Below are 54,371 nucleotides of genomic sequence, written 5' to 3'. Positions count from 1 at the left end.
CATCCCACCGGGCACCTCCCAGCAGGCGCCGGGCTTCCAGGAGGCGCCGCTCGTCGATGAGCTCGCGTACTCCCTTGCCGGTGACGTCCCGGGCGGCGCGGCTGAGAGTGCGGACCGAGCAGCCGAGCAACTCGGCGTAGTCCGCGGCTTGGTGCAGCTCGCGAAAGTGCAGCTCCAAGACGTCCAGGAAGCGCCCGTACCTGTCGGCGCGGCCGGTGCCGGCCGTAGCCGTGCCGATGGGGGCGATGCCCGGGGAGTTAGCCAGGCGCAGCAGCAGCGATTCGAGCAGGCTGCGCCGCAGGGCGTGGTGGATGTCGAGGGGGCGGCGCCCCAGTGCGCAGTGTTCGTCCAGGAGCTGGAGTGCCGTCTGTTGGAGCCAGGCGGTGTCGTCGGGGTGCGGGCTGAGCACGGCAGGGGCCTCGTGCGCGGTGAGCGGGGCCAGGAGACGGGCGAGGTCGGGCCGCAGCACGTCCGGTTCGAACAGGATGAACGGGCCGCGGGCCGCGCCGGGCGGATGCCAGCGCTGCGCGTGCCCGGGACGCACCCACAGCCACTGGCCGGGGGCGACGGTCCGCGTGACGTAGTCGACGTCGTGCCGCAGCTCACCCTCGATGATCGCGATGAGGTAGTGGAAGGTGGCACGGCCCGGACGGGGCGGGTTCCACGGCCAGTCGTCATGCTGGGCGAAGAAGTCCTCGACGGTAGTCACCTCAAGGCCGTAGGGAGTACCGACCGGGGGCTGGAAACCGTACAGCGGAACCGCAGCTGGTCCGGCCTGCCTGCTCGGGCCGGAGTGTCGCTTGTCGACCATCACGTGTCCGCAGCCTACCGCCCTTCCAGTCGGCTTCGACGGAAGGATGGGATGTGCCACCGCGCCCGCGCGGCGCGCCCTGCGCCTCCTTCGATGCCACAGTCCGTCACCACCTGAGAAGGCTCACCACCCATGAACGGATCGGCCCTGCACAAGACCGCCGCCGACTGCGCGGAGGAACTCCCCGGAGCCCAGCTGGAGCACCCCTTCGGCCCCGCCTGGGAGGTCTACAAGGTACGCGGCAAGGTGTTCATGCTGATGACCGAAGTCCCGGGGCGTCCCGTCGTGATCCTCAAGGCGGACCCCGGCGAGGCCCACGCCTTGCGAGAGCAATACAGCCACATCACCCCCGGCTACCACATGAACAAGAAGCACTGGATCACCCTGGAGAGCGGAGAAGGCGTCGACAATGAGCTCGTCAGGGAGCTCGTCACCGACTCCTACCGGCTCGTCGTCGCCCACCTGCCCAAGGCCGAGCAGCCCGTCGACCCGCACACCTACGGCACCGGCGCACGGGCGGCCCGGTGAACGCGGCCGGTGACCGGTTCCAGGACACCGCCCGCCAGGCGGCCCTGGCCCTCCCCGACGTCAGCCACGGCTACCCCTTCACCCTGGGACTCGACGTGTACAAGGTCGCGGGCAAGGTGTTCCTGATCGTCACCGACGACCCGGACGAACAGATCATCACGGTCAGGTGCGAACCCGAACACGCCCGCGCGCAAGAACGCGGCTACGCCTCGATCACGCCGGGCCGCTACCTCGACAAACGCCGCTGGATCTCACTGGGGCCGGGACCCGGCATCACCGAGCGGCTGATCACCGACGCGGTCGAGGATTCCTACGACCTGGTCGCCGAGCGGCTGCCGCGACGCGACCGCCCCGGTGCCCGATGAGCGCCGCGAGCTTCCCCGCGAACGGCTGAGCGCTCGCTCGTCAGCGTCCCGTGCAAGGGCTCGCCCCGTCCGCACGCGCCCGCCTGCGATCCCTCCTGGCCGCGGGCGCCGCTGCTGGGCCCGCGTGGTCGCCCCGCAGCGCCTCAGCTCCACCATCCTGCGGGGCCGCCCGGCGTCGGGAAGACCTCCATCGTCCGGCTCCTCGCCGACGGCAGCGACATGGCCTTCGAGCCGGTGTCGCCCACCTTCTCCGGCGTGGCCGAACCGCCCCAGGCCGCCGATGGTAAGTTGATCGACTTGCCTTAAGGACGGTGCGGGAGTTACCTTCAGGGTGGTGAGTTCATCGACTTACCTTACGACTCGGCAAGGAACAATCAACGTGAATCGTCTTGCGGGCAAGCGCGCCCTTATCACCGGCGGCACGAGTGGGATCGGTCTGGAGACCGCGCGGCGTTTTGTCGCGGAGGGGGCCGATGTGCTGGTCACAGGCGTAACCCCGGCCAGCATCGACAAGGCGCGGCAGATCCTTGGGGACAAGGTGCCGGTGGTGCAGGCCGATGCGCGCGATCTCGATGCGCAGCGCGGCCTGGCGGAGCGGGTGCGTGAGCAGTTCGGGGAGCTGGACGTGGCGTTCCTGAACGCCGGCGTCTCGGACTGGCGGCCGTTCGAGGACCACACGGAGGGCAGCTACGACCGGCTCTTCGACATCAACGTCAAGAGCGTCTTCTTTCTCACACAGGCCCTGGTACCCGTGCTGGCCAACCCGTCCTCGGTCATCCTCAACGCGTCCAACAGCGCGCACGGCGGCTATGGTCAGTCGAACGCCTACGCCGCGACGAAGGCGGCTGTCGGCTCCCTGATGCGGTCGTGGAACGCGGACCTGCTCAGGTCGCACGGCATCCGGTTCAACGCGGTCAGCCCCGGCCCGGTGGACACCCCGCTGTATTCCAAGCTCGGGATCGAGGACCCCGCGCAGCAGACGGCGGTTCTGGAGGCGATCAGCTCCGGCATCCCGCTGGGTCGCATGGGTATGCCCGAGGAGGTCGCGGAAGCCGTCGTGTACCTGGCCTCCGATGTCTCCGCCTTCGCTGTGGGCCAGGACCTTATCCTGGACGGCGGCCAGACCGTCCTCTGACAGCGAGGATGCGGCTGGGAGACGGGCGAGGGGCGTGGGTATGTCGGTGGCGGACCGAGCGGAAACCGGTGGCGATACGTGCCAGGCCGGGTATCACGCGCAGATCAAAGCGGAGAACCGCGCGCGCATCATTCGCGCCGCCCGCGACCTCTTCCTCGCCCGGGGATACGACAAGACCTCCCTGGCCCAGATCGCCAGGGAGGCCCGCGTCTCCACCGGCACCCTCTTCAAGCGGTACCCCTCCAAGGCTGCGCTGTTCGCGGCCGTCACCTCCGAGCAGTGGCAGCTGGATGTGCAGTACGCCGAACCGCCCCCGCCCGGTGATCCCCGGTACGGTCTGGACCACATCGGCCGTGACTACGCTTGCTTGGTCTCGCGGCCCGGCACGGCGGCGCTGTGCCGCCTCATCATCACCGAACTTCCCCAGATGCCGGAACTCGCCGACATCGTCGGCACCGGCTTCGCCATCGACCGCGGACCCTTCTTCGACCGGCTCCGCGACTACCTGGACGCCGAAGCGCAGGCAGGCACACTCGACTTCCGTTCGGCCGACGGACAGACGCAGCCGGCATCCGCGGTGGCCGAGCAGTTCCTCGGCATGATCTGCGGCCAGCTCCTGTGGCCTCAACTCGTACGGACCGACTTCGTCCCGCCCGACCCCGCCGACACCACGATCGTGGACGAAGCCGTCGCCCTCATGCTCACCCGCTATCGCACCGGATCCTGAACCCCGGACTACCAGTTCACGCGGCCAGGACCTCGATACGTCGCCCTACCGGGACAGGTGCAGGTATGGATGACTCGACCGACAACGAATACGCGCGAGCGCGACCGGTCCTTCCAGTAACCAACAGCGGCCGACGGCTGAGCTGGGACCGTGGTCTCCCGGTACTGCTGGCGTGCGGCCCCGGCGTTGCGCTCGGTGGCGCCTCTTGGCAGCGAGTGGTCGTGCTTCACCCGTGGGTGCAAGCGTTCGCTCAAAGTCTTCGGACAACGCTCCCTGGCAGCCTGCGAGTCATGGCCACCCTGACGGCATGAGGCGTGCCACCTGGTGTCGCAAGCTGCCTTCGGGGGTTGAGCTCAGCGGGGACGACGGCGCTGGACGGGGTCGGCTTCGGCGGTGATGCGGGCGGAGGTCTCCTCGCCGAGTTGTACGTAGCGGCCGAGGCTGGCCAGGTGCAGGTGGCGGCTCTTGGCCTGTAGTTCGGGCGCGGTGCGGCCGGCTTGCGCGAGATGCTGCAGTGCCGAGTGACGGAGCTGGTGCAGAGTCCATCCCTGGCGGTGCGGGTCGAGCTGGGCTGTGGCGGTCTTGAACAGGTATTCGGCGCGCGGGTAGGACGGCCGGCCCCGGCCGGTGACGGGGCAGACATCGCCGGTTGCGGGCGCCCGGCAGCCGGAGGTGGGGGCACGCCGGTCAGCCAGGAACACCGGCCCGGCGGTGCGGCCGGTCAGCAGGCGGGGCAGGATCCGGGCGGCCGGGATGGCCCGATCACCGCGGCGGGCGGGCTTGCGACGCTCCAGCCGCCGGGCCGGGTTGGTGACCAGGAATTCCTGGCGCTGGGCCCAGGTGGTGAAGGAGACCAGCGCGGACAGGTGCCGGTTCCAGGTGGCGGCGGCCGCGCTCTTCCACTGGTCCATCACCGCAGCGTACTGCTCGGGCGTGACGACGGTCGCGGGGCCGGTCGGCGGGCCGGGGAAGGCGACGACGGACACGGGCGACCTCCTCCAGGGCGATGTGACACATAATGTAGCCGAGTCGCCGTCGTGGCGGCGGATGCCGAGCTGGGCGGACATGGTACGCCAAGGGCCGGTGTGACAGATAATGCAAGTTCTGTTTCACAGCCCCGATCACCTAGTCATATGCATGAGGAATAAGTTCTTGCGTTCATCGTAATTCCATGCGACTACTGTACTTATGACTGTGTACGAAGATGTGGCCGCGATCCAGCATCCGATGCCCGCGCCGGGCACGGTGGAGCCGGAAGAGATGTACAGCGACGCCTGCTGGAAAGTCGACGAAGAGCGGAAGGAGAGTGCTCTCTATCTGGAGATGCTCTCCGACAACGAAGCCGTCGACCCGCTGTTGGCGGCGATCGAATCGGCCCGGGCCTCGAAGGAACGCGCCGAGGAGGAGATCCGCCAATTGGTGGCCTACGGCCGGGAATTCATCCGGCCCAGGCCCTACACCCTCAATGACCTGGCGGCCGCCGCAGGCATGTCGGTCTCCGGCGTACGCACCTGCTACGACCACACCCAGGTCGCCGCCGTCGCCGAAGCGCTTGGGCGTGCCTCGCGCGAGTGGCGGGCCACTGATTCCGGCACCCCCGCCAACCACCCCGACTCCCTGAGCGCATCATGACGATCAGGGTGAACACCCCGCTCCCGTGAACCGGCGAGGCGACCAGCCTGTGTCCGGCGTCCCAGATTCTGTCGGACCTCTCGGTCAAGATGAGCGGCGAGCTATAGCCGCCACGTGATCGAACCGCTACAGAAGGTTCATGCACGGCAGGCAGCGCAAGCCTAGGGCCGCGCCACGGCCCGCCTTTCGGACACGCCGCCGGGAACGCGGCCCTGATCTCGCGCCCCAGGAAGGACGCTATGGCCGGCAAGCCGACCGAAGAGCAGCAGGCCGCACGGGATGTATTCGCCGCAGGCAGGGATCTGGCTCTGGTGGCGGGGGCGGGAACGGGTAAGACCTCCACACTGATCTTGATGGGAGCCGCTACCCGGAAACGGGGCCTGTACGTGGCGTTCAACTCCTCCATCGTTCACGAGGCCCGCAGCAAATTCGGTTCGAACGTGGAGTGCCGAACTTCGCACTCGCTTGCCTTCGTCGCTCACGGGCACCGCTACCAGGAGCGGCTGGACGCCTCCGCGCATATGCCGGGCAAGCAGGTGGCGCGGCTGCTGGAGATCCCCAAAGATCTGGACATCAATGGCAGCCGCATCACACGCGCCCACCAGGCGCGCCTGGTCATGAATATGGTCAGACGCTTCTGCTTCACCACCGACCGAGAGTTGGCGTCCCGGCATATGGAGCGCCTCAACGGCCTGGACCAGTTGGGGCAGGCGTATGTGGCCGGCCTGTTGCTGCCGTATGCGGTCAAAGCCTGGGAAGACATCTGCTTCCCACGCGGCCGCCTGCGGTTCGTGCCCGACCACTACCTGAAGATGTGGGCGCTGACCAAACCCGTGCTGGCGGCGGACTTCATCTTGCTGGATGAGGCCCAAGACACCAACCCCGTGCTGGAAGAGGTGTTCTTGGCCCAAGACGCCCAGCGGGTGTGTGTGGGCGACCCAGCCCAGCAGATCTACGCCTGGCGCGATGCGCGGGACGTGATGACCAGCTTCCCCGCCGAACACCTGCACCTGACCCAGTCCTTCCGGTTCGGCCCGCAGATCGCCGCGGTCGCCAACCGGTGGCTCCACCACGCCGACTCACCGATGCGACTCAGTGGATGCGGTCCGGCGACTTCACGCGTCCAGCCGGTGGAGAACGCCGACGCGGTGCTGTGCCGGGGCAACGCCGAGGCGATGAAGGAAGTCCTCAACTTCCTCGAACGCGGCGTCGCCGTCTCCCTGACCGGCGGCGGCAAGAACCTGCGCCGCATCGCCACCGCAGCCCAGGAACTGCAGGCCGGCCGCCGTACCAGCCACCCAGAACTGTTCTTGTTCACCACGTGGGGCGAAGTCCAGGACTACGTCGAACACGACGCCTCCGGCCAAGATCTGAAGACGACCGTGGACCTGGTCGACACCTACGGCCCAGACAAGATCATCCAGGCCATCGACCATCTCACCGCCGAGAACCAGGCCAAGGTCAGCGTCTCCACCACCCACAAGGCCAAGGGCAGGGAATGGGCCAGCGTCCGCATCGGAGAGGGCTTCCTGTCCCCGCCAACCGACGCGGACGGGATCCCGCGGCCGCTGACCGCCGCCGAGGCCCGCCTGATCTACGTCGCCGTCACCCGCGCCCGATATCTCCTGGACGTGGAGGGCATCAACTGGATCGACGCCTACGAGAAAGCAACGGCTGACAACAGCGGGACGGGTTTGGTGGCCGGGCGGCCGATGATCGATCTGAGCCTGACCGGCCAACTTAAGTACCCCACCTCACCGGTATCGCAGTTCATGGCCCAGCACCTGCCCCGCAGCTACCGGGTGGTCAAGAACTACTTGCAGCGCATCGCGGACCTCCCCCACCCCCTGCAGCCCATCGACACGCGCTACCCGAGCTGGGCAGCGCTAGGACACGCCATTGACTTCCGGCTGCGCTTGGCGCTGGGCAGCCCGCTCGGCGGCACCGTCGCCACCGGCGTCGAGGCACTCGCCAGTGACCCCCACCTGGTCGGCGCACCCTCGCCCGACATCCGGGCGGCCCTGCACGCGGCAGGAAAACACCTCCTGGCCGCGGTGAGTGTCCATCTCGGAACAGGGCCCCACCTGCACGAAGAGGCCCTTGTCCGGCTGTGCTTCGTGGCCGCCTTCTACGAAGCCGTCGGCCGCACAGGTGAGATCAACCGCTTCAGCCTGCTCTCCGGCGCCACCCCGTCCACCACCCTGCGCGACCTCACCGCAGCCGTCCCCGCCTACGCCATCACCGACATCAACCGTCAGATGCGATTGGCCGCGAGCACCTTCGCCCCCCTCCGCTCTCTGCCGAAGCACGCCAAGACCTGCGGGCCCGTCTTCGCCGGCAGCGCGGACATCGGTGGCGCCGACGCCGACTTCGTCCTCGACGGGCTGCTGCTGGACTGCAAAGCGACCATCTACCCCCACAAACTGGGCGCTGCAGAGGTCTACCAGTTGGCCGGGTACCTCCTGCTGGACTACGACGACCGCTTCCACATCGACCGCGTAGGCCTGTACCTCTCGCGCCAAGGCGGCCTCATCACCTGGGAAGTCCAGGAGTTTCTCCACCATCTGGGCGCGACTCAGCCGCTCGCCTACCTGCGCACCCAGATGAACAAGCGCCTACGCCAGGCGCGTACCAGCGCTATTGTCATCTAGCGGTCGTCCCCCGTCGAGGGCAGCGCAGCGCCCGTCAAGGCATCAGCCCCAGCTCGCGCAGCTGCGCGGGCCGTAGCGGCCGCCAGCCGCTGGTGTCGAGCTTGGCCAGCTCCGCCTCAACGTCCACGTTGATGACGCCGAAGAAGTTGATGTTGTCGCTGTGCCCAGGTGAGATGTGCGACAGGATCTCGTCGCTGACTCCCCGCCCTTGGGAGCGCAGCTCCAGCACCGCTCGTGAATAATATTCGGTCGTCCAGGCGATCACGGAGTTGGTCAGCAGGGTCAGGCACCACGCTTGCTCGGTCTGCTGCTCCAGATGCGGGCGGGTGACGGTGCCCTGCTGGGCGTAGTGCAGGTCGCGGCGCAGCGCGTGCAGGCTCTCGCCCTTGTTCAGTTGCCGCGAGATCTTCCTTCTGAAGGCTGGGTCCGACAGGTATTTGGCGAGGTGGACGGTCCTTCGCAGCATGCCCCATTCCTTCAAGGCGGCGGCCAGGGTGTTCTGCCGAGAGGCGGCCGACCACTTGCCGACGATCAGTGAGGCGGTGGCCTGGCCGTACTTCAGCGACCCGGCCATACGCAGCAGGTCCGGCCAGCAGTCGGTGACCAGGTCCTCGTTCCAGCGCGCGCCCAGCAGCGGCCCGGCGTGCGGATAGCGCTTGGCGATCTCGGTCGGGGTGGCGTCACGGACCAGAGTAACCCGGGTCAGATCTCGCATCCGCGGGGTGAGCGCCTTGCCGACCAGGTCGAACAAGGCAAGTTGATCAACGTGGCGCCGTGCGTATCTGTTGCGTGCTCGGCGATCGGAAGGTCGGTCGCGTTGCCCAGAAAGTCGTCCAGGACATAGTGCGCCTCCCGCGCCGTCGGCACGATGATCTTCGTCCCGTATGTCGACCACTGATCGGAGACGTGGGTGTAGGTCGACAGCACCTGGCCGCCGTGAATGACCATGGTCCGGCCGCTCAGAGTTTTACCGCGAACGGGGAACCGCTGGCCATCGGATGAGCTCATGGTGCCGCCGCCGAACACCTTGGCCAGCTCCAAGCCGTAACGCGCAGCATCCCGCCCACCTCATCATCGGGGATCGCCGGGTCGGCCAGCACGGGAAGGATCATGTCCATCAGCAGCTGGCGGGCCTCGCCTTTTTGGCCCGCTCGACCAGCGCCTCGTCCGTCTTGGACTTCGCCCGCGACTCCCGCGCGCTGACGGCCTGGTCGAACAGGGCCACCACCTCATCCAGCTGGTCGACCGCGGCCTGGGCGACGAACGCCAGCAGGATCGGGAACTTGCGCTCATTGCGCCGCTCCAGCCCCTGGTTGGTCGAGCGGCGTGCGACCTGCGCCAGGACCCGGCGGCGCTCGTTCGGCAGCACCGACACATCCATCTGGTGGGCGTCGATCGCGCGCAACCAGGTCAGCTTGTCGATCGTGGTCTTCACCGATGTCGCCGAGGCGTCCCGGGCCGGGCTGACCAGCCACTCCAGCCGGGTCATCCCAGCCCCGCATCCACCAGTAGCATCCGCTCCGGGTCGGCCCGGACCTCAGCGGTCAGCAGGTGCCCCACCAGCTGAGAGGTCAGATCGGAGGCGCCCTTGCGGGCCGTGCCGACCATCTTGGCCAGGATGAGTACGCCGGGCCGGATCACCTTGGCCGCCATCAGATACTCGCGCGCCAGGTTGAACAGCAGCGTCGGCGAGTCGTGCTCCATCGCCCGGTCCAGCAGGAACTGCTCGAGCTCCTTCATCGCCTGGCTACCTGCCAGAGCTGTCTGCCACGCCAGATACTTGGCGATCAGGCCCAGATGGTCCGAGCGGGTCTGATCGCGCTTGCCGTACAGCCGCAGCGCCACCGGCGTCACCCCCAGCCGCTCGGCCACCCGTGCCACCGCCGCGGGTGGCGCCGCGGCCACGTCGTCGGGCACGAACGCGAGCCAAGGCAACGTGCACAGCTGGACCAGCATGCCCAGCCGGTCGACCGGGCCCCGCCCCTTGCCCGGATCGACGAAAGCCACGTCAGCCGACGTCGGCGTGAAATACCGGATCAACTCATCTGCGCTGATCTCCGGGAACGAGCGCAGCTGCTCCAGCTGCTCCTCGGAGAACATCTTCTCTGACAACGCACCACTCCACGTGCCGTACCGGACGAAATCGGAACGAACGTAGCGGCAGTGATCACCAACCCGTCAAATGCGGACGTTGTCGCAGGTCAGAGGCTACTTCGTTGGAAATTTCTTCATTACTACCGGGACCCCGACAGCGGCGAACGTCCCCGGCTGGCAGGACCAAAGACACTGGCCGCACAGATCCGGTGAGCGGACGCCCGGGGGAAAGCAGGGCTCGCCGCAGTTGCAAAACAGGGCCGGTCGCCCCTGGCGGGAAGGGATTTCGGTCTCTGGGGCGAGGCGCTAACGGGTGTGTCCTGAAGGTGTGGGAATCGGAACCGCACAAGGAGGCTGTGATGAACCTGCCAGAGCGTAGGGACGTCAGATTCCCGTTCCCGGAGCTGTTCGAGTGAATGGAGAGCCCGATGTTCGGGTTCCGGCCGTTCGGACAGATCGTCCGGGTCGAGGACTACATCGCCGACGGCCAGTACGTGCTACGCGCTGAGCTGTCCGGGATCGACCCCGACAAGGACGTGGAGGTCACCTTGGGTGACGATGTGCTCCACATCCGGGCAGAGAGGACCCGCAGGGTCTCCGAGGCGCACCGATCGGAATTCTCCTACGGGTCGCTGTCGCGATCGGTGACGTTGCCCGCCGCGGCCAAGACGGACGACGTCAAGGCCACCTACGCCGGCGGCGTCCTGGAGGTCAGCGTCGGGCCGGCCGAAGGTAAGAAGGCGGAAGGTCGCCGGATCGCCGTCGAGCACTGACGGCAGGCCAGGCGCGGGCGGATGAAGCATAGGCTCCCGCCCGCGCCCTACCGCCAAGAGGAGATCGACGATGAAGAGGTCGACGATGAAGAGGTCGACAATGAAGAGGTCGATCGTGGCCGGCGTCAACGGACCGGGCTGACGAGGCCGCCCTGCAGCGGGCACGGGCATGCGACGCGCGGCTGCGTCTGGTATGCCGCGTGCGATCTCCGGTGCGGGCGCCGCACTTCGGTGGGGGTGTGGGCCGGTCCCGCAGGAAGTCCCGGACGGGCCGACCATGGGTCAGTGTGGGTGGCGCGGCATCGGCCGGGGCTCGAGAACAGCCCGTTTCCGGGTACGGCCGGGCGACACAGGCAGTGCCGGACGGCCCGTGGGTTGGTGTCGAAAGTCCCTGCCCAACGCAGGGGGTCGCGTCAAGAGTGGTGGACATGACCATCCTGTCGCAATCCCGATGCGGGCTCAGCGCCGTCGAAGTGGCGGAGCGGCTGGCCGCCGATGGCCCGAACGCGCTGCCCGCGGCTCGCCGCGTCTCTCCTGTGGTGTTGCTGCTGCGTGAGATGGTGCATTTCTTTGCTCTGCTGTTGTGGGGGGCGGCCGCGCTGGCCGTGTTGGCCGGGATGCCGCAGCTGGCCGTGGCGATTGCGGTGGTCGTGGTGCTCAATGGGGGTTTCGCCTTCGCCCAGGAGTATCGCGCTGATCGGGCCACGCAGCGGTTGCGGGAGCTGATCCCGGCCAACGTGGTGGTCAGGCGGGATGGCAGGCGCGTGCTGATCGGCGCGGCTGAGCTGGTGGTCGGGGACGTCGTACTGCTGGAGGCGGGGGATCGGATCTCGGCCGACCTGGAGTTGGCCGAGGTTCATGCGCTGGCCGTCAACGAGTCCATGCTGACCGGGGAGAGTCGTCCAGCCCGGCCGCGGGCGGGTGGCCCGGTCTACGCGGGCACGTTCGTGGTCGAGGGGGAGGCCGAGGCCGTCGTGGTGGCCACCGGGGCGCGCACCCGGCTGGCCGCGATCGCCAAGCTGACCAGGGAGGCGATCAGGCCGCCCAGCCCGCTGGCCGTCCAGCTCGGCAAGGTCGTCAAGGTCGTCGCCGGGGTCGCGGTGGCCGTCGGCACGGCGTTCTTCGGGCTGGCGGTGCTGCTCGGGATGGAGCCGGGACAGGGCTTCCTGTTCGCCATCGGTGTCACGGTCGCGCTGGTGCCCGAAGGGCTGCTGCCCACCGTCACGCTGTCGCTGGCTCGCGCCGCCCAGCGGATGGCCACCCGCAACGCCCTGGTGCGCCACTTGGAAGCGGTCGAGACGCTCGGCTCGGCCACGTTCATCTGCACCGACAAGACCGGCACGCTGACCCGTAACGAGATGAGCGTGGCCGAGGTGTGGGCGCCGTCGAGCTCGCCCGCCGAGGTCATGCGTTCGGCGGTGCTGAGCTCCACCGGCCGCCTCAGCGGCGGCAAGCCTGTGGGGGACCCGATGGAGGTGGCTCTGCACGTCGAAGCGCTGCGTCTCGGCGCTGACGTGGAAGGACGGGTCACCCGGCGCTTTCCGTTCGATCCGGCACGGCGTCGCGCCTCCGTCCTGGTGGATGGCGGATTGCACCTGAAGGGCGCACCGGATGCCGTGCTGCCGTTGTGCCGGGCCGCACCCGGGGCCGATGATGCGCTGGCCCGGATGAGCGACCGCGGCCTGCGGGTGCTCGCCGTCGCGCGCGGTGACACGGCTGAGGAGTCAGAGCTGGAACTTCTCGGCCTGGTCGGGTTGCACGACCCGCCGCGCGAGGATGTGGCCGAGGCGATCTGGAAATGCCGCCTCGCCGGGATCAAGCTGGCCATGCTCACCGGTGACCATCCGCGCACCGCCCGCGCCATCGCCGCCGAGGTCGGGCTGCTCGGCCCGGACGAGCTGGTGATCACCGGCGCCGAGTTGCCCGCCGACGACGCCGCACTGGGCGAGTTGCTCGACCACGACGGGGTGGTGATCGCCCGCGTGACGCCAGAGGACAAGCTGCGCATCGCTCGGGCCTTGCGTGGGCGTGGGCACGTGGTGGCGATGACCGGTGACGGCGTCAACGACGCGCCGGCGCTGCGCGAGGCCGACATCGGTATCGCGATGGGAAAGTCGGGCACCGACGTCGCCCGCGAGGCCGCCGACCTGGTGCTGCTGGATGACCACTTCGCCACCATCGTCGCCGCGGTCGAGCTGGGCCGGGCAACCTACGCCAACGTGCGCCGCTTCCTTACTTACCACCTGACCGACAACGTCGCCGAACTCACCCCGTTCGCCGTCTGGGCGCTGTCCGGCGGCACCATCCCCCTCGCCCTGACCGTGCTGCAGGTTCTCGCCCTCGACATCGGCACCGACCTGCTGCCCGCCCTTGCCCTGGGCGCCGAACCGGCCAACCCGCGCACCATGCACGGCCCGGCCCGCGCCGGAAACCTCATCGACCGCCGCCTGCTCATCCGCGTCTTCGGCGTGCTCGGGCCCGCTCAGGCCATGGCCGAAATGGGCGCGTTCATCGGAGTCCTGTTGCTCGGCGGCTGGCACCTCGGCACCGCCCCGAGTCTCAGCCTGCTCGCCGGGGCTTCGGGTACGGCCTTCGCCGCCGTCGTGCTCGGCCAACTCGCCAACGCCTTCGCCTGCCGCAGCGAATCCCGCTGGATCGGGCGCATTCGCTGGCGCACCAACCCCCTGCTGCTCGGCGCGATCGCCGTCGAAGCCGTGCTGCTGCTGGCCTTCCTCGGCCTGCCGCCCGTCTCGAACCTGCTCGGCGGCGCCTTCCCACCCGCCGCGGGATGGGCACTGGCCGCGATGGCGATTCCCGTCATGATCCTGACCGACGCCGCGCACAAGGCATGGCAGGCAAAGCACGCGCGTGAAGACGCGGCTCCCCATCGGATGCCACCGCATCAGACGAGACCGAACTCAGAAAACTCCCGCTGACCGTCGCCCACCCCTGGCAGCGGCCATACGGCGAAGCCGACGAAGCGGCCAACAACCACCTGCGCAAGGCAGCCGACCACGTACTGTGACACGGCGCCGACTGCGCCCGCGCGACCAGCGTCGTCGGCATCGAAACCGACCTGCACGAGGGCCCGGCGGCACAGCGGTTCGTCGAACCGTCCAGCGGCGCCGCCCTCGTCGTGGTCGGCTCGCGAGGGCCGCACGGGTTGCCCAGGGCCCTCGTGGGCTCGGTGGCCCGATACGTTGCCGTACACGCCGAATGCCCGGTGATCGTCGTACGCGGACCAGGGCCGCTGCCCGCCCCCGCGCATCCAAGGCCGATCGTGGTCGCCGACAAGGAACCGACCGCCTCAGTCCTGGAGCTCGCCGTCAACGAGGCGGACATGCGCCGACTCGCCCTGGTCACCACCGCCGAACCTCAGACCGGGCAGGAGAGCCATCCGAACGTCCCCTCCCGAGTTCAGAAAGCGCACGAGAGGCCGACGCTCATCGTGGCCGGCCGCAAGAGGACCGACCATTTCGGAATGATCACCTCGCTCCTCCAGCACGCTCCGTGCCCGGTCGCCGTGGTGGGGATCTCTATGGGCGAAGGTCATCGGGAATGAGGGGTCGAGCGATCATCGAGAGTGAGCCGGTTACTACCTGGTTGACCAGCTGATCGCACGCCGTCGCGATCTACGGCTGGAGACAAACGACGAGGTTGGTGCCGAGATTGCGCGTGTTGCCCTTGACCATTCCCTGCGCTATCACGATCACGAACTGGCTCAGCCCCAGCTCGTCGATGCGGGCACGCAAGGCGGCCTGTCCGGAAGTGTCGGGCATCAGCAGAGCGTGCGCTAGTGAACGGAGCACTCGACGCCACACAGGACATCGCAGACGGGACACCCCATCGTGGTCGACGGTTCGGCGGGCATCATCGAGCTGTGAGCCCGCGTACGAGGCATGGCGGGGACGGCATGGTCAGCAACATGACGGTCGGCTCGACGGCAAGGGCGCGATGGTGGCCAGCATGTACATCGATCATGTACATCGATCTGGCCTGCGAACACAGCCGGCAGATCACCCCTGGCACAGTCCGGTTTGTGCCCGGACCACTGCTACAGGTGGCGCTGAACGACGGCGGCGCAATCACGACCGAGGCCCGGCAGCACCTGATCGCCACCGGATCGGCCCCGTGGACGCCTTCGCTTCAGGGCCGCGGCCAGAGCGGCTACCTGACCCCTTCGTCGGCCGAGTGGTCGCGCCGGCCGCGCAGGGTGTCCAGCCGGGAGTGGTACTCGTCGGTGTCGATCTCGCCGCGCGCGTACCGCTGCGCCAGCAGTTCCTCCGCCGTCGGCGGCGGCGAAGCGGGCCCCGCGCCGGTGGCTCGGCCCACGTGACGGGCGGCCAGCACAATCGCCGTGATCACCAGCCCCCAGAAGACCACCGTGCTCAGACCCATGAGCGCGTATCCCCAGCCGCCCATGCCGTTGTAGCCCCACCACATCATCGCCATCACCTCGGATGCTTTCGGTTTCCTCCATCCTGTGCTGGGACCGATCCTGGAGACAGGGACCTTCGTCCCTATCTCCAGAGGAATTGGGAGGAGACGCCGAGGTCAGCGGCGAGACCAGGCACAGGAGGATGATGGGGGAGGCGTTCTCATGGGCGCGCGCCGGGTAGCGCCAGCCGATCCTGCCGCCCGCCTTCTCATCGGCGGTCCGGACGAACGCGCACCGCCTACTGCCCCCGAGAGTGCTGCTCGCACCCATGCCGCCACACCGATGATCAGCTGAGCGCATGCTCCTGCACCGGGGCCGGGGGGGTAGAAGCGATGTTTCGCAGGTGCCTTGGGGCTGGGAGCGCGCCGCCGCCCACCTGGACGACCTGGTGCCGCGCGCGCTTTACGGTGAGCATCTGGCCGACGGCGCTCTGGCCGTGCTGCGCGAACAGGTCTGGCGGACACGGGTCGCGGCAGCCCGCGGCGGTTCCGGCGGTGATACTGGTCTAAAAAATCTACTTTGTAAAGGCGTCCGGGCGGGACAAAAACCCAAACACATAATCGAATAAATACCCTCATTTAGACCCACTGGGCTTGCGGAGGGTTACGGGTAGAGCTGGTCGGCGACCTCGCGGACGCCCGATCGCCTACCGTCAGGTCGCGCCCGAACTGGTGATCGCGCTCCTGGTCGACGTCGACCAGGAGCGCGGCCGGTGGCGGCACCCGATGCGGTACCGGCGGCTGCGACTCGACCTGTCCCCGGACGCCGTACTGCGCGGCACTCACCTAGATGCCGGGCCGGCATAACCGCGCCCGGTCCAACGGTGCCGAGGTGTGAGTGCCGGGGACGGTCGTCAGGGCTGAAGTGCGTAGGTCACTGTGGCTATGACCGGGAAATCATCCACATCCATGTTCGACGACCCTATGGTGATCTCACAGTGGGCGGTTGTTTTGGTGCATCCCGTCGCCGTTGCGAAGATCAGGATATCGGGGTAGTCACCATCCGTTCTCGATATCGGTCTGTAGCTCTTCATTACGTACTCTGACACCCGCATCGACTCCCACGTCTGACCGAGCTCATCCAGCGCGCAGGCAACTGCGACCTGACCGGCGATGTCGGCGGCTGCCGTGATCGCCGCGGTGGACAGCGTCTCGCGTTGCAGGGCCAGGATGTCGGACCAGGGAAACTTGATAAGCAGCGCGCTACTGTAGAAACCCTCCACCCTTAGGTCCAGTAGCTGGGTCCACAGGGGGACGTGGCGCAGGGCGTCGCCGAGGGAGGCCGCCCCGCGACGGTGTCGAGCGAGACGGCGTTCCTGGTCGACTTCCTGCCAGTGGAGCGGCGGACGCTGACCCGCACGGGCTTCACGCTCGATCACGTCCAGTACTACTGCGATGCACTCAAGCCGTGGATCGCCCGCCGCGGACAGCTGGAGAAGATCGTGCTGCGGCGAGACCCTCGCGACATCTCCCGGATCTGGGCGCTCGATCCGCTCGCTGGAACGCAGGCCCGCGACGCCTAAGCTCCCACAGGTCCGGGTGATGCCGCCGCCTGTCCCGGCGGTGGACGGGACCACCGCGCCGGCGGCCGAGCCGTTCGAGGTGATCGAACAGTGGTGAACGGGGTGGAGGCGGCTGATCCGGAGGATCTGTCGCATCTGCATGAGGGTGCCCGGTGGATCGCTCGGCTGCCGTCGTCTGAGCGGCTGCGGCATGCGCGGGCGGACCGGTGGATCGGCTACACCCGCGCCAGACAGGCCCTGGCAGAGCTGGGGAAGCTGCTGGCGGCCCCGAAGCGGGAGCGGATGCCGAACCTGCTGCTGGTCGGGGCGACGAACAACGGTAAATCGATGATCATCGAGAAGTTCCGGCGGTCGCACCCGCTGGTCGCGCACATCGATCGGGAGGAGATCCCGGTCCTGGTGGTGCAGATGCCCTCCGATCCGCATGTCGGCCGCTTCTACACCGCGCTGCTGGCCAGTCTCGGGGCGCCGCTGCGGCCGGCGATGAAGCTGGCCGTGCTGGAGCAGCTGGCGCTGCGGTTGCTGCGCGAGGCCGGCGTGCGGGTGCTGGTGATCGACGAACTACACAGCACGCTGGCCGGCCATGGCAACTCCCGCCGCGAATTCCTCAACCTGCTGCGGTTCCTGGGCAACGAGCTGAAGATCCCCCTCGTCGGGGTCGGTACCCGGGAGGCTTATCTGGCGATCCGCTCGGACGATCAGCTGGAGAACCGGTTCGCGCCGTTCGCGCTGCCGCGCTGGCAGGCCGATCAGGAGGCACGGTCCCTGCTGGCGAGCTTCGCCGCCGCCTTCCCCCTTCGCCGCCCGTCGGCGATCTCGACACCACAGATGGCCGAGTACCTGCTGGCACGCAGCGAAGGGACGATCGGTGAGCTGTCGGCGCTACTGACCGAGGCCGCGATCGCGGCGATCGAGTCGGGCGAGGAGGCGATCAACCAGCGGACCCTACTGCTGGCCACCTACAACGGGCCGACCGAGCGTCGCCGATTGTTCGAACGCGAACTCCTGTGAGCGGTGGCGGCGCCCGCCGGTGGCCGCTCCACCCGCCACCGCACCCGGGCGAGGCTCTGTCGTCGTGGCTACAGCGGCTCGCCTCCCGCTATGAGCTGACGGTCGCACAGCTCCTGACCCACAACCGACGAGCTGCCCAGCCCACGGCTGCCGGCTCGAGCACGGCGCCGACGTCCAGCTGGGGTTAGCCCTCGGCAGGCCGGTCGCACCACAGCCCGTCAGCGACGCGGTCGTCGCGCTGGACCGGCTCACCTGGGAGTGCTGGACCACGGGCCGGGTCACCCTGCCGCGCCGCCCGGTGCACGCGGGGGTCTGGTTCCGGCTGCTGCGTACCCTCCTGGACGAGGTCAGCACAGCGCCCTCGGTCGTCCGCACCGGCTCGGCCGAGACGCTACGGCTGATCTGGGAGAGAGCGGGGCGGCCGGTCCGGGCGGGCCTGAACATCTGGCGGCCGGGGGGACGCTGCACGAAGAGTGCGAGGCGTTCTTCGACCTGGCCCGCGACTACCCCGCCACCGCCCTCCAGCTCCTGAGGATCTTCACCTTCCGGTCGAGGACCCTGGAGGAGTTCGAGGCCGAACGCCGCTTCCTCATCGACGCCGGCGTCCCCGAGGCGTTCCTGCCCGACGCCGCGGGCTGCGGACGGGCCGATCTGCTGCCCTGCCCGCATTGACGCGCTGGCCACTACCGCAGGGCGGCGAAGTCCGCGCGGGCCTGCTCGATCGCCTCGGGGTAGGCGCTGGCCTTCTCGTATTCGGCCAAGGCCCGATAGACGCTGGCCAGCGACGGGTTCTGGCCTTTGTTCTTGCCGGTGGGGATGATGAGGTCTTTGCGGATGTCCTCCACCCGTTCGCCAGCGGCCCTGCGACGTAGGACGGTGTGCAGCATGTCGTCGGTCATCACCGGGCGGCGGCCGCCGTGATTGCCTTTGCGAGCGGCGGCGTCCAGACCTTCGAGGGTGGCTTCGCGGACGGCTTCGCGTTCGGTCTCGGCCATCGCGGCGAAGAAGGCGAACAGCATCCGTCCCGGCCCGGACGGGTCGTAGGTCCCCGCTAGCGGCCCGGCGAGCATCTCCAGGACCAGGCCGTGGGCGGTCAGGTGGTCGGCCAGTGCGGTGAGCTCGGCGGCGTCCCGGCCCAGTCGCTTCATCTCGTAGACGGTGAAGATGACCCGGCAGTGCGGGGCGTGGGCCTTCACCTCGCGGGCGGCGGCGAGCGCGGCCTCGAAGTGGGGCCGGACCTTTACCCTGGTGGAGATCTTCTCGGCGAAGATCTTCTCGCGCGGGATGCCGTGCCGCTCCAGCGCGTCCAGCTGCGACTGGAGCTCTTGGGTGAGGGAGGAGCAGCGGGCGTAGCCGATCCGAATGTCGGCCGTCGGCCGATCGGGGTCGATCGGCGCCGGCGGCGCCGTGCCCGGCCGCCACGGCCGGCCCGGCCCTCGGTCGGCGGGGGTCGGCACCCGCAGCAACTTCGACAGGCGGGCAACCTTCACGAACCGGCCGGTGTGGTAGGTCCCGGCCACCGCGCCCGAACGCGACCTGCACGGCGAGCCCGCCTCCACGCCACATCGCGGACACGCGTGGCGTTCGACCTCATCCGCGTCACGGGTGATGTTCGGGTCATCGGCGGATACAGCGGATGATCCGGCGCGTTCGCGGGGTTCCGGGATCTTGACCATGCCCTGGATTCTCTCACAAACATTTCCCAGAACACTGGATCTGGCAAAAGTGAGTGAGAACGAGTTCTGAGAAGGAATCAGTCCCGGCTGACCTCGATTTCAAGATCGAGAAGACCGCGCTTGGCTTCTTCTCGCAATCGAGCGTTTCCGAGAAGAGAATATGCCTATTTCTGGGCTGTCGCTTGGCTTCGCCAGTACACGAGGTTCTTGCGGGTAATCACGATGGAGGAATGGTCGGAACCCAGCACCTGGTGAAACTCTATGAGGAGTTCCTCGAGGTCAGCGGCAGCGCCCGCCGGATCCCCCGCCTCACCCCGCCACTCCGCGAGGTTGTTGTGGCTCACCTGGGTGTCGGGGTGGTCAGGACCGAACACTCTTAGCTGGTCAGTGAGGAGTTCTTCGTAGGCAGTGGCGCCGCCCGCCGGCTCGGCGATCCGGACCCCGAGCAGCGTGCCGTCCTGCTCGAGCAGTTCGTCCATCTCCATGACGATCAGCCCGTCGGCGGCCTCGATCAGGTGCGGCAGCAGGGTGGGCTTGCCGGCGCCCGGCGCGCCGGTCAGCAGGTACAGGGGAGCGAGCACGCCCCGATCCTAGAGGCCGGCGGTCGTGATGATCGCGGGCGGCGGGTCAGGCGCCTGGCGCCTTTCAGTCTTCGCGGCCCTCGCCGCGGTAGGCGGCTTGGGACTGCTCCATCTTGCGCTTGACCGGCGGCAGATGGTTGATCGTCCGCATTGCCGTACGCATGCCGGCCAGTGCCAGGCGGCCGATGACCGGCCAGTGGACGGGGCCGTCGGCGCTCATCTGCTTGCGCGACTCGCGGACGGTGTCAAAGCCGTACTCGCGCATCCGGCTCTCGTAACCGCCGACCGCCTCGAGGAGCATGGCCTTGCCGTCGCGGAAGGCCGCCAGGTTGCGCGTCAGCAGGCGGGCGTCGCGTAGTGCGGTGTTCGCGCCCACGCCACGGCCCGGGGTCATGGTGTGGATGGCGTCGCCGAGCATGGTGACGTTGCCGGCCGGCCACGGGCCGGGCGGGACCGAGGTACGGATGTTGATCGGGAAGCAGCTGCCGGGGTCGGCCAGCTCGAACAGCCTGCGCAGGTTGGGATGCCATCCCGCGGTCCGCTCCAGCACGAGCCTCTGCAGGTCGGGGCCCTTGAGGTCGAGCACGTCCGACGGCAGCCTGCGAGCGGCCGCGGCCCAGCCCCACATGATGTAGTCGCGCGTGTTGTCGAAGGTGAGGCCGGGCCAGGCCGAGATGAGCCGGGCGTCGGTCGCGCCGATGCCCATCTTGGGCCGGCCCCGCTCGTCCCACGGGAACTCCATGACGTGGTAGACGCAGAAATAGCCCTTGGGCGCGAACACCATCGACACGCCGTGCAGCATCTTCGGCGTGATCAGCTGGCGGGTCTCCGCCGTCAGCGCGATCTTGCCGGTGATGCCGATCAGCCCTGAATCCTCCACTACGGCGTGCGGCAGGTACTGCCGGCGCACGCGTGAGTTCGTCCCGTCGGCGCCCACCAGCAGATCGCCGGTGGCCTGGGTGCCGTCCTCGAAGAACGCGGTGACGGTGCCGTCGGCGTTGCGCTCGTACCTGCGGAAGACCTTGTCGAAGTGGACGACGTCCTCCAGCCCGGTGAGCAGCACCTGGCGCAGCGTCATCCGCGACACCGACTTCTCGCTGTCGACGGGGTCGTCGCCGGGCGGGCTACCGTCGCCCATCGACAGCACTTCCGTCAGCTTCTCGGTGAGGATGTTGGAGTAGCGCGGCGGCCGCGCGCAGGTCGCCAGGAACGTCTCGTACAGCTCGGGCGGCAGGCAGTCGTGCAGCGCGCGGCTGCCGTCGGGGCTGATGCCGACGCGGTAGCCCTGCAGCCCGTCGCCGCGGGTGCGGTCGCGCTCGTAGACCGCGACCTCGATGCCCGCCCGCTTGAACCCGTGCGCCAGGCACAGCCCGCCGGTGCCGGCGCCGATGACGATGACCTTGATCGTGGGCATGGTTCAGTCCTCCGGGATCTCGAGATGGTCGGAGGCGAAGGCGCGCAGGCGCTCCTCGCTCCAGGTCAGGCGGCCGGCGCGCAGGTCGTCGAGAACTCCGGTGACCCAGCGCAGCTCGCTCTCCGTGGCGGCACGCAGGTACTCGGTCTCCAGCAGCGAGACGCGGGGCACGCCTGCCTCCCCGAGCGCCGCCTCCAGCCGGGCCAGCCGTACCTGGAGGAGCTCGTGGCGCTCGCGCAGGAAGCCCAGCGTCTGCTCCGGGGTCAGTATCGGCAGGAACGACAGCGCGGCGGGGAACTCGGGGAACTCGTTGCGCGGCGTCGTCAGCATCTCGCCCATCCACCGCTGGAGCGCCTCGCGGCCCTGTTCGGTCAGCGCGTAGACGGTGCGCTCGGGGTACTGCTGGTCGCGCTCGGTCTGGTGGACCGTGATCAGGCTCGCTTCGTGCAGCCGGTTGATCGTCTTGTACAGCGTGGTCCGCTGGCCAACGTTGATCACCTCGTCCTTGCCCCACTGCTTGATCAGGGACTGCATGCCGTACGGATGTAGCGGCTGGTAGGCGAGAAGGCCGAGGACGGCCATCGCCAGCGGTGATCGGCGCGTTGTCATAGTAGAAGGTTAACTAGTGTCCAGAACACTATGCAAGTATGGAGCTCATGGCGATACCTGCGCGCTTGTCCTGGGCCGTCGACACGCTGGACGTAAGGCCCGCCGACCGGATTCTGGAGATCGGGTGCGGGCGCGGCGTGGCCGTGGACCTCATCTGCTCGCGGGGCGGCACGGCCACGGCGCTCAACCGTTCGGCCACCGCGATCCGCGCCGCCGAGGACCGCAACGCCTCGCACATCGCCTCCGGCCAGGCGATGTAAGGGTCATGAATCACCTCGCCCCCCGTGCCTCACCAGGGGCCCGGCGCCCAACATCAACCCAGCAGACTCACCGGTAGGTGCACGCGACTTCGGAAATCGATGCATGCGACTTCGAAAATCGACATCGGGCCCGTGTAATGAGCCCCAAAGTAGAGCATCCGCACAGGTCAGTGTTGTCTCAGAACCATCTCGCAGGACGCCCGCGTTGTGAGAGGAGTTCTGCGAACGGCGACCTGGGTGAACGGCTCGCGAACTCGTGCGACGCTGACCGCCCCGGCGGGACGCGATGACGGCCACCGTCGACGAGCGAGTGGAAGCCCAGGTTTCCAGCCGGGTCTACGCCGACCGGCCGGTGGCCGCCTTGAAGTGCCTACGGCGCGTTGCCTGCGCCGTTATTGCTGATCAGTTGACAGGGCTGAACTTCCATTTTTGAGTGGCGGCGCCGGTGGCGGGCTTCAGCGCCACCTTTGGCGGTAGACCGGGCCCGTAAGGTGCGGTGGTCCAGACCAGATCTTGGCTGGGGAGCTTGATGGTGAATGTGCCGTCCTCGGACCTGATGAGAGACCAGGCCGTCGGGGCCTGGCCCTTGCACACGACCTGCTCGTGGTCCTCGGAGGCGAAGCGTTCCGTGCCCACATTCCAGATGTAGTAAGTGGACTCGGCTGGGAAGATCTGCCACTTCTCCTGGCTTCCTCCGGGGTTGTTGTCGATGGTGATCGGCAAGTCCTCGACAGGGGCGGCTTTTGCCGAGCCGTTCGATGCCAGGTTGATGAGCCGGTAGGTGGGTTCGGCGGAGATGGCCCGGGGAGTCTGTGTGCTGGCGGGGGTGCTGGCGGCGGTGGCCGGCAGCAAGGCGGTCAGGGCCAGGACGGCCAGGGCTGAGGTGCGCATGGGGGGACCTCCATGGGTAGTGAGCGTTCCACCCGAACATTTACTCTCTGCTTATGATCTACTACCCTAAGTGACTTAAGCCATTGCGACACCGTCCGCCACCGACCCGGAGTGGCTGCGGGCCACAACGGTTTATCCTCCGTTGTCCGCTTCTCTCGGCGTATTTCCGCATAGATGGTTCTGAGACAACCCTGACCTGCCCGGATCTCTACTTTGGGGCTCATTACACGGACCCGAGCAGAGGGACTCACTCGGTGATGTTCTCGTGCAGCGTCGCGAACCGCGGGTCGGCGGGGTCGGTGACCGTGGTCGCCTCCAGCAGCACCACCAGGGCCCAGGCGATGTCAGCGGCGGCGTTCCCGGTCGGCCCCAGGTCGGCCTTGCGGTTCCACGCCTTCAGCGGCTCGGCGGTCTGGCACGCCTGCCAGTGCAGCATCCCGGTCACCCCGGGACCGGCCGCGCCGGAAGCCTTCAGCACCTGACCGCGGGCCAGCGCCATCTCCTCCACCCCGCGCCGTGGGCGAGCATGTGGCCCTCGGTGAGCATGCCGACCCCGATCGCCGCCCCGTACAACGAGTTGGCCAGCACCGCCGCCAGCACCCGTTCCCCGCCGACCGCCGCGGCCAGTTCGGCGTCGGTGGGAGTCTGCGCGGAGGCGCCGAGCGCGGCCAGCGCCGCCGAGATCGACGATGCGGACGGAGCTGGCGGAGGCGAAGGCGGCATGTCCGCACCGTACCGACGCGCCCCGCTCGAAGGCACCCCGTCGATGTGATCGCGATCAACCCACAGCACGTTCCCTTACCGGCCGTGGACATCCGGCCCACGGAGCGGTCGGTTTCCTGCCTGGAAGCGCTGTATCGGTGGGGAGCGGATGCCGAGCCGGCAGGGCGCGTCAGCAGGATCCGCCGGGGGGCGGAGCACGTCGTCGGCGCCGATTCAGTCGGCGGATACGACGACCTTGCCGGCTTTCGTCTTGCCGGCCTCGACGAACGCCATCGCCTGCGGAGTCTCGTCGAAGGGGAAGACCGTGTCGACGACCGGGCGCAGCGCGCCGGCGTCGTACAGGCCGGCCAGGTGGGCCAGCTGCTTGCCGTCGGCTCGCATGAAGAAGAAGGAGTAGCGCACTCCGGCCTTCCTGGCCGCGCGGCGGACCTTGCGGCTCAGCAGCGACAGCACCATCTCGAAGACCCGGGGGGCGCCGAGTTGCCGGGCGAGGCCGGCGTCCGGGGGGCCGGCCACTCCCAGGGTCAGGCCGCCGGAGGTCAGCACGGTCAGCGACTTCATCAGATTCTCCCCGCCGAGTCCGTCGACGACGAGGTCGTAGCCGGAGTGCAGCGAGGAGAAGTCCTCCTTGGTGTAGTCGACGACGATGTCGGCGCCCAGGGAGCGCAGCAGCTCCTCGGACGAGCCCCGGGCGGTGGTCGCGACCTCGGCGCCCAGGTACTTGGCCAGCTGGATCAGGGTGGACCCGAGGCCGCCGGCGCCGCCGTGGACCAGTACCTTCGACCCGGGCCCGATCCCGGCCGTGTCAACAAGAATCTGCCAGGCCGCGAGGGAGACGAGCGGCACCGCGGCCGCCTCGGGCATGGTCAGCGTGGCCGGTTTGTGCGCGACATCGTCCTGGTCGATCGCGATGTACTCGGCGAAGGCGCCGATGCGCAGGTCACGTGGCCGGGAGTACACCTCGTCGCCGACAGCGAAGCCGCGCACCAGTGTCCCGACCTTCGTGACGGTGCCGGCGAGATCGTGGCCCAGGACGAACGGCGTCCTGTACTTGAGGAGTTGTTTGAACTCTCCGTCGCGGACCAGCTTGTCCAGCGGGTTGACGCTGGCCGCGGCGATCTTCACCAGGACATCCCGGGGGCCGGGCTGCGGTTCGGGCACGTCTGCGGCGCGCAGGCCGTCCTTGCCGTAGTGCTCGACGACGAAAGCCTTCATGGTTCGCGGGTCCCTTCTTGTCGGTACAGGTGCTACGGCCGGGCCAGGAAGGCTAGTGCCTGGGTGACGAACTGCTGGTGGTACTGGAAGATGCCGCCGTGACCGGCGTCAGGGTAGATCACCAGCTCGCTGGCGGGCAGCCGCCGGGCCAGATCGGTGGAGTTGTGGGAGGGGACCATCCGGTCGGCGTCGCCGTTGGCCACCAGCACCGGCTGGGTGATCACCGACAGGTCCTGCGGGGGCTGCAGGCCCCAGCGGTGGATGGCCTTGAGCTGGGTGAGGTAGGCCCTCGGGGAGATCGTCTTGTCCCGGTCGGTGGTGCGTTCCTTCAGGCGTGCCAGGAACTCCTGGCCGGCGCGCTTGCCGGCGGCGGTGCGGGTGAAGAACAGGTACTGCTTGGGGTCGGTGAGGGTCAGCAGCGCCCGCAGGGTGTCCAGGTGGGAGATGCGGGTGACGTTCGTGATGCCCTGGCCGCCGGCGGGGCCGGTTCCGGTCAGGATGATCCTGCGGACCAGCTGCGGCTCTCTCAGCGCGATCTCCTGGGCGATCATGCCGCCCATGGAGAAGCCGTGCAGGTCGACGCGGTCAAGGCCGAGGGCCTTGATGAAGGTGGCGGCGTCGCGGGCCATCTCGGCGATGGTGGCCGGGGTGGTGCCGGTGGAGGCTCCGACGCCGCGGTTGTCGAAGGTGATGACGCGGCGCTCGGCGGCGATGCCGTCGACGACGCGCGGGTCCCAGTTGTCCAGGACGGCGGCCAGGTGGGTCAGGAACACCACGGGAGTGCCGGTGCGCGGGCCCAGGTCGCGGTAGGCGTAGCGCACCCCCGCGGCCTCGACGGTCCGGGTCACGGCGTCCTTGTAGGTTGCGGCAGAGGCCTGGTTTGCCGGGGGAGGGGTCGGGTGTGCGTGCTTCGGGGCCATGATGGTGCCCTTCCTTTCCTTGTGGTCGTGGTCGGCGGCGGTCAGACCGCGGGTTCGCCCAGTTGCGGGTAGATCGCCTCCAGCGGCTGGGACAGGGCTGCCCTCAGCTGGACGGAGACGTCGTCGGCGAGGACCTCGTGGCGTCCGGCCTCCGTGGCGTCGAACACCGTGCGCACCAGGTCTGCCGGGTCCGTTTTGGGGCCCTCGGCACCGGCGGCCATGGGGGTGTCGACCCAGCAGACGTGCACCCCGACGACCTGGACGCCGTCCGGGGCGAGCTCCAGGCGCAGGGAGTTGGTCACCGACCACAGGGCGGCCTTCGTGGCGCTGTAGATCCCGGCCACCGCGTACCAGCTCAGCGCGGAGTGCACGTTGATCAGTGCTGCCGGCGCGTTGCGCGACAGGACCGGGGCGAAGGCGCGGGACAGGTTCAGCGGGCCGAGGAAGTTGGTCGCGACGTTGCGCGCGATGTCCTCGTCCGTGTGGTTGAGGATCCCCGGGCTCGGCACCGACGCCCCCGCGTTGTTGATCAGGATGGTGACGTCCGGCGCGGCCTGGACCGCGGCGGCGATGGAAGCGGCGTCGGTGACGTCCAGTGCCAGCGGGACGATGCGGTCGTCGTCCCAGGTTCGGGGGGTGCGGGCGGTGGCGTACACCTTCGCCGCGCCCCGTTCCAGCGCCTGCTGGACCAGCTGCGTGCCGATACCGCCGTTGGCACCGGTCACTAGGACGACGGATTCCTTGAACGAGGTCATAACTGTCTTGCCTTTCAGAGTGGGCATAAGGGGAGGTGGGACGAGCTGTGTGCGCGGGCTCAGACCCGGTCCAGGACCGGGTAGTCGGTGTAACCGGCGGCACCGCCGCCGTAGAGGGTGTCCGGGTCGACCTCGTTGAGCTCCGCTCCGGTACGCAGCCGCACGACCAGGTCGGGATTGGCCAGCGCCCACCGGCCGACCGGGGCGATATCGGCCAGGCCGGAGTCCACGTAACCGGCCAGTTCCTCACGGGTGTGGCCATAGCGCAGCACCAGCAGCGCGGTGGGCCATGCCTCGCGCAGGGAGCGCAGCAGCTCGTCGTCGCCGAGGTGGTGCACATGCAGGTAGGCCAGGTTCAACGGGGCCAGCTCGCCGACCAGGTGCCGGTACTGGGCGCGTACCGCCTGCGCGTCGCCCTCGTCGATCCCGCCCAGCGGGAATCCGGGCGAGATGCGGATGCCGACCCGGTCGGCGCCGATCTCCTCGGCGACGTCCGCGGCGATCTCGACGGTGAGGCGGGACCGTGCGGCGACCGATCCGCCGTAGGCGTCGGTGCGGTGGTTGGCGTTGGGGGAAAGGAACTGGTGCAGCAGGTATCCGTTGGCGGCATGGATCTCCACCCCGTCCGCGCCGGCGGCGACGGCCTGCGCCGCGGCGTGCCGGAACTCCCCGACCACACCGGCCAGCTCCTCGGTGGCGAGCTCCCGCGGTACCGGGGTCTTCTGCAGGCCGTTCGCGGTGAATATCTCCTGCTCGGCGCCGATCGCGGACGGGGCCACCGGCTGGCGGTGGTGCGGGGTGTTGTCCGGGTGGGACATCCGCCCGACGTGCATCAGCTGCACGAACAGCGCTCCGTCGCCGGCGTGCACCGCGTCGGCGACCCTCCGCCAGCCCTCGACGTGCTCGGCTGTGTAGATGCCGGGGGTGTTCGGGTAGCCCTGGCCGTCCGGCGAGGGCTGCGTGCCCTCGGTGATGATCAGGCCCAGGCCCGTACGCTGCCCGTAGTACTCGGCCATCAGCTCGGTCGGGGTCCCGTCCGGCAGCGCTCGGCTACGGGTCATCGGGGCCATCGCCAGGCGGTGCGGGAGCTTGACGCGGCCCAGCGCGAACGGCTGCCAGAGAGTGGAGGACACGGTCATGGCGGAAGTTCCTTTGCGTGGTGCGATGTGCGGCGGCCGGGCCCCGGCCCCCCTGCAGGCGGCTGCATGCAAGAATGGATCTGAGTCCGATCGCTTACGACTACAATCATAACTGAGTACAGTCATTAATTCATTCCCGGGAGGTCCCATGCCGTCCACGCCTGCCCCGTCGGGTCGGCGGGAGCGGAACAAGCAGCAGAAGCTGGACCGCATCACGGCCGCCGCCCGCGAGCTGTTCGCCGAGCACAGCGTCGAGGACGTCACCACCCAGCAGATCGCCGAGAAGGCCGATATCGGCACCGGCACCCTGTTCCTCTACGTCAAGAGCAAGGGCGAGCTCCTCCTGCTGCTCCAGAACTCCCTGTACGTCGACGCTCTCGCCCGGGGCCGGGCCGCCGCCGAAACCGTCGACGACCCCGTGGAGGCGGTGCTCGCGCTGCTGCGGCCGGTGGTGGAGTGCAACCGTGTGCACACCGGCAATGGCCGCACCTACCTGCGGGAAATGGCCTTCGGCGACCCCACGGAGCCCCGACACCACGAGGCACTGACGATCGCCGGCCAAACCGAACAGGCCGTCGCCGAGCTGCTGCAGCGCTACGGGAAGCGCAGCAGCGCCGACGCCGCCACCCTCGCCCGTGTCACCTCCGCGGTGATGTTCCTCGCCATGGCGGCGAGCCTCAACGCCGACCACGACGCAGAACAGGTGCTGGCCGACATCCGCACACAGCTGTCGGTGATCCTGCCCCACTGACACCCGGGCGTTCGCCGATTCGGGCGCTCGCCGGGGGACGCGGACGGCGGCTATCGGGGGCCGATCCACTCGCCCATGTTGCGTTCTGCGTCGAGGATCATCTCCGGCGGCGCCGAAGCGGACCTGCGCAGCCGTTCCTGAACCGTCTCGCGGGCGAGCAGCGTGCGTTCGTGGCCGCGAGGCTCTCGGCTGAGGGCCGCGGGTACTGCTCGTCGAGGATCTCCTTCACCGCGGCGAGCGCCTCGGCGTCGAAGGAGGCGATCCGCTGAGCGAACCGCTCGACGAGGGCGTCGAGTTCGGCGTCGGGCACCGAACGGTTGACCCACCCGTAGAGCCCGGCGGTGTCGGCGTCGTAGTCCTCACCCGAGGCGATGATCTCCAGCGCGCGGGCCCGGCCGGTGAGCCGTGGCAGCCGCTGCATGCCTCCACAGCCGGGGATGATCGCGGTGCCGATCTCCAACTGACCCAGGACCGCCGTCTCCTTGGCGGCGAACCGCACGTCCAGCGCGGCCAGGAGCTCGTTCCCGATACCCCGGGCACGGCCCCGGATCGATCCGACGGTGATGAACGGCGCCCTGACCAGCTTGTCGATCAAGGCGAACCAGGTCGGCATACCCTCCCCGAACTCCTCGATCCTGCCCAGGTTGAGATGTGCCATGAAGAAGTCGGGAACGGCGCTGTCGAAGACGACGACCTTGACCTCGGGATCGTCGATAAGCCTGTCGACGATCCCGGCCAGTGCGCTCTCGACCTCGGGGTCGTACAAGTTGAGCGGTGGGTTGTCGAACGTCACCCGCCAGTAGGCGGGGCTGCTGCGCAGTGCGTGAACCGGCGGACGCGACATACCGGTTGCGGATTCAGTCATCTACCTCACTCCTTGGGGTGCCGGTAAGAATCGTGTCTCACGGCCCAAACGAGCGGCTTCACCCCCGGGATGGGTGCCACCGGCATACGGCGAGGGCGGCAGCTACTCTCCAACGTCTGGCACGTCTGTCGATCAATGCGCATATTGGGCGCATGGAGCTGAACGATCTGTATGACCTGGTCGTCAAGAAGAACGTCCCCCTGTGGACCCAGCTACTGGCCATGAGGCCGAGGGACCAACTCGATGGTGTGCTGTATTTCTCGTTTGACTGGCACGACATGCTGACCCAGCCAGACGGCACGCTGTCCCCCCAGGCGATCACGGCAGCCGCCGACGTTGCCGGTCCGGTCGCCGTTGCCGACTACCTGAATGAGGTGGGTAAGGCATCGGAGTCGATGCGGCTTACGAAGTGCGTAATGGAGCCACCGGCATCCTCGCCCCGCCGAAACGAACGCACTCACTAGAAGTAACACGGTTAAAGATCATCCCAATGTGGGTTTGAGCTTATGTGGGCCGACCCCAGAAAGACCCCATGACCGAAAGGCCCCGCCAACTTCGGCATCCTCGTCTTCGCCATCCCTCCAAGACGAACGACAAGGACGATCGTGGCCAGGCCGGGGCGGAGAAGTCGTTCAGATTGTCGTCGAGCTGCTGATCGTTGATCTGCACGGGGCTCCGTCCGTCAAGGGGTAACGGGAATACGGGCTATCGACCCACCGGATTATCGCCGAACTCGGACGGACCTCACGGCGCGACCTCATCCCTACCCTGCCATGCGCCTGACCTGGCCTTCTTTAGGGCCGCGGTCCCCTTCTGGCGTATTCCGGCTGGCCCCCTGGCAGACCTCCAGGAAACGGCTGTGCCGCCGCGGATGCCTGGCAGCAGGGCGGCGAGCATCGTCAGCAGCAGGGCACGAACAGTGGGGCGATCAGCTCGCCGGGTTGCGACAATCGGTGGTGTGGGCCAGCGCCCGGCGGTTCGAACGTGCGCGAACTGCGGCCTCTCGTTGCCCGAGGAGTCGCGGTCGTCGCGGCGGTATTGCTGGCCCGCGTGCCGGACGCAGCAATGGCGCGAGCTGCGGCGATCGAGCGCCGAATACGCCGCGGCGGTGGAGGAACTGGTGGCCCAGGGCGTTGGCGGGGGCCGACAACCAGAGAGGTTCAGCAGCAGCGGCCGCGATCTTCCTCCGCGAGCTCATCGTGGAGGGCCCCCTTGAAGGGCTGGCCTCGGCCCGGGCACGCGGCCGCGTCGGCGGACGTCCCCCCGCCCTGGATGAGCACGGCGTGGAGATGGCCCCGCGCGCTGTTGGAGGTGAAAGGCGAGGACGGTAAGCGGCGCCACACCGTCCAGCAGATCGCCGACCGGCTCGGCGTCAGTCGTGCCACGATCTACCGCCACCTTGACCCCGACAAGCCGGTCTCGGCGTAGGAGGAGCACGGTGCTGCCCCCCATTACCTACTACGGCGGCAAGGCCAAGCTCGCCGAGCAAATCGCCGTCATGCTGCGCGAGCACACCCACTACGTCGCATCACGCTCCGGCCCAACCCACGTCACCCGTCCCCCGAAAACAAGACGAACCAGAACCGCGCCGCGAGAAGAGTCTAATCTTGAGTTGAGGGGCTGTTGAGGCTTGGCTGCAAGGGAGCCGCTATGTCGCCCGGGCCGCCTACAGATCAACACGCCCGTCGGCCGAGAAGAGCCACCGAACACCACACAGGATTAGCCGAAGTCACCTCAAAGAGATTGACAGCTAACCGCACCAGTTCGTACTCGGTGCCCATCTCCGGGAAGGAGAGGCGGAGCGCCGCTGGCCTCAGCGCTGGCCTGGGTCGGTGACCGATCGGCTCAGCGGCGGATGCGGTAGCGGATGTGGGTGGCCTCCGGTGTGTCGATCACCTGAACGATCTCCAGTTCGATCTCCGACGGCAAGACGTCGAACAGCCGGCGGCCGGCGCCCAGCAGCACCGGGATGTGATGGATCTGCACCTCATCCAGTACCCCGGCCTCGAGTGCCTGTTGCACCGTGTAGGCGCCGCCACGCACCTGGACGTCCCGGCCCCCGGCGGCGGCCTTCGCCTGCGCCATCGCGCTTTCGATCCCGTCGTTCACATATGTCACCAGCGGATGACCCCAACGGGCGGCCGGGCTGGGCGGCCGGTGGCTGGGGATGAAGATCGGGAGACCGTCGTGATCGCCTCCCCAGTGATCCATGAGTTCGGCGGTTCGCCGCCCTGCGAGGACCGCACCGGCCGCCTTCCATTCGGCTTGGAACTGCTGGATCGGACCGGTCTGCGGGCCCGCGTCAGCCCACTTGTGCAGCCGCTCGCCATCGTCGCCACCGAGATAGTCGTTGGGATCGGCGACGTACCCGTCGAGCGACATTGACATGTCGAGCACTGATTTGGACATAGTCCGCTCCTTGTCCGCGACGGTGCAACTCCTCAGCCACGCCGCCTGCTCCCGAGTTCGACGACTAACTGTGTCTCTATAACACTGTGTATCATAGATACAGTTTTTTGGAGTGGGCAAGTGGGAGGCTGCGATGTCGGTTAACGAGGATCCGATGGCACTGGCCGAACTGTTGTGGGGCCTGCGGAAGCCGCGCACGAGGGGCCCCAGGCCCGCCTTCGACCTCGCCCAGGTGGCCGACGCCGCTGTCAAGGTCGCCGATACCGAGGGACTGGAGGCGGTCTCGATGCATCGGGTAGCCGCCGAGCTCGGCCTCACCAAAATGGCCCTGTACCGCTATGTCAACGGCAAATCTGAGCTGAGTGCAATCATGATCGAGGCGGCGGTCGGCACACCCCCCGACTTGAGCGGCGTGACCAGCTGGCGGGCCAAGCTGGAAGAGTACGCCCGCCAACTGTCCGCCGCCTGGCGACGCCACCCCTGGCTGCCGTCGATCACCGTGGGCGACCGCGTCATGGGTCCATGCGAAACTGGATGGCCCGAAAGAGCCCTCAGTGCTCTGGCCGACACGCCCCTGACCGAACGCGAACGGCTGGACGCGGTCATGCTGGTCTCCCACCACATCCGCGCCACCCACCCAGCCGCCACCCAAGGCACTCAGACCTGGACGGACGGCAGCGCCGCCCCCATTATGCGCGACCTGCTACTCCGCAACGCCGACCGTTTCCCGCTGCTGGCCACCACGATGGCCATCCCCTCGGCCACCACGACCCAGGAGTTCGGCCTGCACGCCCTCCTCGACGGCCTCGAACACACCATCACCCAACGCACTCGAAACGGCGGCGACGAATCAGCGGCTTCGAGTCCAGCTCCTCCGTAAGGAGCGGCGGCGCCCGGCCGGGACGGATGGAGTGGTGCGGTCGCTAAGCTTGTTGTCGGACAACGAGGGGGGCCTGAACTACTGCGTTCCGCTCAGGGACGCGCGGGAACCGATGATGATCGCTATCAGAACTCCTCATTTCCGAGAACACGAAGAGTAGCGATGATTGCACAGAGCTACTTTGGGGCTGGTCGCGCCGCCGAGTGGTGGGCCCAGTAGCTGCCGGTGGAACGACGGGGGATGGACTCGAAGCCACGTCATGGGCCTGCTGGGCGTCCGGCTCGGGGCCCTGGGGGTCTTATTGGTCGGTGTCTGGTAGCGGGTGTTTTACGGGGCTATGGCGTTCAAGACAAGCCCGAGTGAGCCGAGTTGGTCTTCTTGACCGTCGCGATAGGCCTGGTGGATGCGCCGTGGCGGCCGTGGCAGATCTCGCGGGTCTGAACACGATCTTGATCCAGACCGTGGTGCGCGATGCGAAGTGGCGCAAGAAGCTGACCCCGGTCGATCTGCGCGGCTTGTCGGCGCTGTTTTGGACGCATCTGAATCTGTACGGCAGGCTGGAAGCTGGACATGAGCCGGCACCTGGAGCTGGATGGCCGGGCGCAGCCGCAGGATCGCCGTGGCGCTGAGCTACGGCAGGGCGACGGCGATGCCGCGGCCGCCGAAGAAGGACTTGGCCGCCGTGTCGCCGGGGGACAGCACGGTGTACGGCTTGCGGCCGCTGATGTAGGCCGCCAGGTCGGCCACGACTTCGGCCTGCTTGGCGCGCGTCGCGTCGGCCGCGTGCGGCAGGCCGAGACCCAGCAGGCCGAGCAGGTACGGCTCGGCCACCGTGCCGCTCGCACCGGCCCCGCCGCCCGGCTCGGCGAGTGCCCCGCTCAGGTGCCTGATCTGCACGTTGATGAGCGGCTGGACCGGCTTGGCGAGCAGGAGCTCCACCGCGTCCGCGTCCAGGCCGGTGAGCAGCTCCGCGCGAGCGATGGATGGGGCCGGGTCGGTGGGCTCGGCGGTGATGTCACCCAGGTCGGCAACCGGGATGACGCCCCGGCTGTCGGAGATCGCGCCCTCGATCTTGTCGATGCGCGCCAGCAGGTCCTGCCCCTGAGCGGCCTCACCCAGGTAGGCCAGATCCAGCGTCACCATCGGCGGCGCGCCGGGTGGCTGGAGCCGGTTGATCCAGACGCTGAGTTCACGCGGTGCCTCGGCGGTGATCTCCAGGAACGCCTCGTACACCTCCCTGGTCCGGTGCTCCGGCCAGATCACGCGCCCGCCGTACAGGACTGGCACGGGATACAGCTCGAGTTCGAGGGCGGTCACCACCGCGAAGTCCCCGCCACCGCCGCGCAGCGCCCAGAACAGCTCGGGATCGGACTCGGCGCTCACCCGGCCCGGCCGGCCATCGGCGTCCACGATGTCGATAGCCCGCACGCTGTCGGAGGCGAAGCCGTACCTGCGGCTGAACCAGCCGACGCCGCCGCCCAGGGTGTAGCCGGTCACGCTGACCCCCGGCGCGCTGCCGGCCAGGCCGGTCAGGCCCAGCGGACCGGCCGCCGCCAGCACCTGCCCCCACTTCGCGCCCGCGCCCACCCGGACCAGCCGCTCCTGCGCGCGTACCTCCACCTCGTTCAGCAGACCGGTACGCAAAAGGATCAGGCCTTCCACATCACCGGAGGCGCCATGGCCGCTCGGCTGCGCGGTCACCGTCATACCCGCCTGCCGCGCGTAGCGCACGAGTGCCGCCACGTCATCGGCATCCGCGGCCTCCACCACGGCCGCCACCGGCTGCCTGACGGTCAGATTCCACGCGGTGGCCGCCTGTTCAAAGCCGTCGTCATCGGGCAGGAGCACGCGCCCCTTGAGGACACCGCGCAGATTGTTGATCGCCATTGTCGTCTCCCTTTTTCGAGTTGTCAGAAAATGCGAAGGAATACCGTGCTGCACTACGGGCAGGTCAGGCGGGCTGCGCGGCGGGCGCTGCGGTGGCGGTCTCCTGGGCCTTGCGCGCCTTGCTGGTCTCGCGGAGGATCAGCAGTCCCGTGACCGCGATCAGCGCCGAGGTCAGGCCGTGGATGCCGAACGCGGCGGCCATGGGGCCGTGGTGGGCCAAGACGTTGACCATGTCGCCGAACGGGGCGACGGCCACCATCAGCAGGACCCAGCCCAATGCGCGGCGGTGGCCCGTCACCAGCAGGATGCCCATGGCCAGGCCCATCGCGATTTCGCGGCTGCCTTTCACGACAGGAAAGCCGCTGTCGCCAGAGGGCCAGTGCGGCAAGCCCGGGAAGGACGTCTCGAGGGGCAGGACGAAGGACAACCCGAGGTAGAGGGTGAACAGGACGACGGCGGTGGCCAGGACAGTGTTGAGCTTCTTCAGCGACATGGTCGTTCTCCTTTGATGTTCAGACGGGTGATGTTCAGACGGGTGATGTTCAGAGGGGGCGGGGTTCAGCCGCGGACACGACGGATGTGGCGGGCGTAGCGGGGGCGGCCGATGACGTGCCAGATGACGCGGACCGGAGCGGGCAGGCCGCCGAGGACGATGGCACGCTCGGCCGGGTTCGCCTCTTCCAGGACGGCGCCGAAGAGCGTGAGCAGGGTGAGCTTGGGAGTGTTGTTCACCAGGTGGTCGCCCAGGGAGGCCCACTCCTGCTCGGTGATGTGCTTGGCCGCGAGCGGGAGGAGGGTGGCCTCCTCGTCGTCGAGGTGTTCCAGCAGGACCGCGCGGTGCTCGGAGAGGGCGGCCACGAGGGTGTCGCGTTCGTCGGCGCCCGCGGTGGCCTCCCAGGCGGGGACCGTGGCGTCCAGCCTGGCCAGGGTGTCGGCGACGCGTTCGTGCTGGGCCTGCATGCGCAGGACGATGTCGGCCTCCAGGTCCACCCGGGAAAGCAGCGGCGGCCACAGCAGCTCGTCCTCGCCCTCGTGATGGTGGTGCAGGCCCAGCCGGTAGAGGCGGAAGTGGTCGGCGATCACCTTGGCGCGAGCGGTGTCACCCGGGGTGACGGCCGCGACGAGCTCCATCAGCAGCCGTGACTCACGCCGGAGCACGCGGTGGACGATCTCCATGTCCTGGGTGTCGACGCTCATCTGTTCCTGCCCTTCATCGGTGGCGACGTGTTCAGGCTGCTCCCGGGTGTTTGGAGGGGATTTGGAAGCGGTTTGGAACGTCCACGTAAAATGTGCGGATCATGGTCTTCATCCGGGTGCTGGGCTCTTTCGGGGCCGAGGTCGGCGGCGAGCCCGTTCCCCTGGGCGGGCCGCGGCAGCGGGGTGTGCTGGCGTTGCTGGTGGCGGCGCGTGGGCAGGTCGTGCCGGTCGACCGGATGATCGAGGATCTGTGGCGCGGGGAGCCGCCCGCGCGGGCGCTGATGTCCTTGCAGGCGTACGTGTCCAACCTGCGTCGGCTGCTGGAGCCCGGACGTCCGCCACGCACGCCGGCCCGGCTGCTGGTGAGCGCCTCGCCCGGTTATGCGCTGCGCATGCCGCCGGAGTCGGTGGACGCGTGGCGGTTCGAGGACCTGCTCGACCAGGCCCGTACGGTCACCGACCCGCGCGTCGCCCGGGCTCGGCTCACCGAGGCGCTGGGGCTGTGGCAGGGACCGGCGTTCGCCGAGGTCGCCGACGAGCCGTGGGCCGCCGCCGAGACGGCCCGGCTGAACGAGCTGCGCCTGGTCGCCACCGAGTTGCACGTCGCGGCGGGTCTGCGCATCGGCGACGCCGCCGCGGTGGTTCCCGAGGCCGAGCGGCTCACCCGCGACGAGCCGCTGCGAGAGGAGGGCTGGCGGCTGCACGCCCTGGCCCTGTGGAGCAGCGGCCGCCAAGCCGACGCGCTGGCGACGCTCCGCCGCGCCCGCGGCATCCTCGCCGAGGAGCTCGGGCTCGACCCCGGCCCGGACCTGGCCGGGTTGGAGGAGGCGATCCTCACCCAGCGCTTGGACGTCCTACGTGCGACCGTGCCGCCGCCCCCGCCACAGCCGACCGCGGCCCCTCGCCCGGGAACGGCCACGATCGTCGAGGCGCCGTTCGTCGGACGCGAGGCGGAGCTGTCGGCACTGGTCACGGCCGCCGCCGAAGCCGCTGCCGATGGAGCCCGTATCGCCCTGGTCACCGGCGAGGCCGGGCTCGGCAAGTCGACGCTCCTGGAACACCTCGGTAGGCGGCTCGAACGTGACGGATGGCTGGTCGCCGTCGGCCGCTGCCCCGAGATCGACAGCGCGCCGCCCGCGTGGGCGTGGACCGAGGTGCTGAGGAGCATCGCCGCGACCACATCCCCGGGCGGGTTCGCGGACGACCTCGCGCCGCTGCTCGCCGACGCCGGGCCGGTGAACGGTGACGCGACCGCGGGACGGTTCCGCCTGCGCCAAGCCGTGTGGACATGGCTTGCGGCGGTCGCCGCGCAACGCCCGGTCGCCATCGTCCTGGACGACCTGCACTGGGCGGACACCGCCACGCTGGAGCTGCTCGGCGGCGGCCTGGGCATCAGGGCTCCCCTGCTGGTCGTCGCGGCGTACCGGGCGGATGAGAGTGAACACCTCACCGAAACGCTGGCCTCCCTCGCGCGCGCCACACCGCTGCGGCTCCCCCTGCCCGGCCTGGACGAGGAGGCCGTCGCACAGCTCGTACGGACCGAGTGCAAGGCCGACGACGAGACCGCCGCCGCCATCGCCGAGCGCACCGGCGGCAACCCGTTCTATGTACGCGAAAGCGCCCGGCTGATGAACGGGGAGGGCGCGCTGGTCGCCCTTTCCGAGGTCCCCGAGGGCGTACGGGACGTGCTGCGGCGGCGCCTCGCACGGCTGCCCGAGGCAGGTGTGGCCGTGTTGCGCCTGGCCGCGGTCGCGGGCCGGGAGAGCTCGGTGAACGTCCTGGTGGAGGCCGCCTACACCGACGAGGACGGCGTGCTCGACGCGCTGGACACGGGCGTGATCGCCGGATTGCTGAGCGAGCCGGGCCCCGGGCGGGTGCGGTTCGTGCACGCCCTCGTCCGCGACACCCTCGTCGCCGACGTCAGCCGCCTGCGGGCCACCCGCATGCACGCCCGCCTCGCCGCCGCGCTGGAGACCACCGGTGACATCACGGCGCTCGCGTACCACTACACGCGAGCCGGATCCCCCCAGGCCGTCGGCTACTGCCTCCGGGCCGCCGAGCTGGCCGAGGCACGCTACGCACACGACGTCGCGGCCGATCTCCTCACCGACGCGGTCGCGAACTCGACCGACCCGGAGGAACGCATAGACCTGCATGGCAGGCTGCTGCGGGCGCAGATCCGGGCCGGCGCCTTGCTTGCCGCGCGCCAGACCCGCCTGCAGGCTGTCGAGTACGCCGAGTCCCTGGGACGCGACGACTTGATGATCGCCGCGTTCACGGCCTGGACCGAGCCGACACCATGGCAGTCCCGCGAGTACGGCACGGTGGACCGGCCCATCGTCGACAGGCTGAGCCGCCTGCTCAAGCGCACCGACCTGGCCCCGGAAGTACGCAGCCACCTCCTCGCCGCCTACGCCGAAGAACTGGTCGGCGAGGACGACCCCACCGCCCTGGCGGCGGCCCGCGAGGCGCTCGACCTCGCCACCTCACCCCGCCTGCGGGCGGCGGCCCTCCAGGTCCTGACCCGCGGCCACGGCAGCTTGCCCGAACGCGACGACCTCTGCCGCGAGCTGGTGGCGATCGGCACCGAGCACGACCTGCCCGTCTACCGCGTCACCGGGTTGCTCAACCAGGCCGCCTGCGCCGCCGCGGCCAACGACCCGGCCACCATGCGCCGCGCGGCCGGCGAGGCCCTCGACCTCGCGCGCGCCTACCGACTGCCCGAAGCGATCGGCGTCGCCAAGGTGGTGCTGGCGACCTTGGCCCTCATCGAGGGCCGGTTCGCCGACGCCGAAGGGCTCTACACCGAGGCCGCCGACGGCATGCGGCGTGCCGGATCCCTGCACGCCGTCGGCTTCCTCGGCCTCGCGCTGGCCGCGATCTGGGTGAACAACGGCACGCTCGGCGAGCACCTGGAGGAGGTGCGCGCCTTCCACGAGGCGTTCGGCCCGATCGCCTCCGACCTGCTGGTCCTCGCCCTGCACGCCAACGGCCTGATTGACGAAGCCCGCCGGATACGCACCTCGGACCCGATCCGCCCCGACTACTTCTTCACCTTCCTCACGACCGTCCGCGCGATGGCCGCCATCGCCCTGGACGATCGCGCCGTGGCCGAGGAGATCTACGCGACGCTGCTTGCGCGCCGCGACGGCCCCCCGCCGGACGCCACGAGCCTGTCGGTGGAGCTGCGCCCGGTCGCCCACACCCTCGGCGAGCTGGCCGTCTTCCTCGGTCACGACGACGAGGCCGCCGCCCACTTCGCTCAGGCCGCCACCATCGCCGACCGGTGGAACGCACCTCATTGGGCCGCCGAGACCCGGTCGCGAACGACCACCTAGCCGCTGCCCATGGCGCCGCACATCCGTGACACAGAATCTGCATTATCTGCCACACTGACCTCCGCGGCCGGGACCGAGCCCAGCTCGCGGCGAGCCGGGCGAGACACGACTCGGCCACATTATGTGTCACATCGACGTGAAAAAGCTGCTGTGGCGGTCGTCTCCTTACCCGCGCCGAGCGCCGACGCCCCGGCAGGCGGGCAGAGCGTCGCGGCCGCGGTCGGCCGCTTCCTCGACCAGGTGCGGGCCGCCACCACCCGCGCCGGCTACGCCGTCAACCTCACCCGTCTTACCGCGCTGGCCGGCCCCCAACCACGCTCGACATGCCGGGGTCTACTTGCCTGACGGCCCGGCGCTCGGGTCGCTGTCACCAGGGGCAAAGTAGGGCGTTGCCGCAGGCCACAGCGGGTGACGGCTGCGGCGCCCGACTCCGAGTTTCGGCCCGGGCGTTCCGGGGATGAGTCCGGCGCTCGCCACCCCGATAACGGCGGCGGGCGCGTTTCGGCAGGTCGCGGTGCTTGCTAACGGCGCTTATGTCAACCCGTTCAGGAGCTCCCGATCACTCACAGCTACTTTGCGTCTGGTGACAGCGACCCGAGCGCCGGGCCGACCAGCCCATATCCACCGAGTTGGAGCTGGCAAGAATTCAAGAGGCGGTAAGACACCGGTTCCTCGCGTATACCTTCCCGTCTCGCTCACCGGGCCCGACCCATCCGGTAGCTGGGCCCACCCGACTTTGTCGAGGCCGCTCCCACCCTCCCCGGCGATCCCCGGATCAGGCTGCCTCCTGCTTCACCCCACCGCTACGACGGCAGAGCGACGGTGGTCTTTCACCTCCGTTCGGACAAACAGTGCTTTTCATGGCGCACTGACACGATTCTTACCGGCACCCCGACAAATATCGATCCAGAATCACGACATCGAACGAGGCGCGTCACTCATGGCGCTCACCGCAGTACCCCCAGCGAGCCGGCAGGGACATTTCCGCGCAACTTCACAGGTGAACTCAGCAGCGGAAGCCAGGCCCGCGACGGTCATGGCCGCCTACAACAAGGTCAACGGCGTCTACGCCAGCCAGCATCCCTGGCTGCTCACCCAGGTGCTGCGCGAGGAGTGGGGGTTCGAGGGTGTCGTGGTCTCCGACTGGGGCGCCGTCAACGACCGGGTCCAGGCGCTGAAGGCCGGGCTGGATCTGGAGATGCCGGGCAACCCCGCCAACGACGCCAAGATCGTACGAGCCGTACGGGAGGGTGAACTCGACGAGGCGGTCGTCGACCGCTCCCTCACGCGGGTGCGCGCCATGGTGGACGTCTGGCGGCCGGAGCCCGCCGCGTTCGACGTCGATGCCCACCACACCCTGGCCCGCGAGCTGGCCGCCGAATGCGCCGTGCTGCTGCAGAACGACGGTGACACACTGCCCGTCGGGGCCGACGTGCGCACGATCGCGGTCCTCGGATTCTTCGCCACCGAGCCGCGCCTCCAGGGCGGTGGCAGCTCCCACATCAATCCCACCCGCGTCGACATACCGCTGGAGGAGATCAGGAAGCTCGCCGGAGACCGCACCGTCATCACCAGCCCGCAGGGCGCCGACCTGGCGATCGTCTTCGCCGGGCTGGCCGACGTCAACGAGTCCGAAGGCTACGATCGGGCGTCCATTGATCTCCCCGCCGAGCAGGTGGACCTCATCCGCGCCACCGCTGCGGCGGCCCGCCGTACCGTCGTGGTCCTGTCCAACGGCGGGTTGGTGTCGCTGGAGGGCTGGCGCGACGAGGTCGACGCCGTCCTGGAGTGTTGGCTGCTCGGCCAGGCGGGTGGGGGCGCGATCGCCGATCTGCTGTTCGGCATCACCGCGCCCTCCGGGCGGTTATCCCGCAACGGCTGCAGGACACCGCCAGCTACCTGAATTCCCTGGGGAGCAGGAGACGTGGTCCGCTACGGCGAGGGTGTCATGGTCGGCTACCGCTACCACGAAACGGTCGAACTGCCGGTACGCTACCCCTTCGGCCACGGGCTCACCTACACGACTTTCGCTGTCAGCGACCTCACGGTGACGGCTACCGGGGACGACAGCGCGCGCGTTTGCGTCACCGTCGCCAACACCGGCAAGCGATACGGCAAGCACGTCGTCCAGCTCTACGTCGCCACGCAGGCCGGACCGGTCCGGCGCCCGGCTCGAGAATTGCGCGCCTTCACCAAGGTCGGCCTCGAACCCGGCCGGTCCACGACCGTGACCTTCGACCTGGACGCTCGCGCCTTCGCCTACTGGGACATCAAGGAAGACCGCTGGCTGGTCACGCCAGGTGACTACACCGTCCAGATCGGCGAGAACACACGGAGATCCGCGTCGACGGCGGCGCCCACCAATCAGGGCACGCGGCCGCTCCAGGGCGGATCGGTCGCGCGGCGGCTCGCGATGGGAGCCGATGGTCACAACGAAGCTTCCCATCCAGTGGAACACTCGCCTCCGATGCGCGCCGCCGATCGGTGTACTGGCTGGGAAAAGTCGCCGTCGCAATCAATCGTTCCCCAGGAGGCACCATGGCCGATGGTCCGCGCTTCTCTTTCACCAAGCTCCTCGTCGGCGATCTTGAGGCCGAGGCCGCGTTCTACTCCACGGTCCTGGGCCTGGCGGTCAGACACCGCGTCGCCGGCGGGGAGGGGCAAAGGCCGTACGAGGAGATCATCTTGGGTTCGGCGGGAGGCGAGGAGCCTTCCCTTGTCCTGCTCCGGCGTGAGGTGGCCCCGCAGCCAGGCGAGGCGGTGCTCGGCTTCACCGTCGGCGACGTGGACCAGGTGGTGCGGGCGGCGGAGGCCGCGGGCGGGGTCGTGCGCTCCGGCCCCAGGGACATGCCCCAGGCCGGCTTGCGTGTCGCCCAGGTTGAGGACCCCGAAGGTCACCTGGTGGAGCTCGTCCAGTATGGGTGAGCGGGCGGAACGGCACGGCTGTCGGTGCGGGGAGAAAAGAGGAGACGATGTTTGATCTGTCGGGTCGTACCGCGTTGGTGACCGGGGCCGGTCAGAACGCGGGCGCGGGGATCGCCCGGGCGCTGGCCGCGCAGGGGGCCGCAGTGGCGGTCAACGATCTGGTGCCGGATCGTGCCGAGGCGGTGAGCCAGGAAATCATCTCCGCCGGTGGGGCAGCCGTCCCGGTCGTCTTCGACGTCACCGACCTGGAAGCGGTGCGAGAGGGGGCCGCCCGGGCCCGTACGGAGTTCGGGCGGCATCTCGACATCCTGGTCCACAACGCGGGCATCCCCGCAGACTTCGGGCAGGGGCCGTTTCGCACCCTCGCGCCGAGCCGGTGGCGGGCGCCGGTGGAGGTCAATCTGTTCGGCGCCATGAACTGCGTGTCGGCCGTGGCCGATGACATGTGTGAGGCGGGCTGGGGACGGATCGTCCAGATCTCCTCCGGCGCCGCGCGCACCGGTTCGGCGGCGGGCATCTCGTTGTACGGGGCGGCCAAAAGCGGGGTGGAGGGCTTCATCCGGCATCTGTCGCAGGAACTCGCCCCGTTCGGCGTGACCGCCAACTCTCTCGCGCTCGGTCTGCAGAGCAACGCCGCCGGAGACAGCACGCAGGAGTTCGCGCAGAAGATCCCGACCCGCAGGCTGGGTACGCCGGAGGATGTCGGGGCGGCCGTCGTCTATCTCGCCTCGCCGGAGGCATCCTGGATGACGGGCCAGACCCTCAACCTCAACGGCGGCAGCGTCACCGGCTGAGCACCTGAGGCTGCGGGTCACGGGGGTGCGTGCGTGGTGGGCGAGCCCCTACGGTGGAGGGGATCGTGAGGAGCGCCATGCCGTCCAGGAAGACTCCGGCCACCGCTGTCGCGCCTGCCGCCAGCCAGGCGGTGTCGCGGGTGGTCGATGAGATCAAGCAGATGATCGTGTCGGGGGATCTGCTGCCCGGCCAGCAGATCCGGCAGGAGCACATGGCGGCCGCCCTGGGGGTGAGCCGGCTGCCGGTGCGTGAGGCGCTGCGCCAGCTCGTCGCGGACGGTCTGGTGGTCCATGAGCAACATGTCGGCTTCGCTGTGGCCCGGTTGAGCCGGTCGGAGTTCGACCAGGTGTACCTCATGCGCCGGCTCTTGGAAACGGAGGTGATCCGCAGCCTCTCTCAGCCCGCCGCCGACGAGCTCGCCCAGATCGCGGCCTTGGCCGCGGAGGTCGAACAGGCCGCTGCCGAGGTGGACCTGCCGCGCATGCGTACCCTCAACAGCCGGTTCCACTTCGCGATCTTCGGTTTGAGCGAGCTGGGCCTGGTCGTGGGCGAGATCAGGCGCATCTGGACGTGGGCGCTGCCTTACCACGCGGTCTACCTCTATGACGAGGCGGGACGGGCACGGATCCTGGCCGAGCATCGCGAGATGGTCGCCGCGCTCGGCGCCGGTGACGTGGAGCGGCTGGTGGAGCTTATGAACGCCCATCGCGCGGGATCGGAGACCCAGTTGAGCTTGATGTTGGCCGCAGGTGTGATCACGCACCCTCCAGTGCGCTGACAAGACATCCCTGGCCGTCCGCTGAACGGAACATCGTCCCCCTGGTGGACTCTGGTCTCATAGCGTGAACCGGACCGAAGGAGGAGTCCGGTTGACATCGACCATCCATCTTCCCCCACACCGCCTCAGCGCGGCCGCACAACGGCTTCGCGACGAGGTCCGGGGCTTTCTTGACGACGAGCTGCAGGCAGGTACCTTCGTTCCGCGCTGCGATGCGTGGATGTCGGTGGCCGATCCAGCCTTCAGCCGGCGCTTGGGCTCGCGCGGCTGGATCGGCATGACGCTGCCGAGCGTCTACGGCGGCCATGATCGATCACCGCTGGAGCGGTTCGTCGTCACCGAGGAACTGCTGGCCGCGGGCGCGCCCGTCGCCGCGCACTGGATCGCCGACCGCCAGATGGGGCCGTCGATCCTGCGCCACGGCAGCCATGCGCAGCGAGAGCGTTATCTGCCGGTGATCGCGCGTGGCGACTGCTACTTCGCCATCGGGATGAGCGAGCCCGACGCGGGCTCCGACCTGGCCTCCGTACGTACCCGCGCCCGGCAGGTCGAAGGGGGATGGGAGATCACCGGGACGAAGGTGTGGACGACCGGGGCGCACTTTGCTCATGCGATCGTCGTCCTGGCCCGTACGGACGGTTCGCCGGCGGACCGGCACACGGGGCTGTCGCAGTTCATCGTGGACCTGCCGGCACCAGGTGTGGAGATTTGCCCCATCCTCGCCGTTGACGGGGAGCACCACTTCAACGAGGTGATCTTCGACGCGGCCGTCGTCGGGAAGGACAGTCTGCTGGGCGAGCGCGGCGCGGGCTGGCGGCAGGTTACCGCCGAACCGGCGCACGAGCGGTCCGGGCCAGAGCGGTACATGAGCACGGTGCCGCTCCTGCGCGCGTGGGCGGAGCAGCTGGGCGGGCAGAGCGGTGACACGGTCGCCGATCGGGAGCTGGGCAGGCTCACGGCACGCGCCTGGACGCTGCGCCAGATGTCGTTGTCCGTGGCGGCGGCGCTGGCCGAGGGGCGGCCGCCCGAGATCGCCGCCGCGCTGGTGAAGGATCTCGGATCCCGCTTCGAAGGAGACGTGGTGGAGACCGTACGGCGGCTGGCGGGTATCGAGCCCCGAAAGAACGGGCCGGGGCTGGAAGGATTGCTCGCCGAGGCGGTCCTGCACTCCCCGGTGTTCACGCTGCGCGGCGGAAGCAACGAGATCCTCCGTTCGGTCGTGGCGCGAGGACTGGGGGTCCGATGAACGACGATCTGCGTGCGGAGATCCGCGCGGCGGTGAGCGCCATCCTCAAACGACCGGGCGAGGGCCGTACCCACGCCGACGGCTTCGACCGGGCGGTGTGGAAGGACCTGAGCGAGGGCGGCTTCCATCTCGTCGGCGTCCCGGAGGAGGCCGGCGGCAGCGGGGGAACCCTGGGCGATCTGGCGGTGGTGGCTGATCTGGCGGCCTTTCACGCCGCCCGGGTGCCTGTGGTGGAGACCGCCTTCCTCGCCGGTTGGCTGCTGGCCGGCGCCAGGCTGTCCATGCCCGAGGGCCTGGTCGTCGCCTCCCTCGACGCGGCTCGCGGGCGTCGGCGGGACGGTGCGCTGCGGCTGTCGGGGCGCCTTCGCGTGCCGTGGGCCCGGCACGCCGATCACGTCGTCACGACGGTCCGGTGCGGGCATGAGAGCACGGTCGCCGTCATCCCCGGCGGCGCCCGCCAGATGGCCGGCCAGGACCTCGTGACGGCGGACAACCTCGCCGGCGAGCCACGGGACGTGCTGGTCCTGGAAGGGGTGACGGCAGTGCACGTGTCCGCGGTCGCGCCGCCCGGCCTGGACCCCACCGCGCTGCTGACGCGGGGCGCGCTGGCCAGGTCCGTCCAGCTCGCGGCGGCGGCACGCGCGGTGCTGGTCTCCGCCCGCCACTACGTCACCGAACGCGAGCAGTTCGGCCGCCCGCTCGCCCGCTTCCAGGCGGTGCAGCAGCACCTGGCGGCTCTGGCCGCAGAGGTCACCGCCATGCAGGTGAGCGCGCAGGCCGCCGTCTCGGCGGCCGAGCACGAGGACGCCGACGCCGAAGTGGCCGTCGCCGCGGCGAAGGCGACCACCTCGGCCGGCGTGCGGCAGGTCGCCGCGATCGGCCATCAACTGCACGGCGCGCTCGGCTACTCCAGCGAACACCACCTTGGGGCGATGACCACGCGGCTGTGGGCCTGGCGCGATGAATTCGGCAACGAGAGCCACTGGCACGACCATCTGGCCGCCGCCGTCAACAGCCAGGCGTGGTGGCCGCTGCTGACCGGAGGAGTCAGATGAGCGGCGCCATCCGCGGCGTGCGCGTTCTCGACCTGAGCCGGGTTCTCGCCGGGCCGTTGTGCGCGCAGATGCTCGCCGACCACGGCGCAGAAGTGATCAAGGTCGAGGCGCCCGCGGGTGATGAGACCCGCCGGTGGGGGCCGCCGTTCGTCGATGAGGCCGAGACGACGAGCGCCTACTACCAGGGCCTCAACCGCAACAAGTCCAACGTCGTCCTTGATCTGCGCACGCCACCGGCCCGCGAGGTGCTGTACGACCTCATCGCCCAGGCGGACGTGGTCGTGGAGAACTTCAAGGCGGGAACGATGCAGAACTGGGGACTGGGATATGAGTCCGGGGCTGAGCAGCATACGAACGAAAAGTCGCATTAGGCGGCCCTCAAGGCTCGACTAACCGTGGATGGTCGTTCCGACGTGTTTGACCTGCGGAACCATGCAGTTCACGGGGGTCGCCTCAACCGTTCGGGGATCACAATTTGATCTTGCGTCTGGTCCGCTGTGGTGGATGAGTCCTACTTTCGGGGCCCATGCCAGTTGAGTTCTTAAGCGATGATGAGGCGGCCGCCTACGGCCGTAACGCAGGGGTGCCGACGCGGGCCGAGCTGGAGAAGATGTTCTTCCTCGACGACGCGGACCGGAAGCTGATCGGGCGCCGCCGTGGCGATCAGCACCGGCTAGGGTTCGCCCTGCAGCTGACCACGGCCCGGTTCGTGGGCCGGTTCCTGCCGGACCCGCTGGAGGTCCCGGCCGAGGTGATCGACTACCTGGCCGATCAGCTCGGCGTGACGGACGTCTCGCAGATCAAGCAGTACACCGAGCGGCGTCAGACGCAGTTCGACCACCAGGACGAGATCAAGAAGGCGTACGGGCTGCGGGAGTTCTCCGCGGTTGAGGCGGAGTTCACCGCGTGGGTGGATGCGCGGGCGTGGAACACCGGGGATGGTAAGAAAAGCATCTCCGTCGACGGGGTGAGCTGGCTGCGCACCAACAAGGTGCTGCTGCCAGGGGTGCCGCACCGGCGGATGGTGGATCTGGCCCGGTACGGGATGACCGCCACGGCGACCACGCTGCGCCGGCACGGCCCCTCCCGGCAGCTGGCCACGTTGCTGGCCACCGTCATCTATCTGGAGGGCAAGTCGGTCGACGACTGCCTGGATCTGCTCGACCTGCTGATGACGACCGAGCTGATCGGCAAGGCCGAGACCGCCACTGACAAGGAGCGCGCCCGCCAGCACCCGAAGCTGGCCCGGCATTCGGCCACGCTGGCGGTCGCGGTGGAGACGCTGCTGGAGGTCACCGAGTACGGCGAGGAGTTGCGGCTGGAGCAGGTGTGGGAGGCGATCGATGCGATGGTGCCGCGCCGGGAGCTGAAGGAGGCGGTGGCCGCGGTGACCGGCATGGTGCCGCCGCCGGACGCCGACGCTGATGGGCAGATGCGGGCGCTGCTGGCCGAGCGGATCGCCACCGTGTCGGGGTTCCTCAAGACGCTGACCGCGGTGATCGAGTTCGGGGCGAACGCCGAAGCGCAGCGGGTCCTGGCGGCGATGAAGACGCTGCCACGGCTGCTGGACGGCCGCAAGAAGAAGGTGACCGAGGACGACATCGACGTCGCGCTGGTGACCGGTTCGTGGAGGCGCCTGGTGTTCCGAGCCGGATCGCACGGCAGCACGGTGGACAAGAACGCTTACACCATGTGCGTGCTGACCCAGTTCCACCGACACCTCAAGCGACGCGACGTCTACGCCGAGGCCTCGGCCCGCTGGCGGGACCCGCGCGGCCAGCTGCTGGACGGCGCCGACTGGGCGGCGGCCAAGGGGCCGGCGCTGACGGACCTGCAGCTGCCGGAGCATCCGGAGACGCTGCTGGCCGAGCACGCGCTGGTGCTGCATCTGGCGTTGCGGGACGTGGCGGCCCGGCTCGGCACCGAAGGGGTGGACGTCACCGTCGATCAGGAGGGACGGCTGCACGTGGCCAGGCTGCAGGCCATGCCCGAGCCGCCGTCGCTGGTGGATCTGCGCAAGCGGGTGGCCGGCATGCTGCCCCGGGTGGACCTGCCCGAGCTGCTGCTGGAGGTGATGGGCCGCGTTCCGGCGTTCGAGGCGGCTTTCACCTCGGTGGCGGGCGGGGTGAGCAAGCTGGCCGACTTCACGTCTCGGTAGCGGCCTGCCTGACCGCGAGTGCCCTGAACATCGGCTACGCGCCGGTCATCAAGGCCGGCACCGCGGCGCTGGAGCGGGACCGGCTCAGCCACGTGGCTCAGAACTACCTGTCGGCCGAGACGTTCTCGCTGGCCAATGCGCCGCTGATCGAAGAGCAGGCGAAAATCGGCTTCGCGCAGCAGCTCGGCGGCGGCCTGGTCGCCGCGATCGACGGCATGCGGTTCGTGGTTCCGGTGCCGTCCATCTACACCCGGCCCAACCGGAAATTCTTCGGCGGCAAGAGGGGGCTGACCTGGCTCAACATGATCAATGACCAGGGCGTGGGGCTGGGCGCGAAGGTGGTCACCGGCACCGTCCGGGACTCGCTGCACATGATCGATGTGCTGTTTCGGCGCGATGGCGGGCAGCGGCCGGACAACATCGTGACCGACACCGGATCCTACAGCGACGTGGTCTTCGGGCTGGTGCATCTGCTGGGCATGCAGTATCGGCCGGCGCTGGTCGACCTGCCTGATCAGAAGGGCTGGCGGATCCAGGACGCCGACCACGGGCCGCTGGCGCGCTTCGCCCGCGGGAAGATCGACCTGGCCAAGGTCAAACGGCACTGGGACGACATCCTGCGGGTGGTGGCGTCGATCTACACCGGCCGGATCCGCGCCTACGACGTGATACGGATGTTGCAGCGCGACGGCAACCCCACCCCGCTGGGGGACGCGATCGCCGTCTACGGCCGGATTTTCAAGACGCTCCATATCCTCACCTACGCCGTGGAGGAGCCGTATCGGCGCGACATTAAGGGCATCCGCAACCTGCAGGAATCCCGCCACGCCCTGGCTGGGAAGATCTTCCACGGCCGCAAGGGCGAGGTCTACCAGCGCTACTACAAGGGCATGGAGGACCAGCTCGGCGCCCTGGGCTTGGTGCTCAATTGCGTCACGATGTGGAACACCTTCTACGTCGACAAGGCCCTGGGCCGTCTGCGGGAGGCGGGCTACCTGCTCGCGGAGGAGGATGTCGCCCGCTTGTCGCCATTCGGCCGCCGGCATATCAACGTGATCGGCACCTACACCTTCACGCTGCCTGATCTCGGCCCTGCCGGCGTGCAGGAGCTGCGAGATCCGGACGAACCGGACTGGGTCGACTGACGCAGACCGGTCCGCCGCCGTGGTCGCCTGCCGTGACCTGGTGCGTTGAGCGTCATATGCCCGGGCGATCAGTGCGGTGTCTTCGCCCCCTATGACACCGAACGGCGATCTTTCCCGCCAACCTATCTGGTTGCCCGACACAACTATGTGGTTGTATGGTCGAACTATGGCGGATGATCGCGAACTCCAGGAGGCCGTGGCCCGGTTCGTGCGGGCCTTCGGCCTGCACCAGCCGGACCAGACCCCTTGCGGCCAGCCCATCCCGGTGTCGGAAGCTCACGCGCTGGGCGAGCTGGCCAGGGACGGCGCGTTGCGGCAGAGCGACCTGGCGCACCGGCTCCGGCTGGAGAAGAGCACCACCAGCCGGCTGGTCACCCAGCTCATCAACCGCGGCTGGGCCGAGCGCACCCCCGCCCCCGACGACGGGCGCGGCGTGCTGGTCCGGCTCACCCCGCACGGAGTGAACGCCGCGGCCCGGCTGGCCGAGGCCAGAGCCGAGCGGTTCTCCGCCGTTTTGGACCGTGTTCCCGAGGGCGAGCGTGCCGATGTGCTGCGCGCCCTGACCACCCTCACGGAGGCCATCGATGAAACTTAAAGATCGACGTGTCCAGGCGCTTCTTGCGGCGCTCGCCCTCGTCGTCGTCGCCGCGACGGCGTACGTGCTCATCAGCCGGAACGAGCAGCAGGCGCTGGCCGCCCGGCAGGCCGAGATCGCGGCCAAGAGCCGGACGGTGATGCCGTTCGACCTGGAGCGGACCACGCACCGCTTCGCTAAGGCCGCCACCGGTGGCGTGCAGACCGTCACCTCCGACGACCCTGCCGACGCCGAGCAGGTCGCTTTGATCCGCGGGCATCTGACCGCCGAGGCGGCGGGTTTCAGCAAGGGCGACTACGGTGACCCCGCCTCCATCCATGGCGGCCAGATGCCCGGCCTGCGCGAGCTCGAGGCGGGCCATGACCGGATCGACATCCGCTACGCGGAGGCTTCCGCCGGGGCCCAGATCACCTACACCACCTCCGACCCGGCCCTCCTCGAGGCGTTGCACGCCTGGTTCGACGCCCAGGTCACCGACCACGGGCAGCACGCCGAACACGGATGACTCCTCCCACCTCATGACCCCGGCCCCCTGAACCTTCGCCCGATCCCCGCTCGCCCCTCTCTTGCTGAAAGTCCGCAGACCGGCCGACTCTCCTAGATACCCAACCCCGGTACAGTTCCCTCTATATTCGCTGCATTCCTTGCTGCGACGAGCACAGGAGACATTTCATGCCCGACCCCAGCCCACCGGTGCGGCGATCCCTGTTCCTACACGCGCCCATCCGCCGCAGGCCGCGCATGATGCTGGAGCAGATGCTGGCCCTGGTGGATGACGAGACCCCGGCTGACGGCCCCGACGGTCCTGTCGCGGTGCTGGAGCGGCGGCTGGCCGGCCTGCTCGGCAAGGAGGCCGCGCTGTTCTTCCCCAGCGGGACGATGGCCCAGCAGGCCGCGTTGCGGTTGCACGCCGACCGGCGCGGCCGCCGGACGTTCGCCGCCCACCCGCAGTCGCATCTGGACGTGTGGGAGGAGCAGGGCTACAACGCCGTGCACGGTCTGCGGTTGCGCCGTACCGGCGACCTGCACGAGCTGATGACGGCCCAGGACCTGGCCGCGGTCGGCGAGCCCCTCGCCGCGGTCGTCTGGGAGCTGCCGCAGCGCGACCTCGGCGGCCTGCTGCCCGAGTGGGACGACCTGGGCGAGCAGGTCGCGCTCGCCCGCGCCACCGGCGCCGCCGCGCACCTGGACGGCGCCCGGCTGTGGGAGGCCCAGAGCTACTACCGGCGGCCCTTCGACGAGATCGCCGCCCTGTTCGACACCGTGTACGTCTCCCTCTACAAGAGCCTGCAGGGCGTGCGCGGCGCGGTGTTCGCCTCGGATGCGGCCACCGTGGAGGTCGCGAGGGTGTGGCGGCAGCGGCTCGGCGGCGGCATCCGCGACGCCTGGCCGCTCGCCCTCGCCGCGCTGGTCCACCTCGACAGCCTGGCCGATCAGATGCCCGCCTACCGCGAGCACGCCATCGCCATCGCGGCCGCGATCAACGCCGACGGCACCGCCCGCGCCCACCCCGACCCACCGCAGACCCCGCTGTTCCACATCCACCTGCCCGCCGACCGGCGCGCCGTCGAACGGGCCGGCCAGGCGATCCTCGCCGAGCACGGCATCCAGCTCTGGGGCCGGGTCCGCTCGGCGTCCGAGCCGGACCGATGCGCCTTCGAGGTCAGCGTCGGCGAGAACGCCATGGAGTTCACCCCCGACGAGGTGGTCGCCCTCCTCCACGACCTGCTGGCCCGCTCCGCTCGCGTGCCGCCGCAAGGGCCGGTCACCCGCTCCGCCTGAGCGCCCGCGACGGGCGCACCAGGCACACCTGTGCTCGCCATATGCCTAACCGGGGTACTGTATCCGCGCCCCAAAGGGGCAGCGCGACAGCACGTCGCCGCTCAGTGCACTGCTCATCACCTATGAAGAGGCCTCATCCATGTCCTTAACCGATAGCAGCCCCACCCAACGTGCCCGCCCCAAAGACTGGCTCGGGCTGGCCGTGCTCGTCCTGCCCGCCCTGCTGCTGTTCATGATGCTGACCATCTTGTTCCTGGCCATCCCCCAGATGGCCGCGGACCTGAGACCGAGCAGCAGCCAAACCTTGTGGATCATCGACATCTACGGCTTCTTGATGGCCGGCCTGCTGGTCACCATGGGCACCCTCGGCGACCGGATCGGCCACCGCCGCCTGCTGATCACGGGCGCGGCCGTTTTCGCCGTCGTCTCGGTGATCGCGGCCACCACCTCCGATCCCGCCATGATGATCGTCTGGCGGGCCGTGCTCGGCATCGCCGCGGCCACCCAGATGCCCGCCACCCTCGGGCTGATCTTCTCCACCTTCACCGACCCGCGCCAGCGGGGCCTCGCGGTCGGCATCTGGTCGGGCGGCATCTCCGTCGGCACCGCCCTCGGCCCGGTGATCGGCGGGGCGCTGCTGGAGGCGTTCTCCTGGCGCGCGGCGTTCCTGGTCGCCGTGCCGGTGATGGTCATCGTGGCCATTGGCGCCCCACTGCTGCCCAACCCGCGCAACCCCGCCGCGGGCCGGCTGGACCTGTTCAGCGTGGCGCTGACGCTGGCCACACTCCTGCCGATCGTCTACGGCGTCAAAGAGCTCGGCAAGGACGGCCGCCTGGCCGTCGCGGTGGCCGCCATCGTGATCGGGCTCGCGTTCGGCGCCTGGTTCGTGGTCCGCCAGCTGCGCCTGCCCGAGCCGCTGCTGGACGTGCGGCTGTTCGCCAACCGCGTGGTCAGCGGCGCCCTGGGCGTGTTCCTACTGGCCGCGACCGCGCTCGGCGGCGTCTACCTGCTCATCACCCAGTACCTGCAACTGGTCCAGGGCCTGTCGCCGCTGCAGGCGGGCCTGTGGGTACTGGCGGTCGCGGCATTGCTCGTGCTCGTCTCGACAGCCTCGCCGATCCTGGCCCGGCGCTTCCGCCCGGGACGGCTCATCGCGACCGGGCTCGCCGTCCAAGTGGCCGGCTACCTGATGCTCACCCAAGTCGGCGCGGTCGGCGGGCTTCCGCTCCTGGTCGCGGGCTTCATCGTCCTGTACCCTGCCGTCGCCCCGTCGATGGCGCTGACCACCAACCTGGTCGTTGGCTCGGCGCCGCCGCAGAAGGCGGGCGCGGCGTCCGGCCTCGCGACCACCTGCAGCGACCTGGGCATCTCGCTCGGCATCGCGATCATCGGCAGCATCGCCGCTGCCGTCTACCGCGGCCAGGTCGCCGCCGGGCTACCGGCCGGTCTGCCGCCCGAGGCCGCCGCGGCCAGCCGCGACAGCCTCGACGGGGCGCTCACCGCAGCGCAGACACTGCCCGGCGAGCTGGGCGCGGCCGTGCTCGCCCCCGCGCGGGAGGCGTTCGCCGCAGGGCTGACCACGGCGGCCGTCATCGCCGCGGTCATCGCCGCCGCCGCGGCGGTGCTGGCGCTGCGGCGACTGGGAGTCATCCCGCCCACCGGCAACACCCCGGGCCACTGACCGCCCGGGCGTGTCCGGCCCGCCTGAGAACACACCACCCCTTGCCCTCTTCCTGGGAGGATCCCTGTGATATCGATCCGTCGCGCCACCCCCGATGACGCCGCCACCGTGCACGAGCTCATCCGTGGCCTGGCCGAACATCAAGACCAGGGCTGGGGCGTCACGGTGAGCGTCGACGACCTGAAGCGGATGCTCGCCCGCCCCGAAGTCGGCTATCTGATCGCCGAACGGGACGGCCACCCCATCGGCTACGTCTCCTGGCTGCAGCGCATCAGCTTCTGGTCCGGCCAGGACTACCTCCACCTGGACGACCTGTACGTGACCGGCACTGAACGCGGCAACGGCGTAGGCGAGCAGCTCATGCGGGCCATCGCCGAAGCCGCCGACGGCAAGGTGATCCGCTGGGAGGTGGCCGAGGCCAACGTAGGCGCGCACCGCTTCTACGAGCGCATCGGCGCCACCCTCATCACCAAGAAGCTCGGCCGCTGGCAGCCGAAGTAGCCCGAACGCCGCCCACCCGAACGCCGCCCAGCGTCATCCTCAGTCTGAGGTCACCACACAACTGAGCTTCCCCTCGTAGCGTGGAGACCGAACCAAGAGAGGTTTGGTCGTGGCAGGAACCACGAGACGTCGTTTTGATCCGGAGTTCCGGGCTGGGGCGGTGCGTATCGTCAAGGAGACGGGCAAGCCCGTCGCGCATATCGCGCGGGATCTGGGTGTCAACGAGTACACGCTGTACAACTGGGTGCAGATGGACCGGCACGCAACGGGGCAGGTCGGGCGGGACGGCAACGGAGGCGGCAAACTGAAGGACTCCGAGCGGGAGGAGCTGGCGCGGCTGCGGCGGGAGAAAGCCGACCTGGTCAAGCAGCACGCCCAGGACAAGGCCGCCTGGGAGAAGGAGCGCGCCGAGCTGGAGGACGAGCGTGATGACGCCCCTATGCTTGTCAAGCTCCAGTGGGCGAGGTTTTCGCAGGTGAGAGTGCATCAGTGATGATGGGGAAGACTTCGCGG

The 54,371-nt window shown here is 69.1% G+C and carries 61 protein-coding genes and 2 pseudogenes (1 of these 63 running past the window's edge); 38 read left to right on the top strand and 25 right to left on the bottom strand.

The window, feature by feature from the left end:
- Window positions 1–709, bottom strand: partial view of an AraC family transcriptional regulator gene (locus AB0J16_RS52090; protein WP_358554366.1) — the 5' portion only. 137 nt of this gene lie to the left of the window's left edge; 709 of the gene's 846 nt are visible here — the first part of the coding sequence; the start codon lies at window positions 707–709; its stop codon lies off the left edge, out of view.
- 234 nt (window positions 710–943) lie between these two features.
- On the opposite strand from AB0J16_RS52090, the gene AB0J16_RS52085 reads away from it, so the two are divergent.
- From AB0J16_RS52085 to AB0J16_RS52070, 4 genes are all read left to right on the top strand, one after another.
- Complete coding sequence (locus tag AB0J16_RS52085) at window positions 944–1,339, top strand: MmcQ/YjbR family DNA-binding protein (RefSeq protein ID WP_358554363.1); 396 nt, start codon at window positions 944–946, stop codon at window positions 1,337–1,339.
- A complete protein-coding gene (locus AB0J16_RS52080) occupies window positions 1,336–1,704 on the top strand; it encodes an MmcQ/YjbR family DNA-binding protein (protein ID WP_358554360.1) in 369 nt (122 codons plus the stop codon). The genes AB0J16_RS52085 and AB0J16_RS52080 overlap by 4 nt, the downstream gene beginning before the upstream one ends.
- A gap of 379 nt (window positions 1,705–2,083) precedes the next feature.
- A complete protein-coding gene (locus tag AB0J16_RS52075) occupies window positions 2,084–2,839 on the top strand; it encodes an SDR family oxidoreductase (RefSeq protein WP_358554358.1) in 756 nt (251 codons plus the stop codon).
- Between the two features lie 40 nt (window positions 2,840–2,879).
- On the top strand, window positions 2,880–3,566 hold the full coding sequence (locus tag AB0J16_RS52070; RefSeq protein ID WP_358554355.1) for a TetR/AcrR family transcriptional regulator: 687 nt from the start codon (window positions 2,880–2,882) through the stop codon (window positions 3,564–3,566).
- Window positions 3,567–3,919: 353 nt separating this feature from the next.
- On the opposite strand, the gene AB0J16_RS52065 is transcribed toward AB0J16_RS52070, so the two are convergent.
- Window positions 3,920–4,552: a hypothetical protein gene (locus AB0J16_RS52065; protein WP_358554352.1), complete on the bottom strand. Its 633-nt coding sequence runs from the start codon at window positions 4,550–4,552 to the stop codon at window positions 3,920–3,922.
- A 220-nt stretch (window positions 4,553–4,772) separates the two neighbouring features.
- Here AB0J16_RS52065 and AB0J16_RS52060 point away from each other — a divergent pair, with 220 nt between their 5' ends.
- Both AB0J16_RS52060 and AB0J16_RS52055 read left to right on the top strand, forming a co-directional pair.
- A complete protein-coding gene (locus tag AB0J16_RS52060; protein ID WP_358554349.1) occupies window positions 4,773–5,198 on the top strand; it encodes a hypothetical protein in 426 nt (141 codons plus the stop codon).
- Between the two features lie 239 nt (window positions 5,199–5,437).
- Window positions 5,438–7,849 (top strand): UvrD-helicase domain-containing protein, encoded by a 2,412-nt coding sequence (locus AB0J16_RS52055; RefSeq protein ID WP_358554346.1) that lies wholly within the window; start codon window positions 5,438–5,440, stop codon window positions 7,847–7,849.
- A gap of 34 nt (window positions 7,850–7,883) precedes the next feature.
- Here the strand turns inward: AB0J16_RS52055 and AB0J16_RS52050 are convergent, their stop codons facing one another.
- The 4 genes from AB0J16_RS52050 to AB0J16_RS52035 form a co-directional block, all read right to left on the bottom strand.
- On the bottom strand, window positions 7,884–8,600 hold the full coding sequence (locus tag AB0J16_RS52050) for a Tn3 family transposase (RefSeq protein WP_358554343.1): 717 nt from the start codon (window positions 8,598–8,600) through the stop codon (window positions 7,884–7,886).
- Window positions 8,552–8,890 (bottom strand): Tn3 family transposase, encoded by a 339-nt coding sequence (locus AB0J16_RS52045; RefSeq protein ID WP_358554340.1) that lies wholly within the window; start codon window positions 8,888–8,890, stop codon window positions 8,552–8,554. The genes AB0J16_RS52050 and AB0J16_RS52045 overlap by 49 nt, the downstream gene beginning before the upstream one ends.
- Before the next feature lie 76 nt (window positions 8,891–8,966).
- Window positions 8,967–9,338, bottom strand: coding sequence for a hypothetical protein (locus AB0J16_RS52040; RefSeq protein WP_358554337.1), 372 nt, complete (start codon window positions 9,336–9,338; stop codon window positions 8,967–8,969).
- Window positions 9,335–9,961: a DUF4158 domain-containing protein gene (locus tag AB0J16_RS52035; protein ID WP_358554334.1), complete on the bottom strand. Its 627-nt coding sequence runs from the start codon at window positions 9,959–9,961 to the stop codon at window positions 9,335–9,337. The genes AB0J16_RS52040 and AB0J16_RS52035 overlap by 4 nt, the downstream gene beginning before the upstream one ends.
- Window positions 9,962–10,371: 410 nt before the next feature.
- Here AB0J16_RS52035 and AB0J16_RS52030 point away from each other — a divergent pair, with 410 nt between their 5' ends.
- From AB0J16_RS52030 to AB0J16_RS52020, 3 genes are all read left to right on the top strand, one after another.
- Window positions 10,372–10,716 (top strand): Hsp20/alpha crystallin family protein, encoded by a 345-nt coding sequence (locus tag AB0J16_RS52030; RefSeq protein WP_358554331.1) that lies wholly within the window; start codon window positions 10,372–10,374, stop codon window positions 10,714–10,716.
- 428 nt (window positions 10,717–11,144) lie between these two features.
- The gene (locus AB0J16_RS52025) at window positions 11,145–13,652 is read left to right on the top strand and encodes a cation-transporting P-type ATPase (RefSeq protein ID WP_358554328.1); all 2,508 of its coding nucleotides are present in this window, start codon (window positions 11,145–11,147) and stop codon (window positions 13,650–13,652) included.
- Between the two features lie 128 nt (window positions 13,653–13,780).
- Window positions 13,781–14,278, top strand: coding sequence for a universal stress protein (locus tag AB0J16_RS52020; protein WP_358554543.1), 498 nt, complete (start codon window positions 13,781–13,783; stop codon window positions 14,276–14,278).
- 70 nt (window positions 14,279–14,348) lie between these two features.
- Here AB0J16_RS52020 and AB0J16_RS52015 read toward each other — a convergent pair whose 3' ends face one another.
- Both AB0J16_RS52015 and AB0J16_RS52010 read right to left on the bottom strand, forming a co-directional pair.
- A complete protein-coding gene (locus AB0J16_RS52015) occupies window positions 14,349–14,495 on the bottom strand; it encodes a hypothetical protein (RefSeq protein ID WP_358554325.1) in 147 nt (48 codons plus the stop codon).
- 388 nt (window positions 14,496–14,883) lie between these two features.
- Window positions 14,884–15,162 (bottom strand): hypothetical protein, encoded by a 279-nt coding sequence (locus AB0J16_RS52010; RefSeq protein WP_358554322.1) that lies wholly within the window; start codon window positions 15,160–15,162, stop codon window positions 14,884–14,886.
- 663 nt (window positions 15,163–15,825) lie between these two features.
- Here AB0J16_RS52010 and AB0J16_RS52005 point away from each other — a divergent pair.
- The gene (locus tag AB0J16_RS52005) at window positions 15,826–15,960 is read left to right on the top strand and encodes a hypothetical protein (protein ID WP_358554319.1); all 135 of its coding nucleotides are present in this window, start codon (window positions 15,826–15,828) and stop codon (window positions 15,958–15,960) included.
- Between the two features lie 47 nt (window positions 15,961–16,007).
- Here the strand turns inward: AB0J16_RS52005 and AB0J16_RS52000 are convergent, their stop codons facing one another.
- Window positions 16,008–16,376 carry a hypothetical protein gene (locus AB0J16_RS52000; protein ID WP_358554316.1) on the bottom strand — a complete coding sequence of 123 codons (369 nt, stop codon included), beginning with the start codon at window positions 16,374–16,376 and terminating at the stop codon, window positions 16,008–16,010.
- A gap of 36 nt (window positions 16,377–16,412) precedes the next feature.
- Here AB0J16_RS52000 and AB0J16_RS51995 point away from each other — a divergent pair.
- The 4 genes and pseudogenes from AB0J16_RS51995 to AB0J16_RS51980 all read left to right on the top strand — a co-directional run.
- Window positions 16,413–16,646: pseudogene (locus AB0J16_RS51995) on the top strand (Mu transposase C-terminal domain-containing protein); the annotation flags it as partial.
- 132 nt (window positions 16,647–16,778) lie between these two features.
- On the top strand, window positions 16,779–17,687 hold the full coding sequence (locus tag AB0J16_RS51990; RefSeq protein ID WP_358554540.1) for a TniB family NTP-binding protein: 909 nt from the start codon (window positions 16,779–16,781) through the stop codon (window positions 17,685–17,687).
- Window positions 17,684–17,875 (top strand): TniQ family protein, encoded by a 192-nt coding sequence (locus AB0J16_RS51985; protein ID WP_358554313.1) that lies wholly within the window; start codon window positions 17,684–17,686, stop codon window positions 17,873–17,875. The genes AB0J16_RS51990 and AB0J16_RS51985 overlap by 4 nt, the downstream gene beginning before the upstream one ends.
- A 70-nt stretch (window positions 17,876–17,945) precedes the next feature.
- Window positions 17,946–18,359: a hypothetical protein gene (locus AB0J16_RS51980; protein ID WP_358554310.1), complete on the top strand. Its 414-nt coding sequence runs from the start codon at window positions 17,946–17,948 to the stop codon at window positions 18,357–18,359.
- Between the two features lie 11 nt (window positions 18,360–18,370).
- Here the strand turns inward: AB0J16_RS51980 and AB0J16_RS51975 are convergent, their stop codons facing one another.
- The 4 genes from AB0J16_RS51975 to AB0J16_RS51960 all read right to left on the bottom strand — a co-directional run bounded on the left by AB0J16_RS51975 (window position 18,371) and on the right by AB0J16_RS51960 (window position 21,967).
- Window positions 18,371–19,363 (bottom strand): recombinase family protein, encoded by a 993-nt coding sequence (locus tag AB0J16_RS51975; protein ID WP_358554307.1) that lies wholly within the window; start codon window positions 19,361–19,363, stop codon window positions 18,371–18,373.
- A 164-nt stretch (window positions 19,364–19,527) separates the two neighbouring features.
- Window positions 19,528–19,944 (bottom strand): tetratricopeptide repeat protein, encoded by a 417-nt coding sequence (locus AB0J16_RS51970; protein WP_358554304.1) that lies wholly within the window; start codon window positions 19,942–19,944, stop codon window positions 19,528–19,530.
- Between the two features lie 64 nt (window positions 19,945–20,008).
- Entirely contained in the window at window positions 20,009–21,358 is a 1,350-nt protein-coding gene (locus AB0J16_RS51965; protein ID WP_358554301.1) for an NAD(P)/FAD-dependent oxidoreductase, read from the bottom strand.
- Window positions 21,359–21,361: 3 nt separating this feature from the next.
- The gene (locus tag AB0J16_RS51960) at window positions 21,362–21,967 is read right to left on the bottom strand and encodes a PadR family transcriptional regulator (RefSeq protein WP_358554298.1); all 606 of its coding nucleotides are present in this window, start codon (window positions 21,965–21,967) and stop codon (window positions 21,362–21,364) included.
- Between the two features lie 47 nt (window positions 21,968–22,014).
- Between AB0J16_RS51960 and AB0J16_RS51955 the strand changes: the two genes are divergently transcribed.
- Window positions 22,015–22,227: a hypothetical protein gene (locus AB0J16_RS51955; protein ID WP_358554295.1), complete on the top strand. Its 213-nt coding sequence runs from the start codon at window positions 22,015–22,017 to the stop codon at window positions 22,225–22,227.
- Between the two features lie 402 nt (window positions 22,228–22,629).
- Here the strand turns inward: AB0J16_RS51955 and AB0J16_RS51950 are convergent, their stop codons facing one another.
- The 7 genes from AB0J16_RS51950 to AB0J16_RS51920 all read right to left on the bottom strand — a co-directional run bounded on the left by AB0J16_RS51950 (window position 22,630) and on the right by AB0J16_RS51920 (window position 27,870).
- Window positions 22,630–23,118 (bottom strand): hypothetical protein, encoded by a 489-nt coding sequence (locus AB0J16_RS51950; RefSeq protein WP_358554292.1) that lies wholly within the window; start codon window positions 23,116–23,118, stop codon window positions 22,630–22,632.
- A 247-nt stretch (window positions 23,119–23,365) separates the two neighbouring features.
- Window positions 23,366–23,617 (bottom strand): DUF6245 family protein, encoded by a 252-nt coding sequence (locus AB0J16_RS51945; RefSeq protein WP_358554289.1) that lies wholly within the window; start codon window positions 23,615–23,617, stop codon window positions 23,366–23,368.
- Window positions 23,590–23,841 (bottom strand): DUF6245 family protein, encoded by a 252-nt coding sequence (locus AB0J16_RS51940; RefSeq protein ID WP_358554286.1) that lies wholly within the window; start codon window positions 23,839–23,841, stop codon window positions 23,590–23,592. Before AB0J16_RS51940 ends, AB0J16_RS51945 begins: the two co-directional genes overlap by 28 nt.
- Before the next feature lie 213 nt (window positions 23,842–24,054).
- Entirely contained in the window at window positions 24,055–25,056 is a 1,002-nt protein-coding gene (locus AB0J16_RS51935) for an NADP-dependent oxidoreductase (RefSeq protein ID WP_358554283.1), read from the bottom strand.
- Between the two features lie 32 nt (window positions 25,057–25,088).
- Window positions 25,089–25,904 carry an alpha/beta hydrolase gene (locus tag AB0J16_RS51930; RefSeq protein WP_358554280.1) on the bottom strand — a complete coding sequence of 272 codons (816 nt, stop codon included), beginning with the start codon at window positions 25,902–25,904 and terminating at the stop codon, window positions 25,089–25,091.
- Window positions 25,905–26,017: 113 nt separating this feature from the next.
- Window positions 26,018–26,731, bottom strand: coding sequence for an SDR family oxidoreductase (locus tag AB0J16_RS51925; RefSeq protein WP_358554278.1), 714 nt, complete (start codon window positions 26,729–26,731; stop codon window positions 26,018–26,020).
- A 59-nt stretch (window positions 26,732–26,790) separates the two neighbouring features.
- Window positions 26,791–27,870 (bottom strand): alkene reductase, encoded by a 1,080-nt coding sequence (locus AB0J16_RS51920; RefSeq protein ID WP_358554275.1) that lies wholly within the window; start codon window positions 27,868–27,870, stop codon window positions 26,791–26,793.
- Between the two features lie 148 nt (window positions 27,871–28,018).
- On the opposite strand from AB0J16_RS51920, the gene AB0J16_RS51915 reads away from it, so the two are divergent.
- Window positions 28,019–28,621 carry a TetR/AcrR family transcriptional regulator gene (locus tag AB0J16_RS51915; RefSeq protein ID WP_358554272.1) on the top strand — a complete coding sequence of 201 codons (603 nt, stop codon included), beginning with the start codon at window positions 28,019–28,021 and terminating at the stop codon, window positions 28,619–28,621.
- A 97-nt stretch (window positions 28,622–28,718) separates the two neighbouring features.
- Here the strand turns inward: AB0J16_RS51915 and AB0J16_RS51910 are convergent, their stop codons facing one another.
- Window positions 28,719–29,486, bottom strand: coding sequence for an enoyl-CoA hydratase/isomerase family protein (locus AB0J16_RS51910; RefSeq protein WP_358554269.1), 768 nt, complete (start codon window positions 29,484–29,486; stop codon window positions 28,719–28,721).
- A 152-nt stretch (window positions 29,487–29,638) separates the two neighbouring features.
- On the opposite strand from AB0J16_RS51910, the gene AB0J16_RS51905 reads away from it, so the two are divergent.
- Window positions 29,639–29,950, top strand: a complete 312-nt coding sequence (locus AB0J16_RS51905) for a hypothetical protein (protein WP_358554266.1) — start codon at window positions 29,639–29,641, stop codon at window positions 29,948–29,950.
- 748 nt (window positions 29,951–30,698) lie between these two features.
- Window positions 30,699–30,914: a helix-turn-helix domain-containing protein gene (locus AB0J16_RS51900; RefSeq protein WP_358554263.1), complete on the top strand. Its 216-nt coding sequence runs from the start codon at window positions 30,699–30,701 to the stop codon at window positions 30,912–30,914.
- A gap of 417 nt (window positions 30,915–31,331) precedes the next feature.
- On the opposite strand, the gene AB0J16_RS51895 is transcribed toward AB0J16_RS51900, so the two are convergent.
- On the bottom strand, window positions 31,332–31,874 hold the full coding sequence (locus AB0J16_RS51895; RefSeq protein WP_358554537.1) for a dihydrofolate reductase family protein: 543 nt from the start codon (window positions 31,872–31,874) through the stop codon (window positions 31,332–31,334).
- A gap of 154 nt (window positions 31,875–32,028) precedes the next feature.
- Between AB0J16_RS51895 and AB0J16_RS51890 the strand changes: the two genes are divergently transcribed.
- Together AB0J16_RS51890 and AB0J16_RS51885 are read left to right on the top strand one after the other, a co-directional pair.
- Window positions 32,029–32,775, top strand: coding sequence for a TetR/AcrR family transcriptional regulator (locus AB0J16_RS51890; protein ID WP_358554260.1), 747 nt, complete (start codon window positions 32,029–32,031; stop codon window positions 32,773–32,775).
- A 410-nt stretch (window positions 32,776–33,185) separates the two neighbouring features.
- Window positions 33,186–33,404 (top strand): hypothetical protein, encoded by a 219-nt coding sequence (locus AB0J16_RS51885; RefSeq protein ID WP_358554257.1) that lies wholly within the window; start codon window positions 33,186–33,188, stop codon window positions 33,402–33,404.
- A 1-nt stretch (window position 33,405) separates the two neighbouring features.
- On the opposite strand, the gene AB0J16_RS51880 is transcribed toward AB0J16_RS51885, so the two are convergent.
- From AB0J16_RS51880 to AB0J16_RS51870, 3 genes are all read right to left on the bottom strand, one after another.
- Window positions 33,406–34,662: an FAD-binding oxidoreductase gene (locus AB0J16_RS51880; protein WP_358554254.1), complete on the bottom strand. Its 1,257-nt coding sequence runs from the start codon at window positions 34,660–34,662 to the stop codon at window positions 33,406–33,408.
- Window positions 34,663–34,726: 64 nt separating this feature from the next.
- Complete coding sequence (locus tag AB0J16_RS51875) at window positions 34,727–35,155, bottom strand: DUF4267 domain-containing protein (protein WP_358554251.1); 429 nt, start codon at window positions 35,153–35,155, stop codon at window positions 34,727–34,729.
- Window positions 35,156–35,220: 65 nt separating this feature from the next.
- Window positions 35,221–35,859 (bottom strand): hemerythrin domain-containing protein, encoded by a 639-nt coding sequence (locus tag AB0J16_RS51870; RefSeq protein ID WP_358554248.1) that lies wholly within the window; start codon window positions 35,857–35,859, stop codon window positions 35,221–35,223.
- Window positions 35,860–35,960: 101 nt separating this feature from the next.
- On the opposite strand from AB0J16_RS51870, the gene AB0J16_RS51865 reads away from it, so the two are divergent.
- The 18 genes and pseudogenes from AB0J16_RS51865 (at window position 35,961) to AB0J16_RS51780 (ending at window position 54,351) form a co-directional block, all read left to right on the top strand.
- A complete protein-coding gene (locus AB0J16_RS51865) occupies window positions 35,961–39,197 on the top strand; it encodes a BTAD domain-containing putative transcriptional regulator (protein WP_358554245.1) in 3,237 nt (1,078 codons plus the stop codon).
- Between the two features lie 150 nt (window positions 39,198–39,347).
- A complete protein-coding gene (locus tag AB0J16_RS51860) occupies window positions 39,348–39,542 on the top strand; it encodes a hypothetical protein (RefSeq protein ID WP_358554243.1) in 195 nt (64 codons plus the stop codon).
- A gap of 655 nt (window positions 39,543–40,197) precedes the next feature.
- Window positions 40,198–41,100, top strand: a complete 903-nt coding sequence (locus AB0J16_RS51855; protein WP_358554240.1) for a glycoside hydrolase family 3 C-terminal domain-containing protein — start codon at window positions 40,198–40,200, stop codon at window positions 41,098–41,100.
- Between the two features lie 45 nt (window positions 41,101–41,145).
- Window positions 41,146–41,514, top strand: a pseudogene (locus AB0J16_RS51850) (fibronectin type III-like domain-contianing protein); the annotation flags it as partial.
- Window positions 41,515–41,735: 221 nt separating this feature from the next.
- Window positions 41,736–42,122, top strand: coding sequence for a VOC family protein (locus AB0J16_RS51845; protein WP_358554237.1), 387 nt, complete (start codon window positions 41,736–41,738; stop codon window positions 42,120–42,122).
- A 47-nt stretch (window positions 42,123–42,169) separates the two neighbouring features.
- Window positions 42,170–42,916, top strand: a complete 747-nt coding sequence (locus AB0J16_RS51840; RefSeq protein WP_358554234.1) for an SDR family NAD(P)-dependent oxidoreductase — start codon at window positions 42,170–42,172, stop codon at window positions 42,914–42,916.
- A gap of 77 nt (window positions 42,917–42,993) precedes the next feature.
- Entirely contained in the window at window positions 42,994–43,695 is a 702-nt protein-coding gene (locus AB0J16_RS51835; RefSeq protein WP_358554231.1) for a GntR family transcriptional regulator, read from the top strand.
- 91 nt (window positions 43,696–43,786) lie between these two features.
- The gene (locus AB0J16_RS51830) at window positions 43,787–44,941 is read left to right on the top strand and encodes an acyl-CoA dehydrogenase family protein (protein ID WP_358554228.1); all 1,155 of its coding nucleotides are present in this window, start codon (window positions 43,787–43,789) and stop codon (window positions 44,939–44,941) included.
- Complete coding sequence (locus AB0J16_RS51825) at window positions 44,938–45,996, top strand: acyl-CoA dehydrogenase family protein (RefSeq protein WP_358554225.1); 1,059 nt, start codon at window positions 44,938–44,940, stop codon at window positions 45,994–45,996. Before AB0J16_RS51830 ends, AB0J16_RS51825 begins: the two co-directional genes overlap by 4 nt.
- The gene (locus AB0J16_RS51820; RefSeq protein ID WP_358554222.1) at window positions 45,993–46,367 is read left to right on the top strand and encodes a CoA transferase; all 375 of its coding nucleotides are present in this window, start codon (window positions 45,993–45,995) and stop codon (window positions 46,365–46,367) included. Before AB0J16_RS51825 ends, AB0J16_RS51820 begins: the two co-directional genes overlap by 4 nt.
- Before the next feature lie 155 nt (window positions 46,368–46,522).
- Entirely contained in the window at window positions 46,523–48,154 is a 1,632-nt protein-coding gene (locus AB0J16_RS51815) for a DUF4158 domain-containing protein (RefSeq protein WP_358554219.1), read from the top strand.
- An 8-nt stretch (window positions 48,155–48,162) separates the two neighbouring features.
- Window positions 48,163–49,299 (top strand): transposase, encoded by a 1,137-nt coding sequence (locus tag AB0J16_RS51810; protein WP_358554534.1) that lies wholly within the window; start codon window positions 48,163–48,165, stop codon window positions 49,297–49,299.
- Between the two features lie 166 nt (window positions 49,300–49,465).
- Entirely contained in the window at window positions 49,466–49,894 is a 429-nt protein-coding gene (locus AB0J16_RS51805) for a MarR family winged helix-turn-helix transcriptional regulator (RefSeq protein WP_358554216.1), read from the top strand.
- Complete coding sequence (locus AB0J16_RS51800; RefSeq protein WP_358554214.1) at window positions 49,884–50,399, top strand: hypothetical protein; 516 nt, start codon at window positions 49,884–49,886, stop codon at window positions 50,397–50,399. Before AB0J16_RS51805 ends, AB0J16_RS51800 begins: the two co-directional genes overlap by 11 nt.
- A gap of 167 nt (window positions 50,400–50,566) precedes the next feature.
- The gene (locus tag AB0J16_RS51795) at window positions 50,567–51,676 is read left to right on the top strand and encodes a beta-eliminating lyase-related protein (protein ID WP_358554211.1); all 1,110 of its coding nucleotides are present in this window, start codon (window positions 50,567–50,569) and stop codon (window positions 51,674–51,676) included.
- Between the two features lie 139 nt (window positions 51,677–51,815).
- Window positions 51,816–53,357, top strand: a complete 1,542-nt coding sequence (locus tag AB0J16_RS51790) for an MFS transporter (RefSeq protein WP_358554208.1) — start codon at window positions 51,816–51,818, stop codon at window positions 53,355–53,357.
- Window positions 53,358–53,423: 66 nt separating this feature from the next.
- Entirely contained in the window at window positions 53,424–53,858 is a 435-nt protein-coding gene (locus AB0J16_RS51785; protein WP_358554205.1) for a GNAT family N-acetyltransferase, read from the top strand.
- Between the two features lie 109 nt (window positions 53,859–53,967).
- A complete protein-coding gene (locus tag AB0J16_RS51780) occupies window positions 53,968–54,351 on the top strand; it encodes a transposase (protein ID WP_358554202.1) in 384 nt (127 codons plus the stop codon).
- Window positions 54,352–54,371 lie beyond the last annotated feature (20 nt).

Source organism: Nonomuraea sp. NPDC049750, assembly GCF_040659625.1.
In the GTDB taxonomy this organism is placed as follows: Bacteria; Actinomycetota; Actinomycetes; order Streptosporangiales; family Streptosporangiaceae; genus Nonomuraea.
The sequence above is the reverse complement of the archived record's forward strand: the minus strand, read 5'-3'. Positions and strand labels throughout refer to the sequence as shown.

What these genes read in the sequence shown, in the direction of transcription:
- AB0J16_RS51800 (WP_358554214.1), top strand. Translation starts at nt 49,884, where the DNA reads ATGAAACTTAAAGATCGACGTGTCCAGGCGCTTCTTGCGGCGCTCGCC.
- AB0J16_RS51975 (WP_358554307.1), bottom strand. Translation starts at nt 19,363, where the DNA reads ATGGTCAAGATCCCGGAACCCCGCGAACGCGCCGGATCATCCGCTGTA.
- AB0J16_RS51950 (WP_358554292.1), bottom strand. Translation starts at nt 23,118, where the DNA reads ATGCGCACCTCAGCCCTGGCCGTCCTGGCCCTGACCGCCTTGCTGCCG.
- AB0J16_RS52085 (WP_358554363.1), top strand. Translation starts at nt 944, where the DNA reads ATGAACGGATCGGCCCTGCACAAGACCGCCGCCGACTGCGCGGAGGAA.
- AB0J16_RS51820 (WP_358554222.1), top strand. Translation starts at nt 45,993, where the DNA reads ATGAGCGGCGCCATCCGCGGCGTGCGCGTTCTCGACCTGAGCCGGGTT.
- AB0J16_RS52055 (WP_358554346.1), top strand. Translation starts at nt 5,438, where the DNA reads ATGGCCGGCAAGCCGACCGAAGAGCAGCAGGCCGCACGGGATGTATTC.
- AB0J16_RS51935 (WP_358554283.1), bottom strand. Translation starts at nt 25,056, where the DNA reads ATGAAGGCTTTCGTCGTCGAGCACTACGGCAAGGACGGCCTGCGCGCC.
- AB0J16_RS51875 (WP_358554251.1), bottom strand. Translation starts at nt 35,155, where the DNA reads ATGTCGCTGAAGAAGCTCAACACTGTCCTGGCCACCGCCGTCGTCCTG.
- AB0J16_RS51945 (WP_358554289.1), bottom strand. Translation starts at nt 23,617, where the DNA reads ATGGCGCTGGCCCGCGGTCAGGTGCTGAAGGCTTCCGGCGCGGCCGGT.
- AB0J16_RS51955 (WP_358554295.1), top strand. Translation starts at nt 22,015, where the DNA reads ATGGCGATACCTGCGCGCTTGTCCTGGGCCGTCGACACGCTGGACGTA.
- AB0J16_RS51805 (WP_358554216.1), top strand. Translation starts at nt 49,466, where the DNA reads ATGGCGGATGATCGCGAACTCCAGGAGGCCGTGGCCCGGTTCGTGCGG.
- AB0J16_RS51905 (WP_358554266.1), top strand. Translation starts at nt 29,639, where the DNA reads ATGGAGCTGAACGATCTGTATGACCTGGTCGTCAAGAAGAACGTCCCC.
- AB0J16_RS51895 (WP_358554537.1), bottom strand. Translation starts at nt 31,874, where the DNA reads ATGTCAATGTCGCTCGACGGGTACGTCGCCGATCCCAACGACTATCTC.
- AB0J16_RS51890 (WP_358554260.1), top strand. Translation starts at nt 32,029, where the DNA reads ATGTCGGTTAACGAGGATCCGATGGCACTGGCCGAACTGTTGTGGGGC.
- AB0J16_RS51870 (WP_358554248.1), bottom strand. Translation starts at nt 35,859, where the DNA reads ATGAGCGTCGACACCCAGGACATGGAGATCGTCCACCGCGTGCTCCGG.
- AB0J16_RS51825 (WP_358554225.1), top strand. Translation starts at nt 44,938, where the DNA reads ATGAACGACGATCTGCGTGCGGAGATCCGCGCGGCGGTGAGCGCCATC.
- AB0J16_RS51940 (WP_358554286.1), bottom strand. Translation starts at nt 23,841, where the DNA reads ATGCCGCCTTCGCCTCCGCCAGCTCCGTCCGCATCGTCGATCTCGGCG.
- AB0J16_RS51865 (WP_358554245.1), top strand. Translation starts at nt 35,961, where the DNA reads ATGGTCTTCATCCGGGTGCTGGGCTCTTTCGGGGCCGAGGTCGGCGGC.
- AB0J16_RS52025 (WP_358554328.1), top strand. Translation starts at nt 11,145, where the DNA reads ATGACCATCCTGTCGCAATCCCGATGCGGGCTCAGCGCCGTCGAAGTG.
- AB0J16_RS52030 (WP_358554331.1), top strand. Translation starts at nt 10,372, where the DNA reads ATGTTCGGGTTCCGGCCGTTCGGACAGATCGTCCGGGTCGAGGACTAC.
- AB0J16_RS51960 (WP_358554298.1), bottom strand. Translation starts at nt 21,967, where the DNA reads ATGACAACGCGCCGATCACCGCTGGCGATGGCCGTCCTCGGCCTTCTC.
- AB0J16_RS51835 (WP_358554231.1), top strand. Translation starts at nt 42,994, where the DNA reads ATGCCGTCCAGGAAGACTCCGGCCACCGCTGTCGCGCCTGCCGCCAGC.
- AB0J16_RS51815 (WP_358554219.1), top strand. Translation starts at nt 46,523, where the DNA reads ATGCCAGTTGAGTTCTTAAGCGATGATGAGGCGGCCGCCTACGGCCGT.
- AB0J16_RS51790 (WP_358554208.1), top strand. Translation starts at nt 51,816, where the DNA reads ATGTCCTTAACCGATAGCAGCCCCACCCAACGTGCCCGCCCCAAAGAC.
- AB0J16_RS52040 (WP_358554337.1), bottom strand. Translation starts at nt 9,338, where the DNA reads ATGACCCGGCTGGAGTGGCTGGTCAGCCCGGCCCGGGACGCCTCGGCG.
- AB0J16_RS51795 (WP_358554211.1), top strand. Translation starts at nt 50,567, where the DNA reads ATGCCCGACCCCAGCCCACCGGTGCGGCGATCCCTGTTCCTACACGCG.
- AB0J16_RS51925 (WP_358554278.1), bottom strand. Translation starts at nt 26,731, where the DNA reads ATGACCTCGTTCAAGGAATCCGTCGTCCTAGTGACCGGTGCCAACGGC.
- AB0J16_RS51920 (WP_358554275.1), bottom strand. Translation starts at nt 27,870, where the DNA reads ATGACCGTGTCCTCCACTCTCTGGCAGCCGTTCGCGCTGGGCCGCGTC.
- AB0J16_RS51910 (WP_358554269.1), bottom strand. Translation starts at nt 29,486, where the DNA reads ATGACTGAATCCGCAACCGGTATGTCGCGTCCGCCGGTTCACGCACTG.
- AB0J16_RS51845 (WP_358554237.1), top strand. Translation starts at nt 41,736, where the DNA reads ATGGCCGATGGTCCGCGCTTCTCTTTCACCAAGCTCCTCGTCGGCGAT.
- AB0J16_RS51880 (WP_358554254.1), bottom strand. Translation starts at nt 34,662, where the DNA reads ATGGCGATCAACAATCTGCGCGGTGTCCTCAAGGGGCGCGTGCTCCTG.
- AB0J16_RS52015 (WP_358554325.1), bottom strand. Translation starts at nt 14,495, where the DNA reads ATGCCCGACACTTCCGGACAGGCCGCCTTGCGTGCCCGCATCGACGAG.
- AB0J16_RS51965 (WP_358554301.1), bottom strand. Translation starts at nt 21,358, where the DNA reads ATGCCCACGATCAAGGTCATCGTCATCGGCGCCGGCACCGGCGGGCTG.
- AB0J16_RS52010 (WP_358554322.1), bottom strand. Translation starts at nt 15,162, where the DNA reads ATGATGTGGTGGGGCTACAACGGCATGGGCGGCTGGGGATACGCGCTC.
- AB0J16_RS51915 (WP_358554272.1), top strand. Translation starts at nt 28,019, where the DNA reads ATGCCGTCCACGCCTGCCCCGTCGGGTCGGCGGGAGCGGAACAAGCAG.
- AB0J16_RS51840 (WP_358554234.1), top strand. Translation starts at nt 42,170, where the DNA reads ATGTTTGATCTGTCGGGTCGTACCGCGTTGGTGACCGGGGCCGGTCAG.
- AB0J16_RS52070 (WP_358554355.1), top strand. Translation starts at nt 2,880, where the DNA reads ATGTCGGTGGCGGACCGAGCGGAAACCGGTGGCGATACGTGCCAGGCC.